Raw genomic sequence first — 53,907 nt, forward strand, 5'->3', positions numbered from 1 at the left:
GCCCCAAGCAGCAGGAACGCGCGCCGCTCGATCCCGAACAGGTCGAGCTTGCTCAGTCGATGGTAATTCACCGCGACGCGCAGGCGATCGTGCTCAACAAGCTCCCCGGCCTCGCCACCCAGGGCGGCACCAAGACGCACGACCATGTCGACGGCCTGCTCGACGCGCTCCAGTTCGAGGCGGAAGGCCGGCCCAAGCTGGTCCACCGGCTCGACAAGGATACGTCCGGCGCGCTGCTGCTCGCGCGCACCTCGCGCGCCGCGGCCTTTTTCTCCAAGCATTTCTCCGGCCGCTCCGCGCGCAAGACCTATTGGGCGCTGGTGATCGGCGTGCCCGACATCAACGACGGCATGATCGACCTGCCGCTTGCCAAGCAACCCGGCAGCGGCGGCGAAAAGATGCACGTCGACGAGGAGGAGGGCCAGCCCGCCCGCTCGCGCTATCGCGTGATCGAGCGCGTCGGCAATCGCGCCGCCTGGGTGGAGCTTCAGCCCTATACCGGTCGCACCCACCAGCTGCGCGTGCACATGAGCGCGATCGGCCACCCGATCGTGGGCGACGGCAAATATGGCGGCGCCGCTGCCTTCCTGACCGGCGGCGTCAGCCGCAAGATGCATCTCCACGCGCGCCGCATCCGCATCGACCATCCCGATAGCGGCAAGATCGACGTGACGGCGGAGCTTCCGCAGCACTTTGCGGAGAGCATGGAGCTGCTCGGCCTCGACCTGTCGCTCGGCAATGCACTCGCCGAAGACACGCCCCCGCCCCCCACCCGCGCCATCGAAAAGGCAAAGGCCAAGGCCCATGCCAAGACGGTCCGCAAGGAACGCCGGGGCGAGCGCCGGAGCCGCGGCAGCAGCTGATGCACCCCAACCCCGCCTTTCGATGGAAGGACAGGGCGGCCATGCGCGCCTATGTCGACCAGGTGGCGTTCGGCGCGCTCTTCGTGGCCACTCCGGAGGGCCCGCGCGTCGTGCACCTGCCGGTCACCTGGAGCGGTGAGGATGCCCTCGCCTTTCATCTGGCGCGGGCCAATGACGTCACGCCGCACCTGGCGGGCGCGACCGCGCTGTTCGTCGCGCAGGGTCCCGACGCCTATGTGAGTCCCGGCTGGTACGGCCAGGGCCCTCAAGAGGTGCCGACCTGGAACTATGTCGCGGTCGAGCTGGAAGGGACGGTCCAGCCGATCGACCGCGCCCTTTTGCGCGCCCAGATCGAGACGCTGGGGGAACGCCATGAGGGCCGCTTCCATCCAGAGGCCCCTTGGACCCTCGACAAAGTGGAACCGGAGGCAGCCGAAAAGATGCTGGACGCGATCCAGGGCTTCACGCTCACCATCCATGCGTGGCGGGGCACCGCCAAGCTGGGGCAGAACAAGCCCGCGCACGCACGCCTCGCGGCAGCCGATGCGTTGGAGCGCACCGGCAACGGCGCCATCGCCCAGCTGATGCGGAGTGCCTCGTGACTCGGCTCGCCGTATTCGACTGCGACGGGACCTTGGTCGACAGCCAGGCGAACATCTGCCGGGCGATGGAGCTCGCGTTCGTCTCGGCGCAGCTGATGCCCCCGGATCGCAGCGCAATCCGCCGGATCGTCGGGCTGAGCCTGGTGGAGGCGGTCGCGCGCCTTGCCCCGGCTGCGGAGCCGGCGCTGCACGCGGCAGTGGCCGAAGACTATAAGCAGCATTTCCGGGCAATGCGGACCAACGGCGGCCTCGCGGAGGAGCCCTTGTTCGACGGCATCGCGGAGGTCCTCGAACAGCTGGCCGACGACGGCTGGCTGCTGGGCGTCGCGACCGGCAAGTCCGACCGGGGCCTGTCGCTGCTCCTGGCGCACCACGGGCTCACCCACCGGTTCGTCACGCTCCAGACCGCAGACCGCCACCCGTCCAAGCCGCATCCCTCGATGCTGCAACTGGCGATGGCCGAAGCGGGTGCGGAGCCGCAGGACACGGTGATGATCGGCGACACCAGCTTCGACATCGCGATGGCCGCGGCGGCCGGTGTCCACCCGATCGGGGTCGCCTGGGGCTATCACAGCGTCGCCGAACTCACGGCTGCCGGCGCCAGCCACGTGCTGGAACATGCCTCCGCGCTTCCCGCCCTCGCCCAGGCACTGTGCCCGGCGCGCGAAGCGGTGCGCGGATGAGCGCCGATCCCGCCCGCAACCGCTGGCTGGTGCTGGTGCTCGTCCGCATCGCCGCCTCCTGCGGGGCCGTGGTCGGGCTGGTGCTGCTGGCCCGCGCCGTCACCTGGCCCCCGAAACTGCTCGGCGTCGCGATCGTGCTTTCGGCACTTTACGTGATGGCAGTGGTGCCCCGCGCGCTGGCCCATCGCTGGAGGAGCCCGCCCAACCCATGAAGCGCTTCTGGAAAACGGTTACGGTCGAGCCGACCGACGGCGGCCTGGGCATCGCGCTCGACGGGCGTCCGGTGCGCACCCCGGGGCGCGTGCCGCTCGCGCTCCCCACGCCTACCTTGGCTCAGGCGGTCGCGGATGAATGGTCGGCCGTCGAAGACACGCTCGATCCGCGCGCAATGCCGCTCACCGGGCTTGCGAACGCCGTGATCGACCGCGTGGCCCCCGATCCGGATAGCTTTGCCGCCGGCCTCGCCGCCTATGGCGAGAGCGACCTGCTCTGCTATCGCGCCGACGGTCCCGAGCCGCTGATCGAACGACAGGAGGCTGCCTGGGACCCCGTGCTCGACTGGGCGCGGCAACGCTACGACGTCGCCTTCGCGACGACGGCCGGCGTGATGCACGTGACTCAGCCCCCTGCCACCATCGCGCGGCTGGCCGAGGCGACCGCCGCGCGCGACCCCTTCGCGCTCGCCGGGCTGTCGCCGATCGTCACGATCACCGGCTCGCTGGTGCTGGCCCTCGCCCTTGCCGAGCATGTCTTCGACGCGGAAACGGTTTGGAACGCCGCCCATGTCGACGACGACTGGCAGGTCGAACGCTGGGGTGAGGATGCGCTCGCGACCCAAGCCCGTGCTCTCCGCCGGCGGGACTTCGACGGCGCCGTCAAATTCCTGAACGCGCTGGGCTAGCGGGGGCCGCCCGCCTCAATCCTCGTGGATGAGGCTCTGGTCCCGCGTGTCGCGCATGCGCAGGTAGACGACCAGCGAAATCCCGATCATCGCCGTCACATACCAATAGAAGCCGCGCTCCCAGCCGGCATCCTTGAAGCGCAGCGCGACATATTCCGCGGTCCCGCCGAACAGCGTGTTCGCCAACGCATAGGGCAGCGCCACGCCCAGCGCGCGGATGTGCGAGGGGAACAGCTCCGCCTTCACCACCGCGTTGATCGACGTATAGCCGGTCACGATCACCAGCGCCGCCATCACCAGCAGCCCGGCAGTAAGCGGGCTCTTGGTCTGCTCCAGCGTGCTGAAGATCGGGTAGGTGAACAGCACGCCCGCGACCCCGAACCCGACCATCAGCGGCTTGCGCCCGATCCGGTCCGACAGTGCGCCGGCAACCGGCTGCAGGCACATGAACACGAACAGGGTGATGCCGTTGATCTGGCTCGCGACTTCCTTTGAAAAGCCGGAGGTGTTGACCAGGAACTTCTGCATGTAGATCGAATAGGCGTAGAAGGCGAGCGTACCCCCGGCGGTCAGCAACATCACCAGCGCGGTCTCCCGCGGATGGTGGCGCAGCAGCTGGAGGAACCCGGATTGCGGCGCGCCGGTCGACTGGGCGTTCTTGAAGCTCTCGGTCTCCGCCAGCCCGCGGCGCAGGCGAAACACCACCACCGCCAGCACCGCGCCGATCACGAACGGGATGCGCCACCCCCATTGCTCCAGGTCGACGGCGTCCATCACCGCCTGCAGGAACAGCAGCACCAGGATCGCGAGCAGCTGACCGGAAATCAGCGTGACGTACTGAAAGCTTGAGAAGAACCCGCGCCGCTCGCGCCCGGCCATCTCGGACAGATAGGTGGCACTCGCCCCATATTCGCCGCCTACCGACAGGCCCTGCATCAGCCGCGCCACTACCAGCAGCGCCGGTGCCGCGATCCCGATCGTCCGATAATCGGGGGTACAGGCGATGATCAGCGAGCCCAGGCACATCAGCGTCACCGACAGGGTCAGCCCCGCCTTGCGCCCCCGCCGGTCGGCATAGATTCCCATCACCCAGGCCCCGATCGGCCGCATGATGAAGCCGACCGCGAACACTGCCGCCGCACTCAGCAGCTGCGCGGTCTGGTCGCCGCTGGGAAAGAAATGCGGCGCGAAATACAGGGCGAAGGCGGCATAGACGTACCAGTCGAACCACTCGACCATATTGCCCGTCGACCCGCCGATGATCGACTTCAGCCGCGACCGGGAAAGCTGCACCTGCGCGGGAGCCTGGGAAGACTGGGGCAAGGCGGCCATTGCAGCAGTTCCATGATTGTCGATGCCGGACGCGGCCGGACGGCCGCCCCCCCCCCGACCTAACCCGACCCGCCGGACGGCGCTACCCGCCCCCGGTCAGCTGTGGGCAGGCACCGGCTTGCGCACGACTTCCCTGGCGCCGCGTTCACGCCACAGCGCCGGCAAGGGCAGCAGGGCGAGGCTCACGAGCGCAATCATGGTCTTGGTCGCCTGGGAGAAGGGCGGGCTCGCCTGATCGATGTAATAGACCAGATAAACGATCGCGACGTGCCAGACATAGACGTAGAGCGAATGCCGCCCGAGCAGTCGCAGCGGCCCGAGCGAGAAGAAGCTGCGCAGTGCGGTCGCAAGGCTGCGTACCTGTGGCCGATGATGCTGTGCCCCCGCCACCAGCAGCCAGCTGAGCCCGAGTGCCGCAGCGATGAAGTTGACGAGATAGATCAGGCTGAAGTCGGCGCGGATCTCCAGCGTCGTGACCTTTGCCGCCAGGTCCGGCGGCAGCAGCCCGTGCGCGGTGGTGATCCGCAAGGGCAGCAGCAGCAGGCAGGTGATCAGGCAGATCCAGGGGACCAACGTACGGTCCGGGCGCAGCAGCGCGGACCAGTCGATCCGCTCGCTTGCCATCAGCGCACCGATCGCGGCCCCCGCGAAGAACACGATCTGCCAGCCCAGCAGGTTGAACCCGGTGCGGATCCCCTGCCCGTCCGTCGACGTGATCCAGGCGCTCACCGGATCGGTGATCAGCTGATGCACTCCCAGCTGCCCGACGAACCACAGCAGCGCCGATCCGGCCGCAACCTTGGCGACATGCCCGTTCAGGCACAGCCATACGACCGGCGGCGCGGCCAGCATGTAGATCACGTACTGCGGCAGGATATCCATGACCGTCGGCTGGAACAGGAAGGTCGCAACCGCGGCCAGCCGCAGCGGATCACCGGTGAGGCTCGTGTCGCCCAGCCAGTTGAACCACAGCGGATCAGCATAGGGCAGGATCATGCGGGCAACGAGCACCGCCAGCACGATCGCCATCGCATAGCGATACAGCTCCAGCGCGCGTGCCCGGATCATCCGGCTGCCGGCGTCATAGCCCTGCCGCATCATCTTGCGGCCATAGACGAGCCCGATCATCAGCCCGGAAAGGAACACGAACCCTTGCGCATCCTCGACGAAGGCGAGCTGGTTATGGTTGACCCGCAGCATCCAGTACCCACCCTCGAACACCAGGTGGTTGATGAGCATGAAGACGAGGAAGAACCCGCGTAACCCGTCGATCATTCCGTAGCGCGGCAAGTTCCACCCTTTTGCTGTTCCTGGGTACACCCTTGGGAAGGGCGCGGACGCATCCGGATCAATCTATGACGGTCATACGGAGTGCCGCCGACGACGAGACGGCGGGACGAATTGTTTCAAAGGTGCGACCAGCGGCGGATTACCGGCCGGATCAGGCCATCAGCTTGCGGATGAACCCGATCACGCCGGTCTGCCGGGAGCGCTTCAGGCGCTCGGCCGCCAGGATGGTCTGGACCTTGCGGAAGCAGCCTTCGACATCGTCATTGACCAGCACATAGTCATAGCCGTCCCAGTGGCTGACCTCGGCCGTCGCGCGTGCCATGCGGGCGTCGATGATCTCGATCGCATCGGTATTGCGGTTGAGCAGGCGCTGGCGCAGCTCGGCCATAGACGGCGGCAGGATGAACACGCGCACCACGTCGCCGCCGGCGATCTGGAACAGCTGCTGCGCACCCTGCCAGTCGATGTCGAACAGCACGTCCTTGCCGGCCGCCAGCATCGCCTCCACCGGCGCTCGCGGCGTGCCATATCGCTGCCCGAACACATGCGCCCATTCCAGGAACTCATGGTTGTTGACCATGCGGCGGAATTCTTCGAGGTCGACGAAGTGATAGTCCTTGCCCTCGACTTCGCCGGGCCGCGGTGCCCGGGTCGTCGCAGACACCGACATCGACAAATCGGGCTCGTCGGCCAGCAGCTTGCGCGCAATGGTGGACTTGCCTGCGCCGGAAGGCGAGGAAAGGACGAACAACACACCCCGGCGCTTGAAGCCGTGCGGATCAGACTCTGGCGGCACTTCCATGCGCGCTAGTGGCGCGAGCAGGAGCGATACGTCAAGGCATGGCGACGACCTTCCCCACCGTCAAACCGTCCCACGCCCGCCGCTGGTGGTGGGTGACGCTCGCCATCGTCGCGGTCATGGCACTGGTCCTGCTAGCGATGGGCCGCACGCCGATCTGCACCTGCGGCACCGTAAAGCTCTGGTACGGGACGGTGCAGTCCGCTGAAAACAGCCAGCATATCGCCGACTGGTACAGCCTCAGCCATGTCGTCCACGGCCTGATCTTCTATGGCTTGGGATGGCTCACCTTGCGCCGAAGGCCATGGCAGATGCGCATGGCGCTCGCGACACTGCTGGAGGCGGCGTGGGAAGTGCTGGAGAATTCGCCCGTGATCATCGACCGCTATCGCGCGGTCACGATCGCGCTCGGCTATGAAGGCGACAGCGTGGTCAATTCGGTCGCCGACATCGGCTGGATGCTGCTGGGATTCGCACTCGCCCGGCGCCTGCCGCTATGGGCGACCGTCGCCCTGGGCATCGCCCTCGAACTGCTCGCGCTCGCGGTGATCCGCGACAATCTGACGCTCAACCTGTGGATGCTGATCGCGCCCAGTGACGCGATCCGCAGCTGGCAGGCGGGGGCCTGAACCCCCGCCCCGCCGATCAGACCCGCTTGCGGGCCCTGCGCCGGTCGTACGCCTTCTTGGCCACATAGCCGCCGCCGAGCACCAGCCCCAGCGGCCCCATCCGGCGCATCGCGCCGCCGACGAGATACCCAAGGGCCGCGCCCTTCGCGCCGCCGCTGCCGTCGCGCCGGTCGATCTCGCGCCCGACGAGCGCGCCTACGATCCGCCCGATCATGCCGTCTTCTCCCGCTGAAACAGCTGTTCGCGCAGCTGCTCGGCGCCGCGCAGCACGGCCCAGCCCACTGCATAGGTGACCGCGATCGGCACCGCGACCTTGAGGACGTTGGCGGTAATGGCACCGATGATGGCGCCATCCGCCGCGCTGTCGTCGCCACTCATGCTGTCGATGCCGGCGCCGATCAGCGCCCCTATCGTCGTCGTACCCATGAACACCTCTCTTCCGTTATCGGAGGAGATAGCGCGGCAGGCGCGCGCGAGTTCCGGGCCTATCGGCCGATCATCGTCTCCGCCCGGACGTAGCGGTCGAACGTCGCCTCGTCGACCAGCCCGAGCGCCAGCCCCGACTCCTTGAGCGTCAGCCCCTTTTCATGGGCGTTCTTCGCGATCTTGGCCGCATTGTCATAGCCGATCGCGGGCGCGAGCGCGGTGACGAGCATCAGCGATCGATTGACGAGGTCGGTGATCTGCTGCTCGTTCGCCACGATCCCGTCGACGCAGCGCTCGGCGAAATTGTCCATGCCCACGCCGAGCAACTGGATCGAACGCAGCACGTTCGCGCCGATCAGCGGCATGAACACGTTCAACTCGAAGTGCCCCTGCATGCCGCCGACGGTCACCGCCTGGTGATTGCCGATCACCTGCGCCGCCACCATCGTCAGCGACTCGCACTGGGTGGGGTTCACCTTGCCCGGCATGATCGAGCTGCCCGGCTCATTGGCGGGCAGCGACAGCTCGCCGAGGCCCGAGCGCGGCCCCGAACCGAGGAAGCGGATGTCGTTGGCGATCTTGTTCAACGCGACCGCAAGGGTGTTCAGCGCGCCGGAGAAAAAGACGAGGCCGTCCTTGGCCGCCAGCTGCTCGAACTTGTTGGGTGCGCTCTCGAACTGGGTGCCGGTGATCGCGCTGATCGCCGCGGTCATGTCCTCGGCCCAGCCTTCCGGCGCGTTGAGGCCGGTGCCCACCGCCGTGCCGCCGATGGCCAGCTTGCGGATATTGCCGTTCAGCGCGCCTTCGATCCGCGCCTTGCAGCTCTTCAGCTGCGCCGCATAGCCCGAGAATTCCTGCCCCAGCGTCAGCGGCGTCGCATCCTGGGTGTGGGTGCGGCCGATCTTGACGATATGGTCCCATGCCTCCGCCTTGGCGGTGATCGAGGCGGTCAGCCGGTCGAGCGCGGGTAGCAACAGGTCCCGCGTCGCGAGCACGGTCGCGACATGCAGCGCGGTCGGAAAGCTGTCGTTGGACGACTGGCTCATGTTGACGTGGTCGTTGGGGTGAACCGGCGACTTGCCGCCCCGGGTCCCGGCCAGCACTTCGTTGGCGCGGCCGGCGATCACCTCGTTGACGTTCATGTTGGTCTGAGTGCCGGACCCGGTCTGCCAGATCACGAGCGGGAACTGGTCGTCGAGGGCGCCCGCGATGATCTCCTGCGCGGCCGCCTCGATCGCATCGGCGATCTCTGCGTCCATGCCATGCTTGCGGTTCACCCGCGCCGCGGCCTGCTTCACGATCGCCTGGGCGCGGACGATGCCGAGCGGCATCCGCTCCATCTCCCCGAACGGGAAGTTCTCGATCGAACGCTGGGTCTGTGCGCCCCAATAGGCGCGGCCGGGAACCTCGATCGCGCCGATCGAGTCGGTTTCGGTGCGGGTGCTGCTGATGTCGGTGCTCATGGCCCGACAACGCTACGAGCGGCCGGCTTGTTGCAACGGCCTGCCCGCCTCGTCCTACTTCTTGCGCTTGAAGTCCACGGCGACGACGTTCGATCCGTCCTCGACCGGCTTTGCCTGCGGGCCGTCGTTCTCGGCCGGATCGTGCGGCTCCGGGCCACCATCGGGGCCTTCGGCGGCCTGGAAGCGCAGCTCGAAGTTGACGGCCGGGTCGTGGAAGCCGGTGATCGCCGAAAACGGGATGATCAGCGTCGACGGGATCTGGTTGAAGCTCAGCCCCACCGAGAATCGCGTTGCGTCGACAGTCAGGTCCCAGAAGCGGTGCTGGATGACGATGGTCATCTCGTCGGGGAAGCGCTCGACCAGCCGCTTGGGGATGTCGACGCCCGGCGCCTGGGTCTTGAAGGTGATGTAGAAATGGTGTTCGCCCGGCAACACGCCGGTGGAAGCGACTTGTCCCAGCACGCGTCCTACTACGGCGCGCAGGGCGTCCTGCACGATCTCGTCATAGGGGATCAGGCTGTCGGGCACTTGAGCGTTCATGCGCCTTGGGTAGCGGTGTTTCGGGTGCGGTCAAGATTCGTTGCGTTGCTTGCGCGACCAGCGGCGCTATGGGAACGACATGCGCACCGCCACTATCACCCGCTCGACCAGCGAAACCTCGATCGAGGTCACCGTCAACCTGGACGGTACCGGCGTCTATGATGTCCAGACCGGGGTGGGCTTCTTCGACCACATGCTGGAGCAGCTGTCGCGGCACTCCCTGATCGACCTGACCGTCAGGACGAAGGGCGACCTGCACATCGACGCGCACCACACGGTCGAGGACACCGGCATTGCGATCGGCCAGGCATTCGCCCGGGCGCTCGGCGACAAGCGCGGCATCCGCCGCTATGGCGAGGCGCTGTCGCCGATGGACGAGACGCTGACCCGCGTCGCGCTCGACATCTCCGGCCGCCCCTGGCTGGTGTGGAAGTCGCGCTTCACCCAGGCGCAGCTCGGCACCATGGACACCGAGATGTTCGAGCATTTCTGCCACAGCTTCGCTCAGGCGGCGGGGATCACCCTCCACGTCGAGACGCTCTACGGCGCAAACAACCACCACATCGCCGAGAGCATCTTCAAGGGGTTGGCCCGCGCCCTTCGCACCGCGACCGAAATCGACCCACGCAAGGTCGATGCCGTGCCGTCGACCAAGGGCGTCCTGTGAGCATCGCGCGTCCGAACCAGCCGCTGGTCCTCACGCTGCTCACCTATGTGAAGCCGATCGAGGAAATCGACGCCCTGCGCCCGCGCCACCTGGAGTGGATCAGCGCCCGCATCGCCGCCGGCGAGGTACTGCTCGCCGGCCGCCGCGACTCCGCCAGCGGCGGTGTGCTGCTGTACCGCGGCAGCGCCGATGCGGTCGAGGCGATCGCCCGCACCGACCCGTACATCACGGAAGGGGCGGCCACGCTCGAAGTCGTAGGCTTCACCGCCGCCGTCGCCAGCGCAGAGGTCGGGGCGCTGCTGGCATGACGCTGGCGCTGATCGACTATGGCGCCGGCAATCTCCACTCGGTCGCCAATGCGCTGAAGGCTGCCGGCGTCGCCGACATGGCGATCACCGCCGATGCCGACGTCGTGCGCCGCGCCGACCGGATCGTGCTGCCGGGAGTGGGCGCCTTCCGCGCCTGCATCGACGGGCTCGCGGCCGTCCCCGGCATGATCGAGGCGATGGAGGAACGTGCGCTCCGGGGCGGCGTGCCGTTCCTGGGCGTCTGCGTCGGCATGCAGCTGATGGCGAGCGAGGGCGAGGAGTTCGGCACCCACGCCGGCCTCGGCTGGCTCCCCGGCACCGTCCGCAAGCTTGAGCCGACGCCCCAAGCGCGCGTGCCGCACATGGGCTGGAACGACGTGGTTCCCGTGGGCGAGCACCCGATCGTGCTTCCGGGCGAGGCCTATTTCCTGCACAGCTATGCATTCGAAGGCGGCGGCGTCGTCGCCACCACCACGCACGGGCAGCCGGTGACGGCGGCGATCGGCCGCGACAACCTGCTCGGCGTCCAGTTCCACCCTGAAAAGAGCCAGCGCTATGGCATCGCGCTGCTGGAGAGATTTCTCGCATGGCGACCGTAATCGTGACCGACCGGCTGATCGTCTTCCCCGCGATTGACCTCAAGGGCGGCCAGGTCGTCCGCCTCGCCGAAGGCGACATGGACCGCGCCACCATCTACGGCGACGATCCCGCCGCGCAGGCGCGTGCCTTTGCCGATGCCGGCGCCGACCATCTCCACGTCGTCGACCTCGACGGCGCCTTTGCCGGCGACTCCGTGAACGGCGATGCCGTGGCAAGCGTGGTGCGCGCCTTTCCCGGCCGGGTGCAGCTGGGCGGCGGCATCCGCACCCGCGCGGCGATCGACGGCTGGCTGGAGCTTGGCGTCGCCCGGGTCGTGATCGGCACTGCGGCGCTGGAGAACCCGGACCTCGTCCGCGACGCGGCGCGCGCACTGCCCGGCCGCATCGTCGTGGCAGTGGACGCCCGCGACGGCCTGGTCGCGACTCGCGGCTGGGCGGACGTCTCGACCGTCACGGTGGCCGACCTCGCCCGCCGGTTCGAGGACGCGGGCGTCGCCGCCCTCCTCTTCACCGACGTCGGCCGCGACGGGCTGCTCAAGGGCTGCAACGTCGCCGCCACCGCCGCACTTGCGGCCGAAGTCAGCATCCCGGTCATCGCCAGCGGCGGCGTCGCCGGCATCGAGGACATCCACCAGCTGCGCGGCAAGCCCGGCATCGAGGGTGTCATCACCGGCCGTGCGCTCTACGACGGCCGCCTCGACCTCGCCGAGGCGCTGCGAGTGGCCGCGTGACCGTCCGCGTCCGCATTATCCCCTGCCTCGACGTCCATGCCGGGCGCGTGGTGAAGGGCGTGAACTTCGTGGACCTGCGCGACGCCGGGGACCCTGTCGAACAGGCACGCGCCTATGACCTCGCCGGTGCCGACGAGCTCTGCTTCCTCGACATCGGCGCAAGCCATGAGGGCCGCGACACCATCGTCGACGTGGTCCGCCGCACGGCCGAGGTGTGCTTCATGCCCCTCACCGTCGGCGGCGGCGTCCGCTCCGCCCAGGACGCGCGCGCGCTGCTGCTCGCCGGAGCCGACAAGGTCGCGGTCAACTCTGCCGCCGTTGCCCGTCCCGAAGTGGTGGCCGAGATCGCCGACCGATTCGGCAGCCAATGCGTCACCGCCTCGATCGACGCGCGCCAGGTCGAACCCGGCCGTTGGGAAGTGTTCACCCACGGCGGCCGCCGCGCCACCGGCATCGACGCGCTGGACCATGCCGCCCGTCTCGCCGGCCTGGGTGCGGGCGAGTTGCTGGTGACGTCGATGGACCGCGATGGCACCCGCGACGGCTATGATCTCGCACTCACCCGCGCGATCGCGGATGCGACCGACGTCCCGGTCGTCGCCTCGGGCGGCGCCGGCAAGCTCGCCGACCTGGTCGCCGGGGTGGTCGAGGGACACGCCAGCGCGGTCCTTGCGGCGTCGATCTTCCACTTCGGAGAAGCGAGCATCGCCGACGCCCGCGCCGCCCTCGCCGCGGCCGGGGTTCCCGTCCGCGGGGCGCAATAGGCTTTTCGGCATCGGGTACGGGGCGGGAGGCACTTCTGCTCCGCCCCGTCCTCCTCTAGGACACGCCGATGCGCCTGACCCCGCTCCTCCTCCTGCTGCCGACCCCGGCCCTCGCCGCCCACTCCGGGGCGGTCGGGCCCAGCACCGGCTTTGCTCTGTCCGACGTGGCCCTGTTCGTGGTCGCGGCCGCCGGGCTGTGGTTCGCCCGCCGGGCCCTGCGCGCACGTCGCAAGCCACCGCGGGATTGACTTGCGCCTTCCCGGAGAGAAAGCGGGAGCGATGGCAGACACCGACCCGCTCGACCAACTCCAGGCAGTGATCCGCGCCCGTCTGGGTGGCGATCCCACCACTTCCTATGTGGCCAAGCTCCACAACCGTGGCCGCGCGAAGATCGCGCAGAAAGTGGGCGAGGAAGCGGTGGAGACGGTGATCGCTGCGATTGCCGACGATCGCGAAGGGCTGGTGTCCGAGTCCGCCGACCTCCTCTTCCACCTGCTGGTGCTGCTCGCCGACGCGGGCGTGTCGCTCGACGACGTCCGTGCCGAACTCCACCGGCGCGAGGGCCTGTCGGGAATCGCCGAAAAGGCCGCCCGCCCCCGCTGACGCCCAAAGGACCTGTCCCATGCCGATCGACGCCACGCTTCCCTACGACGACAGCAACATCTTCGCGCGGATCCTGCGCGGCGAGATCCCGGCCAAGCGCATCTACGAGGACGAATTCGCCCTCGCCTTTGAAGACATCGCTCCCCAGGCGCCCACGCACGTGCTGGTGATTCCGAAGGGGCGCTATGTTTCATGGGACGATTTCAGCGCCAACGCCCCCGATGCAGAGATCGCCGGCTTCGTCCGCGCCATCGGGGAGGTCGCGCGCGAGCACGGCCTCGTCGCCCCGGGCTACCGCCTGCTCGCCAACGTCGGCGCGCACGGGGGACAGGAAGTACCCCATCTGCACGTCCATCTGTTCGGCGGCCAGCCGCTGGGGCCGATGCTCGCGCGCTGACGCCAAGCGCGGCAAACAGGGATTTTCTTTGCGCCTATGAAATTAGGCTTTACGTTCACGCTTTCGCGACTGCGAAACGAACCGGTTCAGGGGAAAACCGCATGATCTTCGGGCGCGTCAAACCACTCGACGCTATCCTAGCGACTGCCGAGAAAAAGTCGCTTCACCGCTCGCTGGGCGCACTGCAGCTGACGCTGCTGGGCGTCGGCGCCATCATCGGCACGGGTATCTTCGTGCTCACCGCAGAGGCCGCGCAAAAGGCCGGACCGGGCATGATGGTCTCGTTCATCATCGCCGGTGCCGTCTGCGCGGTCGCCGCGCTCTGCTATTCCGAACTCGCCTCGATGCTTCCGGTCTCCGGTTCCGCTTACACCTACACCTATGCGGTGATGGGTGAGTTGCTGGCCTGGATGGTCGGCTGGGCGCTGATCCTCGAATATGCGGTGGCCGCTTCGGCGGTTTCGGTCGGCTGGTCCGGCTATTTCGTCGGCCAGCTGGGGGGCTGGTTCGGCGTCACCTTGCCGCAGTGGATGATCGCGGGCCCCTATGCCGGTGGCATCATCAACCTGCCGGCCGTGGTGATCGCACTGCTCATCACCGCCCTGCTGGTCGTCGGCACGAGCGAGAGCGCCAAGGTCAACGCGGTCCTGGTGGCGATCAAGGTCACCGCCCTCACCGCCTTCATCGCGCTGTCCGTTCCGGTCATGCAGATGGAGAATTTCGACAACTTCATGCCGCAGGGCTGGGGTGACGGCGCCGGTGCCGGCGTGATCGGCGCGGCGGCTTCGATCTTCTTCGCCTATGTGGGCTTCGACGCGGTGTCGACCGCGGCAGAGGAGACCAAGAACCCGCAGCGCAACGTTCCGATCGGCCTGATCGGCAGCCTCGCGATCTGCACCATCTTCTACATGCTGGTGGCAGCGGGTGCGATCGGTTCGCCGATCGGTGCGCAGCCGGTCACTGCGGCCGACGGCACCTGGCTGGCTCCGGGCTCGACCGAGCTTGCCCAGCGTTGCGCCGCGATCAGCGCCGCCGCGGCCGAGCCGCTGTCCTGCTCCAAGGAAGCACTGGCCCACGTCCTGCGCCAGATCGGCTATCTCAACGTCGGCAACCTGATCGGCCTCGCCGCCTTCCTGGCGCTGCCCTCGGTCATCCTGGTCATGATCTATGGCCAGACCCGCATGTTCTTCGTGATGGCGCGCGACGGCCTGCTGCCGGAGAAGCTGTCGAACATCCACCCCAAGTGGAAGACGCCGCACATCATCACGATGATCACCGGCGTGGGCGTGACCTTTGCGGCGGCGTTCCTGCCGGTCGGCAAGCTCGCCGACATCGCCAATGCCGGCACGCTGTTCGCCTTCTTCATGGTGGCGATCGCGGTCATGCGGCTGCGCAAGACCGAACCGACCCGCAAGCGTCCGTTCCGCACCCCGCTGGTGTTCGTGGTCGGGCCGCTGACGATGATCGGCTGCACCGTGCTCTACTGGTTCCTGCCGCCGGACGCCAAGCTGGTGCTCCCCGGCTGGGGTGCGCTCGGCCTGATCGTCTATTTCGCCTATGGCTATCGCAAGAGCCACCTCGGCCGCGGCCTGATCGATGTGCCGGAAGTCGAGGCATACGACGGCATCGAGCCAAAGGTACCGGGCGCTCACTGAGCCTTCGCACCCCGCAAACAAGAAGGGCCGGAGGATCGCTCCTCCGGCCCTTTCTTTTTGCCTGTGCGGGTCTGCCCGCCCGGACTTAGCCGAGCTTGTCGGCGATCAGCTGCTTGAGGTCGGCGTTGGGCCGCGCGCCATAGTGGGAGATGATCTCCGCCGCGCAGATCGCACCCATCCGCAGCGACTTGGCAAGGTCGTGCCCCTGCGCCTGGCCGTGGAGGAAGCCCGCCGCGAACAGGTCACCGGCGCCGGTGGTGTCGACCACGGCATCAATCGGCTCGGCCGCAACGGCCACGCGCTCACCGTCGACGACCGCGATCGCGCCGCGCTCGCTGCGCGTCACGACCAGTGTCGGCACCTGCGGCGCGATCCTGGCGACCGCGTCCTCGAAGTCTTCGACCTCGGCAAGCGCCAGCAGCTCGTTCTCGTTGGCGAACAGGATGTCTATCATCCCATCGGCCAGCAGCGCGCGGAAATCGCCGCCGTGGCGTGAGATGCAGAACACGTCGGACAGGGTGAAGGCCACCTTGCGACCGGCACCGCGCGCAACCTCGATCGCGGCGCGCATCGCCTGGCGCGGCTCTTCCGGATCCCACAGGTACCCCTCGAGGTAGAGGATCGCGGCATCCGCGATCATGTCGCGGTCCAGCGCCGACTCCGGCAGAAACTGCGAGGCGCCGAGGAAGGTGTTCATCGTGCGCTGGCCGTCCGGCGTCACGAAGATCAGGCAACGCGCCGTCGTCGGCTCGCCGGTGCGCGGCGCGGTGTCGAAACGGATGCCGACGGCGCGCACGTCATGGGCGAACACGCTGCCGAGCTGGTCGTCCGCAACCTGGCCGATGAAGCCGCAGGTGCCGCCGAGTGCCGCGATGCCGGCCGCGGTGTTGGCGGCCGATCCGCCCGAAACCTCGCGGCCCGGGCCCATCTTTGCGTACAGCGCGTCTGCCTCTGCGGGCGAGAAAACGAGCTGCATCGAGCCCTTGTTCATGCCTTCGGCTGCCAGGAAGGCATCATCTGCCTGCGCGAGAATGTCGACGATGGCGTTGCCGATTGCGACGACATCATAGGTGGGCTTCGTCAATTGAGTCTCCAATGCGGGGTTCCGCAAACCGCCTTGGGCGGTAAAGAGCGCCGCTCCCGCGCGCAACCGCGTTGACGCCGCCGCCGCCGCCCCGCATGCCCCAGCCATGATCCGCGCCCTGCTCCTTTCGGTCGGCCAGCTCGGCGACCGCCGCATCCTGGTGGTGCTGGCGAAGTCGCTGGCGGCAACGCTGCTGCTGTTCTTTCTGCTGGCGGTGGGACTTGCGTACGGTTCCCATGTGCTGGTGCGCGACGGGCTCCACTGGGGCAGCGGGCTCGGCAGCCTGGCCGCCGCAGCCGCGGTGATCGCCGTCGTCGGGCTTGGCTGGCTGTTGTTCCGGGCAGTCGCCATCGCGGTCACCGGCATCTTCGCGGACGAGGTGGTCGCCGCCGTAGAGGCCCGCCATTATCCGCAGGCGCTTTCGAGCGCGCGGCCGGTGCCGTTCACGCGCGGCGCGGCGATGGGCCTGGGCTCGGCGGCGCGGGTGATCAGCGTCAACGTCATGCTGGCGCCCCTGTATCTGGTGCTGCTGGCGACCGGGGTCGGCACCGCGATCGCGTTCTTCCTGGTCAACGGCTGGCTGCTTGGCCGGGATCTGGGGGACATGGTCGCGGCCCGGCACCTGCCGGCCGAGGCGATGCGCGACTGGCGGAGCGGCACCGGCGGCGGACGGTTCGTGCTGGGGCTTGCGGGCACCGGGCTCCTCATGGTTCCGCTGGTCAACTTCATCGCGCCCGTTCTCGGCGCGGCGATGGCGACCCACTGGTTTCACGAAAGGCGAGGCACATGAAGCGTTGGGCAGGATTGGCGATGCTGGCCATGGGGCTTGGCGGGTGCGCGACCGCACCCGACCCCGCGACCGGAGTCGTCCCCCCGCCCCCGCCGAGCGCCAGCTACAGCGCGGTCGGGCTTGAGCGGATCCTGGGCCAGCCCGCCAACGCGGTCACCCAGCTGTTCGGAAAGCCCGATGCCGACCTGACGGAGGGCGCCGGCCGCAAGATGCAGTTCGGCTCCGACATCTGCGTGCTGGACGCCTATCTCTACGCGCCAAAGGGCGGCGGCACGCCCGTCGTCACCTATGTCGACGCGCGCCAGCGCAACGGTGCGCCGATCGACCGCGCAAGCTGCGTCGCCGCGCTCGTCCGCCGCGAGGGCGGTCGCTGAACAAAGAGCCCGCCACGAGGGCGGTCGCTGATTTAAGCGGCGGACCACTCCGCCACCACGTCCGGATCGGTTTCGGCAGCAAGCCGCGCGTCCCGCTCGCTCGTCAGGCGCGCAGGATCGAGCCGCCCCAGCGCCCACACCGCGGCCCCGCGCACCAATGGCGCCGGATCGTCCAACAACCGAGCGACCGGCGCCCCCAGTGCCGGATCGCCGCTGTTGCCGGCCGCGATCAGCGCATTGCGCACCATCCGGTCGCGCCCGATCCGCTTGATCGGCGACCCCGCGAACACCTGTCGGAAGCTCGGATCGTCGAGCGCCATCAACTCTGCCAGCCGCGGCGCCACCAGTTCCGCGCGCGGCAGAAACGCCTTGTGCGCAGCAGCCGTCGCAGCAAATTTGTTCCACGGGCACACCGCCAGGCAATCGTCGCAGCCATAGATGCGGTTGCCGATGCCGGGGCGCAGCGCCGTCGGGATCGGCCCGGCATGCTCGATCGTCAGATAGCTCACGCACCGTCGCGCATCGAGCTGATAGGGCGCCGGGAAGGCATCGGTCGGGCACGCGCGCTGGCAGGCGTCGCACGATCCGCAGCTTCCGCCCGATGGCGCATCCGGTGCCAGATCAAGCGTGGTGTAGATCGCGCCCAGGAACAGCCAGCTGCCATGCGCCCGGCTGAGCAGGTTAGTGTGCTTGCCCTGCCACCCCAGCCCCGCCGCCTCGGCCAACGGCTTTTCCATCACCGGCGCCGTGTCGACGAACACCTTGAGGTCGCAGCCCGCCTCCTGCGCCAGCCAGCGGCCCAGCGCCTTCAGCGCCTTCTTCACCACGTCGTGATAGTCGGCGCCCTGCGCATAGACGGAGACGCGCCCGCGATCCCCCACCCCGGCGAGCGCCAGCGGATCGCCCGTCGGCGCATAGCTCATGCCGAGCGCGATGACGGAGCGCACGTCGGGCCACAGACCAGCCGGTGAGCCGCGATGATGCGCGCGCTCCTCCATCCAGATCATGCTGCCGTGCCGGCGCGCATCCAGCCATTCGCGCAGCCGCGCCGCCGCCTGCGGCGTGGCATCGGCGCGTGCGACGCCACAAGCCGCGAAGCCGAGCTCCGCCGCCTTCTCCTTGATGCGGGTTTCCAAGGACTTGTGCTGGTCCACGCCGCCCCGCTACCACGATGACGCGGCGCGCAGCACCCCTTGCGTGGCTCATGCGTTAGGGCGGAAAGCAACAAGGGCGGCGCGTGGGGGGAACGACCTCGCGATCCCGGACGGAGGTTGGATGGACTCGATCGCTGGTGGCACGAACCTGGCGCTGACGGCGACCGGACTGGTCAAGCGCTTCGGCGGACGCCGCGTCGTGGACGGCATCGACCTGCAGGTACCGGCCGGCGCCGTCTACGGCGTGCTGGGCCCGAATGGCGCGGGCAAGACGACGACGCTGCGCATGCTGTTGGGGATCATCGAACCCGACGCCGGTCAGCGCTGCCTGCTCGGCTGCAATGCTCCGCGCGATGCTTCCGATCGGGTCGGCTATCTGCCGGAGGAGCGCGGGCTCTATCCCGGCATGAAGGCGCGCGAGGCGATCGCCTTCATGGGCGCCCTGCGCGGCCTCGACTGGGCGACGGGGCGCAAGCGCGCCGCAGTGATGATGGAACGCGCCGGGCTCGGCGATTCCGTCGATGCCAAGATCCGCAAGCTGTCGAAGGGGATGGCGCAGTTCGTCCAGCTGCTGGGGTCCGTCGTGCACGAGCCCGAGTTCCTGGTGCTGGACGAGCCCTTCTCCGGCCTAGACCCCGTCAACCAGGAGCGCCTCGAGGGGCTGGTCATGGCAGAGCGCGACCGTGGCGCCACCATCCTGTTTTCGACTCACGTCATGGCCCATGCCGAGCGGCTGTGCGACCGCCTCGCGATCATCGCCGGCGGCAAGCGCCGGTTCGAGGGCACCGTGGCGGAGGCGCGCGGCATGTTGCCGATGCGGGTGCATTATGTCCCCCACCGCCCCGGCGATGACATCGCAGTGCTGCTCCCCCCGGATGCGCAGCGCGATCGGCAAGGCGACGGCTGGACCTTTTCGGTCCCCGAAGAGGGTGTGGAACAGACGTTGAGCCGCCTGATCGCGGGGGGCCACGGCATCGCCGGCCTCTCGATCGAACGTCCCGGACTGCACGACGCGTTCGTGCGCATCGTCGGCCAGGCCGCGGCCGAAGGAACCCCCGCATGAGCAACTTTCACCGCATCCTGCGCCAGACCATGACGATCGCGCGCCGCGACTTCGTCGCCACGGTGCTTACCCCCACCTTCCTCATCTTCCTGCTCGCGCCGATGCTGTTCGCCAGCTTCGGCGCGCTCGGCAGCCTGGGCGCACGCGCGGTCGGCGAAAGCGGCGAGGGTCGCGAGCGGATCTACGTCATCGCAGCCCCTGCGATCGGCGACCGCTTCATGGCCGCCGACCGCGCGACCCGCACGTTCCTGAACCCCGAAGCGCTCCCGCCCGTGCTCGAGGTGGTGACACCCGACGCGGACCCCGCCGCCCAGGCCGTCCGGCTGCTCGGCCAGGAAGACCGCGACGTTCCGGCAGTCCTCTACGGACCGCTCGACCAGCCGCACATCCTTCACGGCAACGCGGTGTCGCGCAGCGCGCAGTATCTCGCCACGCTCGCGGAACAGGCCGCGCGGGACGGCCGCGCCGGCATCACCGCACCGATCAGCCACCCCCGCTTCGAACAGGTCGCGCGCGCAACCGGCACCATCGGCGGCAAGAACACCGCGGCGGGCTTCGCCGTGATCGCCCTGTTCGCACTCACGCTGATCCTCGCTAGCCAAGCGGTCGGCACGATGGCGGAGGAACGCTCCAACAAGGTGATCGAGGTGCTCGCCGCCGCCGTCCCGCTGGAGGCGGTGTTCCTCGGCAAGCTCGTTGGCATGTTCGGCGTCGCCATTCTGTTCGTGGCCTTCTGGGGCACGCTGATCGCCAATGTCGGCGCGTTGCTGCCGAGCGAGGATGCCGCGACGCTGGCAGGGCTTGCCCCGGCGGTGGGGTTGCCGACCTTTGCGCTGCTGTTCGCCGTCTATTTCGCCGCGGCCTATCTGCTGCTGGGCGCGGTATTCCTGGGCATTGGTGCGCAGGCGTCGACGCCGCGCGAAATCCAGATGCTGTCCATGCCGCTTACCCTGTTCCAGATGGGCATGTTCGCCCTGTCGCTGACGGCCGCGGGGAAGCCGAACAGCTGGATCGCCATCTTTGCAGAGGTCTTCCCCTTCAGTTCCCCCTTCGCGATGGCGGCGCGCGCCGCCAACCGCCCCGAACTCTGGCCGCACTTCCTCGCGATCGGCTGGCAGATGCTGTGGGTGGCGCTGACGATCACGGTCGGCGCGCGCCTGTTCCGTCGTGGGGTCCTCCAGTCCTCGGGGCCGAAATTCCGCTGGAGCGCGCTGCTCGGGCGCTGAGCGGCGGCGTCTGGAAACCGCACCGGCGTCACCCCATCTGGCGCGGTGATGACACAGCCTCTCCTCGATCGCCGCCGCCTGCTCGCGCTGGTCGGCCTCGGCGGAACCGCCGTTGCGATCGGCGCCACCGGCACCTCCGGGGAGGCTGCGGCCGCCGCGCCGTTCAAGCTGACCGACGCGCAGTGGCGCGCGCGCCTCACCCCCGCGCAATATCGGGTGCTGCGGGAGGACGCGACCGAGCGCCCCTACAGCAGCCCGCTCAACAAGGAAAAGCGCGCCGGCGTCTTCGCCTGCGCCGGCTGTGGCCAGCCGCTCTTCACCTCCGCCACCAAGTTCGAGAGCGGCACCGGCTGGCCCAGCTTCTGGGCTCCGGTTCGCGGTGCGGTGATGACGCGGGAGGACCGGTCGCTGTTGATGGCTCGTACCGAGGTTCGCTGCGCGCGCTGCGCCGGGCATCTCGGCCATGTTTTCGACGATGGCCCCCCGCCCACCGGCAAACGCTACTGCATGAACGGCGTGGCCATGACCTTCCGCCCAAAGGCCTGATCACCGGCCCCGAATCGCAACCGGCCCGCTCCCCCGGGCAGGGAGCGGGCCGGTCGCGTTTCAAAGCGGTGCGGCTTGCGCGCCTGCTCCGTCTTAGTCGACGATCGTGGTGAAGCTGTTGTTGAAGCTGTTGCCGCCGCTGGCGACCTGCACGGTGCCGAGGCTCTCGGTCTGCGGTGCAGAGCCCGAATAGATGAAGCCGTTGGTCGAGTAGGACGAGGTGCCGAGGCCGCCGACCGGGCCGAACCACACGCGCACTTCGCTCCAGTCACCCGCCGGCGACACGTCGACCGCGCGCACATCGCGCTCGATGCCGCCGCGGCGCGACCAGTTGGCGTGGGTCAGCAGGACTTCGCGCTCGTTGAGGACCTTCGACACCATGGCGACGTGGCCCATCCGCATCCGGCGGCTGGCTTCGAACGAAAGCACGGCGCCTTCCTTCGGGGTATTGCCGCGCTCGTACTTGCCGGCAGCCTGGTTCCACCAGGTGTTGGCATTGCCGTGGATCGCGATGCCGGAAATCTCGCGGGCATAGGGCGCGCACTGCCAGAAACGTGCCTGCGCCGGTGCCGTCGTCAGCAGGCAAAGCGATGCCGCCAGCGCAAAACGCGCTGCAAAAGCCTTGAAATTCATGGACCCCCCGTAGGTCGTGAAACTCGTGGGAGTGTGTGAAGCAGGGTTTTTGCGCGGGCGAAAGATCATGCGCCTCGTCGTTGGAACCTTTTCCGACGAAGCGTGTTGAGGCGACGATGGTCCCCCCGCGGAAGGTCTGCGGCGGTGCTGTTTTCGCTGCCCGCGCTCCCGCTTCGAGCCGTTTTTGGCGGTCGTCCTTTCTCGCCAGCATCGCAACCCGTCGCTTGCCGAAGCGATTCTGCGGCGTTCCGATACGACGCAAATCAGTTTAGAAGAGAGCGATGCGATCCTGTCTCCTTGCCGTGCTGCTGTTGGCCGGCTGCAACAATGGCTCCCCGCCCGACCAGGACATCGAAACTGCGCCGGTCGCCGTAGAGACGTCCGCCGCGCTTTCTCCGGGGACCGTTCCGGTGCGGATCGGCGAACAGGGTGCAAGCTTTGCTGCATGCGGTATCGGCGGTGTGGTGGTCGCAGCATCCGCGCCCGTGCGCGCCGCGCCGTTTGAGGATGCGACGGTTACCGAGACGCTGGAACAGGGCCGGCCGCTATTCGTCTGCACGCGCTCGATCGACCAGCGCTGGCTCGGCATTGTCGCGCCCGCAGCAGAAACGCCGCAGGACGGATGCGGCGTAACGACACCCGTGCCCAGCCGACGCGGCTATGATGGCCCATGCCTTTCCGGCTGGGTTCCGGCGGCCGCGGTACGCGCCGGAGCCCGCTGAACCGCAGCCCCGTGGACTCCGTTCGTCGCAACCTTTGTTGCGCCGCAACAGAATTCATGGTCCCTTCGTTCACAAGTCGCCGGATCGGTTCAGCATGCTGTTAACCGTCTGCAGGCAGACTGGCCTGGCGATGGAGCACGTGCGGGAGCAAGAGCGATGGGCGCAGGGATGAGACCGGCGGAAGGGGCGATGACCCTTGCCGAGATGAAGGAGTTCGCAGGGTTCAGCGCTGCGACCCAGCGCTACATCCGCCGTTCGCTCGACATCGGCCTCGATCGTGAGGATGCGATGGAGCGCTGGTCGCGCGACGTGGTCGAGGCCGCGAGCATCCGCGCACAGGCGCGCCTCTACGACCGCCTTCCCGAAATCCGCGCGCTGGTACCCGACGACAGCGGGCTTGAGGCGATCGAGCCGTTCATGGCGCCGCTGCTGGTGGTCACCGCCTTCGATCTCGGCCAGGGCCGGCTCACATCCTTCTCGGCTTACCGCTTTCTCTACGAGCGGTTGATCGGCGCGGAATCCCGGCCATGGCTCCCGTCCGCCTTTTGCGCCTCTGCAGCATTGCCGCACCTCCACCCGGAACTCCGCCGCAAGCTGCTCCAGTCGATCAGCGAGGCAGCCGCGACCGCGTCGGGCTGGTCGCTCCGCCAGCCCGCCTTTTTCCCGGCGTGGGTGGAAAAGGTCGACCAGCGCGCGCTGCCGAACTGAGGCCGCAGATCAGGCCGGGCTGAGTAAGACCCTCCCGGCCCCCCGCGTGTCCAGCTTCGTGAGTCCCAGCCAGGCCGCCATCCGCTCCAGCTCTTCCAGCAGCCGTTCGCCGGTAGAAGCGGGCGCACCCGGCTCCAGGCTCGCCTGCTGCACGATCAGCATACCGCTGTTGCGATCCGCCTTCAGGTCCACCCGCCCCACCAGCGCGCCGTCGAGCAGGAACGGCAGCACATAATAGCCGTGCTCGCGCTTGTGCGCGGGCGTGTAGATCTCCAGCCGATAGCGAAACCCGAACAGGCGCTCGGCGCGGTCGCGGTTCCAGACCAGCGGATCGAACGGCGACAGCAGCGCCGCCCCGTGGGTCCTGCGCCCGGCACGGGCATCCCGATGCAGATAGGCGGGCTGTCGCCAGCCACGCACCCTGACCGGCGCGATCGTCCCCTCCTCGACCAGCTCCGCGATCGCCGCCGGCACATCGCCCGTCGGCAGCCGGTAATAGTCACGCAGGTCCCCGGCGGTCGCGATGCCGAGAGCCTTTGCCGATCGTGCCAGCAGTTCGCGGCGCGCGTCGTGCGCGCCGGGCGTCGGCAGCTCGAGGACGGCGCGCGGCAGCACCCGCTCTGGAAGGTCATAGACCCGTTCGAAATTGCCGCGGCGGTGGGTCGCGGCCACCAGCCCCGCCCAGAACAACCATTCGAGCGCGTGCTTGGCCTCGCTCCACACCCACATGCCCTTGGCCGCCTTTGCGCCGGAAAGGGCGGAGGCGGCGATCGGCCCTTCCTCGGCAATCCGCGCGAGCAGCGCCTCGGCTTCCCCCCGCCGCTCCGTCGCAAAGGGTTGGAGCTGTCGCCAGATCCCCTGCCCCGCACGCGCGCGCGCCATGCGCCACCGCAGCAGCGGGTGGCAGTCCAGCGGCAGCAGCGACGCCTCATGCCCCCAATATTCGAAGAAGCGCTTGGGGCGCTCCATCATGATCCCGTCGAGCAGCGCGCGGTCATACGCGCCCAGGCGGGAGAACAGGGGCAGATAGTGCGCGCGCACCAGCACGCTGACGCTGTCGATCTGGAGCACGCCCAGCTTCGCGATCGCACGCCGCAGTTGCGCCGCATTGACCGCGCCTCCCGCTCGCGCGCATTGAACCCCTGCGCGGTGAGCGCGACCCGGCGCGCCTCAGAAAGACCGAGCTCCGTCGTCAGGGGAGGCACCCCGGCCGTCGCCCCATCGGGCTCACCGGCACGCCCGCCATCCCATCGCGCCCCGCCGGGCCTGGTCCAGATGCAGGTGGTCGCGGTGCGCAGTATTATAGTCCGGCGACAACACGGTCGAAAACAGGCCGCAGGCGCCGTCGCGCACGTCCCGCAGGAAGGCTGCCCGGTCCCCCGTCCCCTTCCAGTCGCCGACCACCGTCACCCGGCGCCCGTCCGCCAGCACGAACCCGGCGACGTCCAGCGCATTCGCCGCCGCATGTTCGCTCCAGTCGCCCGTCGACCTGCCATAGAGGCGGCGGCAGTTATAGCTGCCGAAATGCTCGATCCGCGCGACCGGGCTGTCGAAATGCCGGCGCGCGGCCGGCTGCACCACCTGCCACTCCCACACCGCGAGCGCAGCTGCGACCGGGCACGACGTCCCCACCTCGCGCGGCGAGAAGCCGATCGTGCGCGCACCCCCGGCCGTCAGCCGCACGCCATCCGCATAACCGCACTGGCCCGACACCACCGGCGCAAGCGGAAGGTAACGTACGCCTGCCTGGTCGAGCAGTTGCCGGCACTTGGGGAAATCATCGGTGAGCCCGGCCAGCTTCCGCCCGGTGAACATCCCCACCGGCTCAGACAGGTCGAGCGGCCGCCATGGCAGGTCCTGCGGACGGTTGCGCACCAGGGCATAGAGGGCAAAGCCGATCGCCAGTATCACCAGCATCCACACGATCGCGCGCGTCGCACGCCGCACCTGCTTCATCGGCGCCGCACTTCGTCGAGCGGCTGGGCGGTGACCGGATAGCCGAGGTCGTCGGGGATGCAGAGCTGATCGACGCCGCCGCGCCGCTCGATCCAGGGAGTGATGGCGCGGATCGGATAGGCCGCCGCATGCTCCGCCGCCGCCGCAAAGCTCGGCAGCATCGCGAGCCGCTCCAGCACGCGCCGGGTCGGATAGATGATGCGCGCCCGTCCCGCGTCGGCATCGGCCAGCACCTGATCCGCGCTGGCCCAGAACGCGCGGGCCGTTTCGGTGCCGTCCACCACCGGCGCAGGCGTATCGGCAGGGGCCGACGCCAGGAAGAAATGCGTGTCGAACAGGCGCGCCACCAATCGCTCCGGCCGCCAGCGCGCAAACGGCACAAGCCGCTCGACCGCAAGACGATGATGCCCGAGCACCGCCCCCAGCGCGTCCCCCGCATGCAGCCGCGCGCGCATGTGCGCGAGGGCCGCAGCATCCGGCGCCGGCTCCAGCCCGATTGCGAGGCCGACTTCCTCGATTGTCTCGCGGATCGCAGCGGCCTTGGCGGCCAGCAGGGGGTCGTCGCCTGCCACCACCCCGTCGCCCGGATCGATCCGCCCGCCCGGAAACACCAGCGCACCCGGTGCGAACGCCATCTGCGCGGCACGCTCGACCATCAGCAGTTCGGGCGCACCGGGGCGGTCGCGCATCAGGACCAGGGTCGCGGCAGGGATCAACTCAGGCGATTTGGGCATCTTGAGCAGTGTTTTCCTAGGCTCGCCGGCGGCGGGTCCGCCTATCCATCGCGACGCCCGTGGAAACAAGCGCCTCCGAGATGGAAGCAAATCCGGCACTCGCGGAGGGCGAGCCTTGCCGACCCGCACCATAACGGCGGGGTCGTCTTGCCTGTTCCGGCCGGCCTGCAACGCTGCGGCCATGGATGCAATGTTTGAACGCGTGGAAGATCTGGCAGAGCTGGTCCGGCGCACCGTCACCCCGCTCGCCGACCTGTCGAACGGCTATGCGCTGCTCGATTTTCCGGATTATTCCAATGTCGGGGACAGCCTGATCTGGCTTGGGGAGCTGGCGTTCTTCGATCGCGTGGCGCCGCGTCCGCCCGGCTATGTCAGCACGATCCACGGCTTCGACCTCGACGCCCTGAAGCGCGCGGTTCCGGCCGGCCCGATCTTCCTCAGCGGCGGCGGCAACTTTGGCGATCTGTGGCCACGCTTCCAGCAATTCCGCCGGATGTTGCTCGCCGCCCTTCCCGGCCGCCGCATCGTCCAGCTGCCCCAGACGATCCACTTCGCCGATCCCGTCGAAGCACGCGCGACCCGCGATGCGATCGCGCAGCACGGCAATTTCACGATGCTCGTGCGCGACCGCGCCAGCCTCGCCTTCGCCCAGACCCAGCTCGGTTGCGAAGTCGCGCTATGCCCCGACATGGCCTTTTGCCTCGGCGCCCTCTCGCGCCCTGCGCTGCCGGTCCACGACATCGTGTACCTTCTGCGCACCGACCAGGAGCAAAACGGCGAACGCGGCCTGCCCGCTCTCGGCCCGGACGATCTGGTGACCGACTGGATTCACGGCGCGCACACGCCCAGCCGCTGGGATCGCGCTGTCGCCAGGCTGGGCCGCACCGCCCTGCTGCTCGCGGGCGGAGAGCCAGACTATGGCCGCTTTCGCACCCGCGCCCGCGCCGAACTGGAACGCGGCCGCGCGCTGCTCGGCGCCGGTGAGGCGGTGGTCACCGACCGGCTGCACGGCCACATCCTGAGCGTGCTGATGGGCATCCCGCACGCGGTGCTCGACAACAGCTACGGCAAGGTCCGCGGGTTCGCGGAGCTATGGTGCGCCGACCTCCCAGGCGTCGCAATCTGTGAAGCGCTCGAACAAGCCACCGCCCACGCGCTCGCGGCAAGCCGCCAGATCGCGTAAGCCCTCCAGCGCCCCTGGCCTTACCGGTTGCTCAGGCGTCACCCCGACCGGGAATGGAGCCGCCTTGCAACGGTTCGCGTTGCGCCCCCCGATTACGCCCAACAGGCTGGCGTGCTGGACAAGGGGCCGATCGCACGAAAGCCACCCTCCGGTTGCAGGTCGTCTCCAGCCCATTCTTCCGATCGGTCGCCGCCGACCGGATACAAGAAGTCCTCGCACCACCCATGCGGCGTGGACAATATCAGTAGGTTGACAGATTGGCGCATTATGCCCTGGTTAACTTCGCATATCCTGCCTTAGCCTTGCTGCTGATCCCGACGGGCGCATCTGGAGCAAATCACGCGCATATCTCAACTCGCGAGATGGTGGCTGCAATCAAGCGAGCGGATCAAGCGCAGTTGAATGGTGTCGACGCTGCTACGGTTTCAGTTTCGTCGGTTCGAGTGATCCGGTGTGTAGAGCCTGACGAGGAGCCGACAGAGTTCGAATGTGCTTGGCAGACGCGGGGCAAAACTGGCTGGATCAACCACAAGAGTCGGCTAGCGGTGGACAGCAAGGGTTGGCACTTCATTGATTGACGCCGTGCGGAAGGGTTGATTCAAGACTGTCTTTCGTAGGCAGACCTTAGCCGGGGCGATCTCACCGAGGCGGACTGGCGCATCCTGAAGGACTTGCTGCCGATCGAGTGCAAGAACCGGGGCAAGGCAAGCCTCCTGAACGGAACCGTTCGATCTCAACGGCATACTCTGGCGGCTTAGGTGCGGTGCGCCGTGGCGCGACGTGCCGCCCAAATACGGGAGCCGGAACACCCTCTATCGTCGGTTCCGGCGATGGAGCGAGGCCGGAGTCTGGGAGATCGTCGCGGTGACGCTGGCCGAGATCATGGCGAACGCCGGCCACTACAGCACCGACAGTACCACCGTCCGCGCCCACGTCTCGGCAGAGGGCGGAAAAGGGGCTCATCGACGCGCTCTTGGCGGCTCGCGGGGGCGGGTTCACCAGCAAGCTTCACTGCCTGGCCGATGCCCTTGGGCGACCGCTCGCCTTCCACCCTGACGGGCAGCGAAGCGGCAATCTGCAAGGCGTATGATGCCCTGATCGTCCCTGCCGGAGCGCACACCGAACGCCTTGCTCGCTGACAAAGGCTACGATGCCGACGATCCGTGCCGACTCGCGAAACGGAACATAATCCCCGTCATCCCGGGCCGCTCAAACCGCCGGGTGAAGATCGGGCATGACCGCATGCTTTACAGACAGCGCAACCGCGTCGAACGCATGTTTGGCCATCTCAAAATCAACCGCGCCATCGCCACCCGCTACGACCAGTTGGCCAGCAGCTTCCTCGCTATGGTCCACCTCGCCACCGCCAGATACTGGCCCAAGTTTTTCCACCCCCCCTAGGCAAGCGAGCGCCGACCGTACAACCGCCCCGGGGCAGCGCGCTCTCTTTGTGAGCCCAGAGTTGAGCTGGGCGCTGATCGCTGTGTCGGGCTATATCGGGGAAGACGGCGTGCCCTGGGTGGCCGTCCCCCTGATGGTCTCCGTTGCGCACGTTATCCAGCAGCATGACGATGACGCCTGCCACACCCTCGGGATCGGCCGCAGCCTCCCGAATGCACCTTGGCGCGGCTCTCGAGTCAGGAGCAAGCCGTCATCGTGGCACAAGACTCGCCATGTGCGGCCGGTGACGACGGGATCATCGACCGGATGATCCCGGGCGGCTGGCACATGAACCTCTTCCGCCGGATGACCTCGGTGAGCCGAGGGTGTCGATTTGGGGGCGAACCCATCCCCATCCATCTCTCGCCCGACGGTCCGAAGTGGGGTCTTTGAGCCCATGTGCTCCGTGGAGCCCGCGCATGCGACGCCCCATGAAGTCAATCCACAACGCGACGGTGACATCCCCGAAGCCTGCCGCACCGGCAGGGTTGCTACCGCGCCGTGGCGAGGCTCAGCGGGCTCAGCGGGCTCAGCGGGCTCAGCGGGCTCAGCGGGCTCAGCGGGCTCAGCGGGCTCAGCGGGCTCAGCGGCGCCGTCGCTCCACCGACCCCGGCGCGCAAGAACTTAGATACGCGCACCCTGATACCATTGGATCAACAGGCGCATGAGGAAGCGGAGGTTGCCGAGCAGATAGCGTCGCCACAGCCGCCGCGGCTCCTGCACCAGCCGGTACAGCCACTCGCAGCGCAAATCCCGCATCCAGCGGGGCGCACGCCGCACCTCCCCGGCCAGAAAGTCGAGATAGGCGCCCACGGCGATCGTGATGGCGCCGATTTCGCGATACTGCTCGGCACACCAGATCTCCTGGCGGGGATGGCCCATGCCGACCAGGACGAGGTCGGCCCCGCTCGCCCTGATCCGCGCCACCAGGTCCGGAACCTCTGCCTCCGAAAAGAACCCATGCGCCGTCCCGACGACCCGATGCTTCGGCGCCCGGACTTGCAGCTGCCGCGCCGCATGCTCGGCGACCCCGGGCGCACTCCCGACCAGGAACACGCGCAGGCTGCGCTCGGTGCGCTCGAACAGGTCGTCGATCAGGTCCGTTCCGGCTAGGTTTTCCTGGAATGGCCGCCCGAACAGCAGCGTGCTGGCGATATCCACGCCGGCGCCATCGTTCACCACCACCGCCTGCTCGATCGCAGCTGCAAAACGCGGATCCCGATCGGCCGTGTTGGCGGTGTGCGCGTTGCAGAAGGCAATGAACAAGGGGGCGGGAACAGGATTGGCAAGCGTGCGGTCGACCAGCCGCAGGAACTCGCGCCGACACGACACGGTAACCGAGACGCGGCCGATCCGCCTTCGGCTCCGCCCCATCGCCCGCAGATAGATCTGGTTGATCGCTTCCGCCGCCCCGTCCCAGCCAAAGGATGCCAGCCGCTGCCACCGCTCCCCGCGCGGCATGGGTGCAGCAAGCCGCGCCTCAACGACCGCAAGCGTCTGCGCCACGGCCTCGGAATTGGCCGAGAAGCTGGTGATCGTGCCATGGTCCACCCGCGACACCGTGCGCCGAAAGGCGGGTATGTCGCTCAACAGCGGATAGAGGCCCGCCGCCATCGCCTCGACCGCCGCAAGCCCGAAGCCCTCATAATCAGACGCGCAGACATAGAGGCTGCTGCGCTCGATCAGGGCTTTTAGCTCGCTGTCGGAGGGCCAGCCGTGGACCTCGACGGCATCGGCAATGCCGTGGGCCTCCGCCAACTGGCTGAGGGCGGCCGGTTCCACCCCCATCGCGCGTCCGGCGACGATCAGCCGCCAGCGCGGGTCCTGCCGATGCGCAACTGCGAACCACGCGATCAGGCGCTCCAGCCCCTTGTTTGGCGCGAGCCGCCCGAAATAGATCATGGTGCGGGCGCCGGGGTCCGCGCAGTCCGCGAACTTCGCGAGATCCACGCCGTTCTCGACCGTTTCCAGCCCCTCGGTGCGGATGGCGCGGAACTGCGCTTCATCGGCCACGCTCGACGGGATCACCGCCGCATAGTGCCGCAGGCTCCAGCGCGTCACCAAGGTGAAGAAAAGTCGCTTCGCCCGCCCCGCAAATTGCGTGTGGAAAAAGCCCCCGTGCGTCGACAATACCATCCGCCGCCGGTGCAGAGGCTGCGTCACGGCGAGGAAGTCGCAGAAAAAGTCGACCGCGTGGACATGCACCAGATCGGCATCGCGGATGGCGCTCAGGACGCCCGGGGCAATCGGGTAGCGTTTCGATCCCCACCATCCCAGCCGCACCACCGCCAGTCGCTCGATCCATTCGCGCGCTGGCAGCCGATCCTGCGGGTACTGGTCATAGATGCGGTCGAGCGTCACGATCCGTACCACCATGCCGGCGGCGCGCTGGCGCAACGCCAGTTCGCGGACATAGCCTTCGAGGCCGCCGACGCCCGGGGCGAACTGGCGCACGACATGGACGATCCGCAAGCCATGCAGCGATGCGCTAAGCCCGGCCGGGCGCGAGCCATTGGCGGGAGCGAGCGAGCCCGCGTTTCGTGCCGCGCCTGCTCCCGGCTCTACGTGCGCGCGATACTGCGACAGGCTCGCCGGCGCTCCCTCCACAGCCGAGGTGCCGCGCTGGAGCGCCGCTTCCGCAACCGGCGCCCCCGCCGCGGCCAGGCGGACTGCACCTTGCGAAGGCGAGATGCCCGCACGATCGGCAAGCGGCGCCTTAGCGGCCATGCCGTGGACCTCCCCTTGTGGCATCGACCCGGTAGCGCTGGGAGGCGATGTCGATGTGCGGCGAAGCGGGGGTCACGCTCCGCCGCACATCTATCCGCGTGCCGGACGGGCGCGTGCGGACTTCCGCAGCACGGGGCCGCGCCCGGGCCGGCGCGGCCAACGCCCGCGCCGCCACCATCCGCCACGACGGAATCCCATCAGTCTCGTTGCAGGGGCTCAAATCACCAGCGGCTCGGGTGCCCGCCAGTCTGGAAGCATCGATCGACCAGCCCCCCGCCCACCGACCGGTGAGGCTGCCAAACGGCAGTGAATAGATCGGGATGAAATCGCCCATGAAGCACCTGCCCTGCCCTCTCTCGAGATCAAGGTCAGCTTAGGTGCACATAGTATTGGAGCCACCGGACTTGGGTTCAATCCGGAGACTTAATAGTTCATTCCGGACGAACTCTGGATATACTTTCCGTAGTCCACCTGAACGGCAGCTCTAGGGATATTCGACACCAAAAATACTCACGGTGTTCGTCAAACGCCGTACCGACGGTCACACATGTTGATGATGGCCCCGGCGGGCTCCGGTCTTACCGGGCGCCCCGAGGTGATCCTGCTCGCATCCGCGATGCCGCAGGCGCGAGCGAGCCAGCCAGGCAGCCCTACAACAGGAGAAAAGCGCCAACCACTCAAGCCACTCGGCCGACCGGCGCTCTATTGCAGCGCACAAGAATAGCGATCGCGCCGTTACTTGCTATTGGCAGCAATGCGTTAAAGGATCGCGATCAGTACCACGGACCATATCAGTGCGCCGATCACGCCTGAAATAAGGAAGCTCATCGCCAGCGAAGCCGGCATTGTATCCTCATGCTGGTCGACAGGGAATTTCATCGGCTCATCCTCTCGGCGGCGGGCGTCCCGCTCTCATCATTCACGAGTTGTTCATCTCGCAGACGATTGGTCAAGCGAAAGGTTCAATTTTGCGATAGACGGGGCGAAGAAGCGCGACCCCCTAATGCTCGCGAAAGCTTTGCCAGAGGCTCTGGTTCAGCGGCTCCAGCAAATACTGCAGCAAGGTCCGGCGACGCAGCGGCACCAGGATCTCCACGGGTAAACCGGGTTTGATCTCCCGCCCCGTGGCATGCCGCCGCATGGTCGCCAGCCCGGCCTCCGGTACCAGCACCTCCCCGGTATAGAAGCGTACACCCGTGCGCTCGTCTTCGAAACTATCCGCGGACAGGCGGCGGATCGTACCCAGAATCGCCGGCAATCCGCGCGCATGGAGCGCCGGGATGCGCACCTCTGCCTGCTGGCCAACGAACAGGTCGTCGGCATCGTCCGGGGAAATGCGCGCCTGGATCACAAGCGCGGCACGATCCGGCACGATCTCCATCAAGCGTTCGCCCGCGCCGATCACACCGCCCACAGTATGCACCGCCAGCCCGACGACCTGCCCCGCAGCCGGCGCCCGGATCTGGGTGTTCGCCAGAGCCGCGCGTGCCGCGCTCAGCTTGGGCAGGAGGTCGTTCAGCGTGTACTCCGTTGTACGCAACAGGTCGGTCAGCTGCTGCCGGTCGTCGGAGGTGAGCGCGCGACCCTGCAGCTGCTTTTCGCCGATCTGCTCGCGCGCCTCGGCATCGCTCGCGCGCAACCGGCCCGCTTCCCCCTCCAGTGCCGCCGCATTCCGCTCCAGCGCGCGGATCCGGTTCTCACTCGCAAAGCCCTTCGCCGCCAGCGCCTTCATGCCGCGCAACTCGTCGTCGAGCAGCCGCTGCTGCTGATCGATGGCGCGAAGCTGCTCGCGGATTCCGATGCTGCGCGACACCAGCTGCGCCGCCTGTTGCGCGACCACCACGCGCTGGTCGGTCAGTGCGGTCTCCCCGGCCGCCAGTTCGCGCCGTTGCAACGCCGTCGCGCGCTCGGCCTCGACCCGGTCGTCTCCCTGCAAGGCAGCAAACCCCGCCGGCGGCACGAACGGCAGCCCCGTCAACTGCGCCGTCAGCCGGGCGCGCTGGGCCTGCAGCGCAATCGCCTGCGCGTTAAGCGAGCGTTCCAGCGCGCGGGTCTCGCTGCCGGCAAGCTCGATCAGGACCTGCCCCTGTGCCACCCGCTGCCCCTCGCGCACGTGCAGCCCCGCGACGATGCCGCCCTGCTGGTGCTGCACCGCCTGGCGATTGCCCGCGACCGCAACCGTGCCGCCGGCATAGGCGGCAGCATCGAGCCGCACGAACGCTGCCCAGCCCAGGAACAGTCCGAAGAACAGCAGCACCAGCATCCAGCCGATCCGCCCCTCACGCCCGACACCGTCCGGCATGGCGGCACCGCCCGTCACGACGACGGAGGTGCGCTCCGCCTGGCGATGTCTCCCCAGCGCGCCCGCCATCCGGGTGAGGCCCCCGCTCACGCTTCAGCCCCCGCCGTCGCCGCCTCATTGGCGATCGCAGGCTTGCCGGCAAGCTGCGCCACCACCGCCGCGCGGGTATCGAACATCTGCAACCGCCCGTCGCGCAGCACCGCCAGCTTGTCGCTCGCCGCAAGGATGCCGGTGCGATGGGCGACCACGACGATCGTGACGCCGGCACGCTTCTGCTCGGCCAGCGCCGCGCTCAGCTGCGCCTCGCCCTCCGCATCCAGGCTGGCGTTGGGCTCATCCAGCACCAGGATGCGCGGCCGCCCGAACAAGGCCCGCGCCAGCGCGATCCGCTGCGCCTGCCCCACCGAAAGTCCCGCGCCATTCCACCCCAGCCGCGTGTCATAGGCCTGCGGCAGTCGCAGGATAAAGCCGTGCGCCCCACATTGCTGCGCGGCGCGTACCACCTCCGCATCCAGCGCCGCCGCATCCTCCTCGGATCGGAAACGCGCGATGTTCTGCTTGATGGTGCCGTGAAAGAGTGTGGGCTCTTGCGGCACATAACCGATCGCCTGCGCCAGTTGCCCTTCCGGCCAATCCCCCAGCGTAGCCCCGTCGATCCGCACCGATCCGCCGGCTGCGACTTGCGCGCCGACCAAGGCCCGGACCAGCGTCGACTTGCCGGCACCGCTTGGGCCGATCACGCCCACCATCTCCCCCGCCGCAATGCGAAGGTCGATGCCGTGGAGCACCAGCCGGTGGCCCTGCGGATCGGCGACGGACAACTGCTCGACCTCGATGTCCCCCCGTACCTCCGGCAGGCGGGTCTGCCCGCGCGGCGGCCCGCCCGCGTCGAACAGGGTGAGGAGGCTGTGATAGGCCGTGCGCGCCTGGATCATGTTGCGCCACGCCCCGGTAATCCCCTCGATCGGCGCCAGCGCCCGCGCGATCAGCAGCGACGCCGCAAAGATCGCGCCTCCGGAAATCTGCTGCTCGATCGCCAGCAGCGCGCCGAGCCCCAGCGCCAGCGATTGCATCGCGATCCGCACGGTGCGCGCTAGCGTGAGATAGCCAGCCCCGAGGAAAGCGGCGCGCATCTGCAGCGTCTGCGCCACCTGCCGATCGCGCAGGTGCAGCCGCAGCAGCCCCCCCTGCATCCCCAGCGCACGCACCACGCCGGCCGCGGCAAGGCTCGCCTCAACCATCTGATAGCCGTGCTGCTGCGCCGCCGACGCATCCTGCACCAGCAGCTTTGTGCCCCGCTCGTTGAGGACGGTGAGGAGCAACAGCACCGCAGAACAGGCGACGGCCAGCAGCCCCAGCGCCGGATGCAGCAGGAAGCAGACCAGCATGTAGATTGGCGACCAGGGCGCATCGAACAGCGCGATCATGCCCAGGCCGGTGATGGTCTGGCGCAGCGTGTCGAACTCGCGCAGCAGCACCCCGCCCTGCCCCTCCGCCGCATTGGGGGCAGCAAGCAACGCCACGATCAGCGGCCCGCCCAGCAGCCGATCGAGCCGCGCACTCGCGCGGATCAACAGCCGCGTGCGTACCAGGTCGAGCAGGCCCAGCGTCGCCACCGCCGCCAGGAAGATCAGCGTCAGCATCGCCAGCGTCACCACCCCGCGGGTCGGCACCACCCGGTCATAGACCTGCAGCATGTACAGCGACGGCGCGAGATAGAGCAGGTTGAGCAGCGCGCTGAAGATCGCGGCATGCACCAGATGCGCGCGACACGCGGACAGCGCATCCGCCATAGCGGGGTTGCGGCGGTGGCGCGGCACCGCGCCTTTCCGGGAACCCGGCATCAACCGAACGCCAGCCGCTGGGAAGCCATGCGGGGCCGGATCGGCAACCCCAGCAGCCCCGCCGGCACCACAGACCGCCGTGCAACCGCGATCAGGCAGCCGTACAGCGCAAAGATCGGCGCGACCGTCTTGATGGAGACGAACGAGTAGCTGATCGGCATGCACAGCGCGACATAGATCGCGGTCGCGTTGACGAACGCGCGCAGTTCCGCGGTGCGCTCGCGCGCCATCAACACCAGCATCAACCAAAAGGCGAGGAACCCGAACAGCGATTGCGACTGGATGAGATAGGCCCAGCCCGCGTCCGCATTGGCATAGATGCCGCTGCTCGAGCGGCCGCCGAACACATCCGGCACCTCAAGCCGCCCGAGATAGTCTACGCCCTTGCGCAATCGCCCCGCGAAGGTGTCGCCCCCGCGCGGCAGCAGCTCTGCCGCGCGCAACGCGAACAGGGTGACGACCAGCACCGGCAGGTAGACCAGCGGCCACAGCCGCGGTGCCCAGCGCCCGAACGGAATGCCGATCAGGATGCCGAACGCGCACACCAGCGCAAACCGCCCGTCGCATGCCACCACCAGGAACAGGTCGCTCAGGATCAGCGCCGCGCGCATCCCCCAGCCCATCTGGCTCCACAGCGCCACCAGCACGATCAGCACGACGATCGTCCAGTTGCCCAGCGACACCGGCTCCAGAAAGACGGAGGTCGCGCGATTGAGCCCGGAACTGGCCAGCAGGTTGCGCCCGTTCGGCCGTTCGACGTTCAGATACAGCCCCTCGCCCTCGCCGGACCAGAAGGTCTCCGCCTCGATGCCGCGCGTGTTCACATAATAAGCGGTGACGTTGAACGCGCCGGCGAAGCTCTGCGGCTGCGCCAGTTCCCACGCCGCAATCCCGCTGATGACCAGCTGCGCCGTCAGCAGCCAGCGGATCAGGTCGCGCCGGCCAAGGCACGTACCCAGCAGGGCAAAGGCGGGGATCAGCACCGCGTCCCCCAGGAACTTCAGCTCGATCGATTGCCGCACCACCGACAGCAGCAGCCACAACAGCCCCGCCCCGACCAACAGCACCGTCCAGCGCCGCCAGCCGCCCCGCCGGCGCCGCAGCCCGATTGCCAATGCCAGGCCCATCACCAGCCCCTGCACCCCCATCACCACCCCCGCGTTGATGGCGACCAGGTTCGCGTTGACCCACGCCAGCGCGATGTTGAACAGCATCGCCAGCCACAGCGTCGCCAACGCCGCCCTCCGCAGGCGCGGCGCGGGCAGGTCTGCCGCAGCGTCGCCCTGCGGCGCGCCCTGCGGTGCGCCCGGTGCGGCCACGGCGTTAGAACAGCCGCTCACGGACAAACATCACGTCGCCGTCCTGGATCGGCGCATCGAGGTCCGCGATCTGACTCTGCTGGCCTTGGCGGGTCAGTCGAATGCGGTTCTGCGTGCCGGCATCATTGGGGCCGCCGCCCTGCGACAGCGCCTGGCGAAAGGTCATGCCGGCGCGGATCGGGAAGCTGCCGGGCGCGCGGACCTGCCCATAAATGTAGAAATGCTCGGCCGCGGGCACGAACAACAGATCGCCGGGCTGCAAGGCGGGGTCGCCGGCCCCGCCGCCCGCCACCGCCGCGATCGCGAACCGCTGCGGCGGCAAGTCGCCACGGCGCAGCACCACGGTCTCGCTTCCGTCCCGCTGACCGCCCGCGGTGGCGAGTACCCGCGACAGCGGCTGCACGCCCTGCAACGGGTAAATGCCCGGACGCACCACTGCCCCCAGCAGCGTCACGCTCCGGCTGACATAGCTCGTCACCTCCACGTTGACGCGCGGCTCGCGCAGGTACCCGCCCTGCAGCAACGTCGTGCGGATCTTCTCCGCCAGCGCGACCGGCGTCTCTCCCGCCGCGGCAACGCTGCCCATCAGGGGCAGCGTGACCGTGCCGTCCTGCTTGATCCGCAGCCGCAGCGGCATGTCGGGCTGGCCATAGATGGTGACCTCGATCTGGTCCTCGGGCCCCAGCGCATAGTCGGCCGGGGTGCCCGCCAATCCGGCGGAAGCGGCAACCGCCGCTGGCGCGGCTTCCTGCACCTGCGCGCCCGCCGCGCCGCCTAGCGCCGCGAGCAGCAGCCCTCCTCCCGCACGTGCCATCCAAAGCAATCCGCCCATGCCTTCCCCTTTCGTTCAGAGCGCCAGCCCCAGGACCAACAGGCCCCGGCTGCTGCGATAGGTGCCGTAGGTCGCGTCGGTGGTGCGCCGGGCGTGTGTCGCCTCCAGGCCGATCCGGACCCGCTCGACGGGCGACCAGCCGAGCGCCGCGCGCGCCTCCACGGTGCGGTCGAAGCTGCGCGCCCCCGGGCTCGTGAGGTCGACCGCGCGAAACCGCCGCCGTTGCAGCAGCCCCCCGACTTCCACATCCACCGCGCGCCCGATGCGATAGCGCGCCAGAAGCTCGCCGCGATCGGCGAGGAAATAGCCGGCAGCGATGTCCCCGCTCCCGTTCACCTCGCGCCGGGCCGACGCGCTCAGACGCAGCCGCCCCCCCGGCGCCCAGGAGAGCGACGCTCCGCCGGCAGGCCCGGAAAAGTCGCGCGCGCCGGGATTGCGGCTATCGGCCTCGACAAAGGCGAGCGAGCCGCTGGCGATCAGATTGGCGCCGCGAGCCGTGATCCGCGCCGTCACACTGCGCACGCGCGTACTATCGGCCTGCCCATCGGCCAGCCGCCGATTGGGAAAGTCCAGCGTCTCGGTCGCGGCGGCCAGCCCGAAGCTCAGCGGGCCACCACGGTTATAGGCAATTCCGGCCGCAAACCGCTCCGCTTCCAGGTCGCTGCGCAGGCGGCTCGCCGCGCTGTTGTCGATCGTGCGGCCGCGAAACCCGAATTCGGGACGCAGGCCCGTGCCCAGCGCGCATCCACCCTCCAGGATGATGGTACGACTGTCGCGCGTGTTGCGCACCGGTCCGCCCAGGTCCGCCAGATCGCTTTGCCCGCGCCCGTACCCGACCGATGCCTCGCCCTGACAGGGTCTCCCGATCCGCCAGTCGACGCCAGCGGTCGCCTCGATCCGCTCGCGCTTCAGGAAGCGGTTGTTGCGGTAGAAGTCGTAACCCGCCGCGCCGCGCAGGAACACGCGCTGGCGGCTGACCCGCTGCGCGACGTCGACCACGGCGGACACGGTGGTGCGCACATCGTCCTTGCTCCTGTCCGGGGGAACGGGCCGCCCCTTGTCCAGCCGCAGGATATTGTCGTCGTAGAGCACCCGTGCCTCCATGCCGAGGCGCGCGCGGTTCGCGACATCCTCTGCCAGATCGTCGAACGAGACCGGCGCAGCCAGGGTGGTGATCGTTCCTGCGGCGAGCACCGCCAGTCCCATCACCCCCATGCCTGCTGCCCCCTCAGTCCGACCCGGTGCTCCGCCTACTCCTCCCGGATTGCGCCCGCGCGCGCTGAAGGGACCGGAACGGAGGGGAACCCCGGCAGCGGCTCAGGTCCGCACCAAAACGGGCCAATCACGTTCCCGATATGTCTCCCATCCCGATAGAGCAGCGCCGTCATCGAACGGAGGGACGGCGTGGACATCTCGCTCATCATCTGCACGCGCAACCGGGCAGCCCAGCTGGACGGCTGCCTTCGCGCGGTGGCGGGGCTGCACTATGCGGGCAGCTGGGAAGTGGTGATGGTGGACAACGGCTCCACCGACGCCACTCGGGAGAAGATCGCCGCCTTTGCCGATCGCGCCGCCTTCCCGGTCCACTATGTCCACCAGCCGGTCGCCGGGCTCAGCAACGCGCGCAATGCGGGGCTGGCGGTGGCCAGCGGCGGGTTGATCGCCTTCACCGACGACGATTGCTACGTCGATGCCGATCTGCTCACCCGCACGGTCGCCGCCTTCGCGCGGCAACCCGAACTCGGCTATGTCAGCGGGCGGATCCTGCTGCACGATCCCGACGACTTCCCCGCAACGGTCAACGAATCCACCGATCCGCTCCACTTCCCCCCGGGGCGGTACCTGCCACCGGGGGCGATCCGCGGCGCGAACCTGGCCTTCCGCCGCGCGGCGCTGGACGCGATCGGCGGGTTCGATCCGCTGTTCGGCAGCGGCGCGCGCTTCCCGGCCGAGGACATCGACGCCGCCTGCCGGTGCAGCCTGCGCGGCTGGGCCGGGGCCTATGATCCCGGCATCACCGTGTCCCATCATCACGGTCGCAAGGCCGCCGATGTCGAGGGGCTGTTCCGCGCCTATGACTATGGTCGCGGCGCCTATCATACCAAGCTGCTGCTCCATGATCGCGCGCCACGGGCGGCGCTGCGCGGATGGGCGGGACTGCCGCGTCGCATGCGTGCCCGCCCCTCGACCTTGTGGTGGGAGCTCGCCGGTGCGGCGCGGTTCGCGCACAGCTATCTCGCTGGCGGGGGCAGCCGGTGAAGGCGGGTGGCGGATGGGTCTGCGCCCCCGTCCCGCGCGTCCTCGTGCGCGTGATCAGCCTCACCGAGTCGGTCGATCGGCGCGCGCGCATGGCCGAACAACTTGAGGCGAGCGGGCTCACCTGGGGCTTCTTCGACGCGTGGCGCAACCCGCCCGCCGGCCTCCCCTACCACCCCGGCCGCGCCCGGATCGCGCGCGGCCGGGTGCTGACGCCCGGAGAGCTCGGATGCTTCGCCAGCCACTGGGCGCTGTGGGGCGACTTCCTGGCGAACCATGACGAGGACCTGCTCCTCGCGCTCGAGGACGACCTGCTCCTCGACCCGGTGTTCTTCCGCCAGCTTGAGGGAGCCGCGCTCGCAATGGCCGGCATCGATTATCTGCGCCTCTATGCCAAGGTCCCCGCCGGCATCCGCAAGGAGGGCCCATTCCTCCAGCGCCACGTCGCCCGTTTCGCCGGCAAGGCCTATGGCACCCAGGCCTATCTGCTGACCCGCCGCGGCGCTGCGCGCTTTCGCGGATCGATCCGGCGCGTCGAGCGGCCGATCGATGACGAGATGGACCGGTTCTGGGCGCACGGCCTGCCGATCCGGGCCGTATTCCCCTTCCCCGTGATGGAGGTCCAGTACGGCTCGACCATCGAGGATGCCCGGCGCGCGTTGGAGCCGCTTTCGCCTGTGGAGCATGCCCGCTCGTTCCTGTCCCGCGGGCTGGAGAAAGCGCGGCGGCTGAGCGCGGCGACGTTCGCGCGTGGCTGATCCCGTCACCCTCGCCCAGCGGGCCCGGTCGGTGCAGCGGGTGGGACGCCGTCTCCTCGCCCGCCGCGCACGCCGCCATGAGGTCGAGAAGTTCATCTTCGTCGTCGGCTATGGCCGCTCCGGCTCGACGCTGGTGCAGGCGATCCTCGGCACGATGGACGGATGCCACATCGCCGGCGAGAACCTTGGCGCCGTCTTCGCGCTGGCCCAGGCCCACGCGCGCCTGGCCGATGTCGCAGCACGCTATGGTCTTGGCCCTGCCCCGCCCGAACATCCCTGGTTCGGCGCCTTTGAGATCGACCCGGACAGCATCGGCCGCCGCCTGGCAGCGTTGATCGTGGACGAGGTGATGCGCCCGCCGCGCGGAACCCGCATCGCCGGCTTCAAGGAAATCCGCTGGCTCGACGAGCGCCAGGATCTCGCGACATCGCTCGACTTCCTGAAGCGCTACCTCGCCCCCGCCCGCTTCGTCCTCAACGTCCGCGACCCAGAGGCGGTGGTGCGGTCCGCATGGTGGCGCGACCACCCGCGCGACGCGGCGCTGGCAAAGATCGCCGGCTGGAACGCCGCGCTGGAAGCCGTCGCCGCGGCCGACCCGCAGCACTGCTACCTCCTGCGGTACGAGGATTTCACGCAAGGGCCCGATCGTCTCGCGCCCCTGTTCGCGTTCCTGGACGAGTCGTTCGACCGCACCGCGATCGATCGCGTGCTCGGCTGCCGCCTCACCCATGCCGGAGTACCCTCCTGACCACCGTACGCCTTGCGGGCGGCAGCGGATCGCGCGACGGCCTGCTCGCGCGGCTGCGCCGTGCCGCGCCCTGGGCCGCGGCCGAGAGCCTGTTCTCTGCCGTCGCCACCCTGATGTCGACGCTCGTCGTCGCCCGGCTGCTCACGCCGTCCGACTTCGGCCTCGCCTCCGTCGCCTTTGCGGTCGTGGCGATCGTCCAGATGTTCGTGTTCGCCGGCGTGCCCCAGGCGATGCTGCGGACGCCGCATCTGGTCCCGCGGCTGAGCGACCAGTGTTTCTGGGTGCTGCTGGGGCTCGGGGTCGCCGGCACCCTCGCCTGCGGGTTGCTCGCCGCACCGGTTGCGCGCTTCTATGGTGCGCCGTTGCTGTGGTGGCTGGTGGCCGTGCAAGGGCTCGACTGCCTGCTTCAGGCGCTCGTCCAATTCCCCACCGCCCTCCTCACCCGCAAGATGCGAACCCGCAGCCTTGCCGTGCGCATGCTCTGGTTCAAGGCCGTGAGCATCGCCGCAACGCTGCTCGCCGCCATCGGCGGCCTCGGCCCCTGGAGCCTGGTCGCCGGCAGCCTCGCCGGAAGCATCGCGAGCGTGTTCCTGCTGTGGCGCACCCAGCCGCGCCGGCCACGCTGGCGCAGGCTCGATCCCGCGATCCTCCCGTTGCTCCGCATGGGCTGGCTGATCATGGCCGAAACGGCGCTGACGACGCTCGCCATTCGCGGGTTCGTGCTGCTGTTCGGCAAATTCCACGGCTTGCACGACCTCGGCCTGCTCAACTTCGCGATGCGGCTGGTCGACGAGCTCGGCGCCATGATCACCGCCTCGGTGGGACGCGTGTCGCTGAGCTTCTTTGCGACCGCGCACCGCGCCGGTCGGGATCTTGCCCGGATCTTCGAGGTCGGCAGCCACGCGATCACCCTTGCCGTGCTGCCCTTGTTCTTCGGCCTGGCCGCGGTTGCGGGCGACGCGATCCCGTTCGTTTTTGGCGCACGCTGGGCGGCGGCAGTGCCGGCGGTGCAGTTGCTCGCCGTTTTCTGGGGGCTGCGGCTCACTCGTGTGCTGAGCCCGGGCGTCATGCGCACCCTCGACGTGCAGGGACCATTGGTCTTCAACGCTGCCATCAATTTCGGCTTTGCGATGGCCGCGGTCCTGCTCACGCGCGATCTCGGCTTCGTGGCGGCCGTGGCGGCATTCAGCGCGCGCATGCTGGTGACCATCCCGGCGGGGGCGGGTGTCCTCGCGCGCATCGCCGACCTGCCCGTCGGGCGCCAGTTCCAGGCGGTAGCGCGGCCCCTCCTGCTTGCGGGCGCGATGGCGCTGGCGGTGCTCGCGGCCCGCATGCTCGCGCTCGCAAGCGGGATGCCACTTGTTCCCCGCCTAGCGATGCTGGCGGCGGGCGGCGCCTCGCTCTACGCGGCGCTTCTCTGGATGTTCGATCGCCCCGGCCTCACGCGGGTTGCCGCGCTACGCCGCTAGGCGTCAGTCGGCGGCAACCGCCTCGTTCATCGCCGGGGCGCCCGGGACGGCGGCCGGGGCACTCCTCGGCGCGGTAGTCCGGTCCGCCAGTTCGTAGAAGGCCTTGCCCGGCATCTCCAGCAGCCGCACCCGCCCCTCGTTGAGCGGCTCCAGCGAATGGACGAACGAGCGCGGCTTCTTCATCAGCTTGCGATCCTCGACCACCGTCAAGCCCGCGCGCCGCGCCGCTTCCGCTACGAAATGCACGCAGTTGCGGCGGTTGAGATTGTACCGGGAGTTGCCCGCCTCGCCCCATTGCTGAACCAGCTCGGTCACGGCGGCATATTGCGCGTCCGTCAGCATCACCGCGAAATGGGCGTCGCTGCTGTGGATATAGCCCGGGGTCGATTCCTCGATCTTGCCGGCAACGCTGCCCAGCAGGATCGCGGGGGTGATAGCCTTGGCGGTGAAGCCATAGCTCACCTGCACGCGCGCGCCCCCGGCATCCGGGGTTCCTTCCAAGACAAAGAAGGCGTGGGGGAAATTCTGGCCGGACTCGTGCGACCAGAAACTAATCGTCACCCCGGCGCTGGCCGGCGCGACAAGTCCAATCGACAGCAGTGCTGCCACCAAAAGGCCGAACATCGCTTGAAGCGATCGGGCACGCAGCGCGAATATCATGCCGAATGCTAACGCGCCCGACGCGCGGAGGGAAGCTCCACACGCCGGGCGCCGATTTCGTCAGAAGTTCGTTCAGTTCTTGCCTTCAGCCAGCTTTCGCTCAGCCTCGGCGTCAAAGCCGGAAGAGGGCGCCGGCCCGTTGTTGTGCACCGGCTGGGTCGACGCCGGCGGATCGGAAGCATCCATGGATTCGTCCAGGGCGCGATCCAGGCGCGCATCCTTGCTCTCGGGGTTGCGCTCGAGCCGCTCGCTGATCGACTCATCCTGACCGGCATCGCGGCGGGTTTCGCCCGGATCGTTCGGAGCGACAGAAATGCTGTCCATTGCAGCCGGGTCGATCGAGTCCTTGTCTTCGCTCATCACTCTCTCCTCACTCGCCCCGGAAAACGAGCGGCAGGAAAGCTCGTTCCGCCCTCGGCACGACATTCACGACGCGCCAACAAAAAAGGGGCCCGGCGATCCCTCGCCGAGCCCCTCCGACTTGCCGTGCTGTGCGTCGCTTAGTCGCGGCTGCCCAGGAACGAGAGCAGGAACTGGAACATGTTCACGAAGTCGAGGTAGAGCGACAGGGCGCCCATGATCACGACCTTGCCCATCATGTCCGTGCCCGCGACATGCGCGTACATGCTCTTGATGCGCTGCGTGTCATAGGCGGTGAGGCCCGCGAACAGCAGCACGCCGATCGCGCTGATGCCCAGGTTAAGCGCCGGCGACTGGAACCACAGGTTCAGCAGCGACGCCACGATCAGGCCGACCACACCCATGATCAGGAAGGTGCCGAAGCCCGACAGGTCCTTCTTGGTGGTGTAGCCCCACAGGCTCAGCGACAGGAACGCCACCGCGGTCGCGAAGAAGGTGATCGCGATCGACGGCCCGGTGTACACCAGGAAGATCGTCGACATCGACAGACCCATCACGGTCGCAAAGGCCCAGAACAGCGCCTGGGTTGCGCCATAGGACAGGCGCTGGATGCCGAAGCTCAGCACCATCACGAACGCCAGCGGCGAGAACATGATGAGGTACTTGAGCGGGCCCGGTGCCATGAACACCGCAGCGGCCGGCGAGCTGGCACCGCCCCACGAGAACATCAGCGCGACGATACCCGTCAGCAGGACGCCCGACGCCATGTAGTTGTACACCGAGAGCATGTAGGACCGCAGCCCCGCATCATACGCTTCCGCGCGCGATGCGGCCGTCGCGAACGGCGCGGCGGTCGTTCGGGGATCCGACCAGTTAGCCATCTCGAAAAAACTCCTTTTCACTGGCATGGTGCCAGTCAGCCTTCCATATGCCCTTGCGGGGTGCGAATTCAAGGCTACCGGACTGGCACTTTGGCGTGTCCCGGCCTAGCAACATTTTGTAATGCACCGCCTGTTCGTCGCCCTGCGTCCGCCCCCGGACATACGCCAGCAGCTGCTTGGGGTGATGGACGGCGTCGACCATGCGCGGTGGCAGGATGACGAGCAGCTCCACCTCACCATCCGCTTCATCGGCAATGTCGAGCGACCCGTTGCGGAGGATATCGCCACCGCATTGGGGAACGTTCACGCCGCGCCGATCACGCTGCGCCTGAACGGCGTCGGCTGCTTCGATCGCCGCGGTCGCACCACCACGCTCTGGGCCGGCGTTCACCCGCACGATGCGCTCGCCACCCTCCACCGCAAGGTCGATCAGGCGCTTGCCCGGGCAGGTCTGCCGCACGAGGGGCGCGCCTTTCACCCCCATATCACCTTGGCCCGTACGAATGCCGGCACCGGCCCCGCCGATGGCTTCCTCGCCCGCCACGCCGGCCTCACCAGCGCGTCGTTCACCCTCACCCACATGCTGCTCTACGAGAGCACGCTGGGCCGCGAAGGCGCACGCTATGAGGCGGTGGCGCGCTACCCGCTGGGTTCCCCGGCCTAGGTCAGGGTCGGTGCCCAGCCCGGCGCGGCGAGTTCGAACCCTTCGAACTGGAACGCCGGCGCCACTACGCAGCTCACCAACGTCCAACCGGTGTCCGCCTCGGCCGCCTGCCACCAGCCTGCCGGAATCCGCACCTGCGGGTGCTCGCCATCCAGCACCTGCCCGCCCAGCACGAGGCGCTCGACATCCGCCCGGTCATGCTCGGCGCGCATCAGCGCGAGCGGCGCCCCCGCGTGCCACAGCCACAGCTCGTCCGCGTCGACGCGATGCCAGTGCGACCGCTCCCCCCTGTCCAGCAGGAACAGGATCGTCGTTGCCGCACCCCGCACCCCCTCGGCAGACGCAGCGCGCCAGGTTTCGCGATACCAACCCCCTTCCGGGTGTCGCTCGAGCCGAAGTTTTTCAATCAGTTCCGAAGCTTGCACGTCAATCTTGGGTGTCATGCCGCCAATCCTTCGCGCGAACCTGAACATCAGGCATCGTTTCGTTCATGAAACTGCCACGTCGAAGCTGCGTTTATGGGACTGCGATTCGACAAAAGGGAAGATCTGATGCGTAATATGGTTCTCGCGCTTGCTGCGCTGTCGCTGGCCGTTCCGGTCGCCGTCGTTGTTCCGACCGACCAGGCCTCGGCTCAGTCGCACAAGCGCCACAAGTATCGCGAGTGGAAGGGCCGTGACGGTCGCCGTTATTGCCGCAAGCCCAACGGCACCACCGGCCTGGTGGTCGGCGGCGTCGCCGGTGCCCTGGTCGGCCGCACGATCGACACGCGCGGCGACCGCACGGTCGGCACGCTGCTGGGTGGTGCTGCAGGCGCAGTCGCCGGTCGCGAGATCGAGCGCAGCGGCAGCAAGTGCCGCTAAGCCTCGGCTGACATTGCACTACGGACGGGCGGCGGAACGACAGGTTCCGCCGCCCGTTCTCGTTTGAACATCCCAACATCGACAGGAGCACGACATGGTCCGCAGCGGTTCGGCACGGTACGAAGGCTTTGGTAAGGACGGCAAGGGCGTCGTCTCGACTCAGTCCGGGGTTCTTTCCGATCAGCCCTATGGCTTCGGGACGCGGTTCGGGGACGAACCCGGCACCAACCCGGAAGAACTGATCGCCGCCGCCCATGCCAGTTGCTTTACGATGGCGCTCAGCTTCGCCCTGGCCAAGGCCGGGTTCAGCGACGGCACGCTGGACACCAGCGCAAAGATCACGCTCGACAAGGACGGCGACGGGTTCTCGATCACCCGCTCGGACCTGACGCTTAAGGCGCGCGTCCCCGGCATCGCGCAGGACCAGTTCGAACAGATCGCGCAGGAGGCCAAAGCCGGCTGCCCGGTGTCCAAGCTGCTCAAGGCCGAAATCACGCTGGAGCACAGCCTCGAAGTCTAGACGCGCTACTGTCGTGACGCGACCGGGATCGCCGCCCGTAACGGCGGTGAACCCGGCACGCGGCCACGATTGACAAGCAAGAGGAGCAGGCAGAACCTCTTGAAATGCTTAGTCCAGTACTGCTCCTGCTGGCACAAGTTGCCGCACCGCCGCCCGCTCCTGCGGGACAAGACGTCCTTGTTATTGGCCGCCGCGCCGAACAGGCCTTGGCGAGCTGCCTGGCCCGCAACTGTCCTCCCGCCGAGGAGGTCGACGCGTCGCTTCAGGCTTCGGTGGAGCAGTTCGCGGACGGCCGTTACGCCGATGCACGCCGCACCCTGCGAAAGGCCATTGACCGCAATCGAGACCATGCCGCGGAAATGCCGGGGCCGATCTCCAGCCTTTATGCCACGCTGGCGACGGTCGCAGAGCATGAGGGCAACACCATGTTGTGGAAGCTCGCGGCACGCGAGAATGTGGCCGTGTTGCGCCGCCATCTGGGCAAGACCAACATCGCCACCTTGCGTGAGGAACTCAGCCTCGCCGACGCGCTGATCGGGGTTGGTGCCCCGGGCGCCGCGGACTCCGCCTACCGGTCCATCCAGCAGCGCGCGACCGAAAGCGGCCATTCCAGTATCGCCGCCGGCGCCGCATTCCGCCGCGCCTGGCTGGCCCTGCTTCGCGAGCGGTATGACGAGGCCGATCGGATCGCCGACGAAGCCGTCGCGATGGCCGGCCCGGACAACCGGGTGATGGTCGAGCTGCGCGAGATCCTGCGAACCCGGATCGCCATTCGCAAGGGGGACGATGGGGCGGTGGACGCGCTTGCTGCTCGGCTGCGCCAGTCTCCGGACCAGCAACCGCAGCTGCTTTTTGCGCCACCGGTTCAGGATATCAACACGCATGCGGGGGAATTCGGAATACGGCTCGACCCGTGGAACGATTCGCAGATCCGCTTCGCGGATGTGGGCTATTGGGTGCGGGCCGACGGGCGTACATCAGAGGTCGAGGTGCTGCGCACCTCCGGGCTGGGTCAATGGGGCCCCCTCATCCTCAAGCATGTGGGGGAACGGCGGTACGTCCCGCTTGCCGTCGAGCCGGGCCATCCGGGCGTGTACCGCATCGATCGCTTCACCGTGCGCGGGACGCTCGGCGTACCGACGGGAAGTCGCATCGTCCGGCGCATGGGAGACCTGACGATACACGTGGCCGACCTGACCGAAACCGATGCGATGCGCGAAGCGCGTAGCCGGCAAACCGAAGCGAGCCCGACGCAAACCGATAGCTGAAGCGCCGTCCGGCCGCCGGACCCTCCCCGGTTCCAGACCGCGCCCTAGTGACGGAGCGGGCACCGCACGCTAGCCACAGGCGATGCTGCGCGTGCTGACCCTCTCCACCCTGTTCCCGGACGCGAGCCGCCCCAACTTCGGCGTCTTCGTCGAACGCCAAACGCTCGGCCTCGCCAGCCATCCCGATGTCGACCTTCGGGTCGTCGCCCCCGTCGGCCTCCCGCCCTTCCCGCTTTCCCAGGCGCAGCGCTACCGCCCCCTCGCCGGCTTGCCGGATCAGGAGCGGTGGAAAGGGCTCGACGTCCGGCGCCCGCGCTTCGCCAACCTGCCGCTGACCGGCGGGCGCTGGCATGCCCCGCTGCTCGCACGCGCGCTGGCGCCGCTGCTCACCGCCCTGCGCCGCGACTTCCCCTTCGACGTCATCGACGCGGAGTTCTTCTTTCCGGACGGCCCGGCAGCGGTCGCGCTTGGCCGCCACTTCGGCGTGCCGGTGTCGATCAAGGCGCGCGGCGCCGATATCCACCATTGGGGCACCGCCCCTGCGACCGCGCCGCAAGTCCGCGCCGCCGGCACCGGCGCCAACGGATTGCTGGCCGTGTCCCAGGCGATGGCCGATGACATGGTGGCGCTGGGCATCCCTCGCCCCACGGTCCACGCCACCGGCATCGACCGCGCCCGCTTCGGCACGATCGCGCGCCCGGCCGCAAAGGCACAGCTCGGCATATCCGGCCCCTTGGTGATCTCCCTCGGCGCCCTGATCCCGCGCAAGGGGCACGCGATCGTCGCCGACGCCGTCGCTCGCCTCCCCGGCGTCTCGCTATGGATCGTCGGCGAGGGCCCCGACCGCCCGCGGCTGGAGGCGCAGATCGCCGGCAGCGGCGCGAGCGATCGCATCCGCCTGCTCGGCGCGGTGCCGCATCACCAGATGGCGACCCTGCTCGCCGCGGCAGACGTGATGGCGCTGGCGTCGAGTTCGGAAGGGCTCGCCAATGCCTGGGTGGAGGCACTCGCCAGCGGCACTCCGATCGTCATCCCCGATGCCGGTGGCGCGCGAGAGGTGATTACCACTCCCGCCGCCGGGCGGATCGTACCCCGCACAGCCACCGCCTTTGGAGAGGCGATCGCCGTCCTGCTGACGGACCCGCCCGCCGCAGACGACGTCCGCCAGGCCGCCGCCCGCTTCAGCTGGGAGGCGAACCGCAACGCGCTGGTCGCGCATCTTCAGGGTCTGGTGGACGCGGCGCGGGCCGCGCCGGCTCAGTCGAGCGGGTAAAGCGCGCCCGCGACCCAGCGCAATTCGGCGCGCAGCACGCCCCAGGCACGTGCCGCCGCGCGGCTGTCCATCGCCTCGACGCCGATACCGCGGGCTTCCAGCGCCGCTACCAGCGTCTGCGAGGGGCGCATCATCCGGGTGCCGGTGCCCAGGATGATGAACTCCGGCGGAGGATCCAGCGCCAGCACCGGTGCCAGCGCCTCGAGGCTCAGTTCCGCCAGCGGGGGCGGCGACCAGCCGTCGGCACGCTCAGGGGTAATCGCCAGGCCTTCGTAGACACCGTCGTCCACGCGAAAGCCACGGCCGACGATCCCGGAGATCAGCGGCCCTTCGCTCCCGTTGGCCTTGTCGATCCGCATCAGGGCGTCATGCGCTCGGCGGCAGTGGCCTCGGACGGGCCCATCTTGGTGCCGGGCTTCAGCTTCAGCGTGATCAACAGCGACGACGACACGTACACCGACGAGTAGGTGCCCACGATCACGCCCAGGATCATCGCCGAGGTGAAGCCACGCAGCACATGGCCACCGAAGATCAGCAGCGAGCCGAGCGCCAGCAGGATGGTCAGCGAGGTCATCACCGTACGCGGCAGCGTCTCGTTGACCGAAAGGTCGATCAGCTGCGGCATGTCCATCTTGCGGAACTTGCGCATGTTCTCGCGGATACGGTCGTCGATCACCATCTTGTCGTTGATCGAATAGCCGATGATCGTCAGCACCGCGGCGACGATGTTGAGGTCGAACGCCATTCGGGTGAGCGCAAAGAAGCCCAGCGTCATCAGCACGTCGTGCAGGATCGCGACGGCGGTCGAGACACCGAACTGCCATTCGTAGCGAAACCAGCTGAACACAGCGATGCCGAACACCGCCAGCAGCACGGCGAGCACGCCGTTGCGGATCAGCTCATCCGAAACCTTGCCCGAAACCGTGGTGTAGTTTGAAAAGGTCGCGCCGGGGAATTTCGCCGCCAGCGCCGACTTCACCTTTTCCACCACCGCGTCGGCAGCGCCCTCGGGCGCGTCGTCGGGCAGCGGCAGCCGGATCGAGACCGTCTGCGAGTCACTGCCGAGCTGCTGGAGCGCTGCTTCGCCGACCCCCAGCTCATCCACCGTGCTGCGGATCTGGTCGAGCGGCGGCACGGTGACGAACTTTTCCTCGATCGCCACGCCGCCGACGAAGTCGACGCCGAAGTTGAGGCCGCGGGCAAACACCAGGCCGATGGCCGCGATCGTCAGCAGCGCGGTGATCGCAAAGGCGACGTGGCGCGCGCGGACGAACTGGATGTTCGTGTTGTCGGGGACGATTTTCAAAAGGCGCATGGGTCGGCGTCCTAGATATGAATCTCGGTCGGCCGGTTCCTGCGAACCCAGCCCGACACGAGCATGCGCGTGAAGGTGACGGCGGTGAACACCGAAGTTGCGATGCCGAGCAGCAGCACCACCGCGAAGCCGCGGATGGGGCCGGAGCCGAGCAGCAGCATGATCACGCCCGCGATCGCGTGCGTCACGTTCGCTTCAAAGATGGTGCGGCTGGCTTCCTTGTAGCCGAGCTCCAGCGACTGGATCACGCTGCGGCCACGCCGCCGCTCCTCGCGGATGCGCTCGTTGATCAGAACGTTGGCGTCGACGGCGGTACCGATCGTCAGCACGAAGCCGGCGATACCCGGCAGAGTCAGCGTCGCGTTCAGGATGCCCATGACGGCCAGGATGACCAGCACGTTGATGATCACCGCGGTGGTCGCATAGATGCCGAACCGGCCATAGGTCAGGATCATGAATGCGATCACGGCGACGGCCGCGATGACGGACGCGAGGATACCGGCGCGGATCGAGTCCTTGCCAAGTTCCGGGCTGACCGTGCTTTCCTGCACGACCGCGAGGTCGACCGGCAGCTTGCCCGAACGCAGTGCGATCGCGAGCTGGTTAGCGCCATCGACGGTGAACCCGCCGGAGATCGACGCGCGACCGCCCAGGATCGGTTCGTTGATGTTCGGGGCCGAGATCACCTCGTTGTCGACGATGATCGCGAACGGCTTGTTCACGTTCTCGCGCGTGACGGTCGCAAAGCGGCGGCCGCCGACGCTGTCGAAGGTGATGTCGACGTTGGGCGCGCCGTTCTGGTCGAACGCCTGGCGGGCGTCGGCAAGCTGGTCGCCCGAGATAATTGTGTTGCGCTTGACCGCAATCGGCTGGCCCGTCCCCTGATAGCGCAGGATCTGGCTGCCCACCGGCGCGTCGCCGCGCGCGACGGCTGCCGGGTCGGCGGTGGTGTCGACCAGCTTGAACTCAAGCCGGGCGGTCTTGCCCAGCAGGTCCTTCAGCGCCTTGGGATCGCTCAGGCCCGGAACCTGCACCACGATGCGGTTCGAACCCTGGCGGATGATCGTCGGCTCACGCGTGCCGAGCTCGTCGATACGGCGGCGGACCACGTCGGTCGCGTCGTCCATCGCGCGGTCGATCGCCTGGTTCAGGCCCGCCTGGGTCTGGGTCAGCACGAAGCGCGTCTGATCGACGACCTGGATGTCCCACTCACGCTGCCCGGTCAGGCCCGCGCCACCGCCGGTGATCGACAGCAGCTTCTCACGTGCCGCGTCCACCTGGCTGACGTCGCGGACCATGAAGGTCAGGCGTCCGCCACGCGTGGAGATGTCGCCGATCTGGACGCGCGGGGCGCGCCGCATCTCGGTCGAAACGAGTTCCCGCATCTGCTCCAGCCGCATCGTCGCGACGTCGGAGGTCTTGGCTTCCAGCAGGATGTAGCTGCCGCCTGCCAGGTCGAGACCCAGGTTGATCGTCGGCAGCGGCAACCAGGCCGGAAGCTGGGCGCGAACGCGCTCCGGCAACAGGCTCGGCACCGCGAGCAGCACCATGACGATGATCCCGAGCCAGATGGCCCGGACCTTCCAGCGCGGGAAATCGAGCATCAGTCGTTCGCGGGCTTGGCGCCGGTCGGCGCCGTCACCTCAGCGATCGTCGCCTTGACGACGCGCACGCGCGTGTTGGGCGCGATTTCGACTTCGACCACCGTATCCTCGACGCGGGTCACGCGGCCGAGCAAACCGCCGGCAGTGACGATCTGGTCGCCCTTCTTCACATTCGCAATCGCCGTCTGCAGCGTCTTCATGCGCTTCTGCTGCGGGCGAATCATGAGGAAGTAAAAGACGACGAAGATCAGGATCAGCGGCGCGATCGAGACGAAAGACGCGAAGGCACCACCCTGGGCGGCCGCACCGGCGGACTGGGCAAAGGCTTTTGGAACGAGCATGGGTGCTTAGAAACCTGATGAAAAAGGGCCACGAAAGCCGGGCCGTTCAAGCGGCGGGCGCTAACATGAGCGCGGGGCGCTGGCAACCGGGCGTCCTTAGCGCTTGCAAGCGGCGCACGACCCGCCTAGAGGGCGGCGCTCGGTCGGGGCGTAGCGCAGCCTGGTAGCGCATCACACTGGGGGTGTGGGGGTCGCAGGTTCGAATCCTGTCGCCCCGACCAATCAAATCAACAGCTTAGGCATGAAGCAGGCGCGGCGGAACGTCCCCGCGCGTCGGCGGCTATTGAGTCGCAGCGGGCATGCCGCCCCTTCCCCATCCGGCAGCGTCGGGCACAGGCAGGCGTTCGACAGCGTTTGCGTACCAGCCGATTCGTTCGGCAGCGACCGCACTCCACGACCGCCCCGCAGCCAGCGCCCTCCCCGCCATGCCAAGCGCCCGCGCGCGATCCGGCGCATCGATCAGCATGCGGACGGCGCTAGCCAGTGCCGTCGCATCCCCGCGCGGCACGACCAGTCCGTTCACCCCGTCAGCAACATCGGCGCGAGACCCGGCATCGTCGCTGGTCACCACCGCGAGCCCGCAGGCCATTGCCTCGATCTTGGCGATGCCATAGCCTTCGAACAGCGACGGCATGAGGCAGACCGAACGGGACGCGAGCAGGCCGGGCAGCGCGGCATTGGCATAGCGCGGCACGACTTCGATCCGGGAGTGGAGCGCGCCGGGATAGTCCGCCAGCACCCGCTCACGCGGCACGCCGGTGCCGATGAAGGCGAGCGTGGCGTCCGGCCTGTCGCTGAGGACTGCCGCCATCGCCTCAGCCGTGACGTGCACGCCCTTGCGCCTTGTGTAGGCGCCGATCTGGACGACGGCACCCGCCGGGCGGGCCGTCATCGGCAGCTCCACGCCCGCGTGTTCGGTGCCCAGGTGCATGCGGCGAACCCGGTCCGCCGGCAGCCCGATCCGGCCTTCGAGATACCGCGCCTCCGCATCGTTCAGGACCAGCGCCAGGTCTGCCGAGGCGAACGATCGGGCCACCA

At 68.4% G+C, this 53,907-nt stretch carries 63 protein-coding genes and 1 tRNA gene (1 of these 64 only partly in view); 36 read left to right on the plus strand and 28 right to left on the minus strand.

The features are described 5' to 3' along the window. The 5 genes from QP045_RS15155 to QP045_RS15175 all read left to right on the plus strand — a co-directional run. The coding region (locus tag QP045_RS15155) for an RluA family pseudouridine synthase (RefSeq protein ID WP_422515832.1) at positions 1–863 on the plus strand (863 nt) is incomplete at its 5' end. Then, positions 863–1,465: an FMN-binding negative transcriptional regulator gene (locus QP045_RS15160; RefSeq protein ID WP_422515833.1), complete on the plus strand. Its 603-nt coding sequence runs from the start codon at positions 863–865 to the stop codon at positions 1,463–1,465. The genes QP045_RS15155 and QP045_RS15160, both read left to right, overlap by 1 nt. After that, a complete protein-coding gene (locus QP045_RS15165; RefSeq protein WP_422515834.1) occupies positions 1,462–2,148 on the plus strand; it encodes an HAD-IA family hydrolase in 687 nt (228 codons plus the stop codon). Before QP045_RS15160 ends, QP045_RS15165 begins: the two co-directional genes overlap by 4 nt. Then, entirely contained in the window at positions 2,145–2,360 is a 216-nt protein-coding gene (locus QP045_RS15170) for a hypothetical protein (protein ID WP_422515835.1), read from the plus strand. Before QP045_RS15165 ends, QP045_RS15170 begins: the two co-directional genes overlap by 4 nt. Beyond that, complete coding sequence (locus QP045_RS15175) at positions 2,357–3,049, plus strand: ATP12 family chaperone protein (protein ID WP_422515836.1); 693 nt, start codon at positions 2,357–2,359, stop codon at positions 3,047–3,049. The genes QP045_RS15170 and QP045_RS15175 overlap by 4 nt, the downstream gene beginning before the upstream one ends. A 15-nt stretch (positions 3,050–3,064) precedes the next feature. On the opposite strand, the gene QP045_RS15180 is transcribed toward QP045_RS15175, so the two are convergent. The 3 genes from QP045_RS15180 to gmk form a co-directional block, all read right to left on the minus strand. Continuing rightward, on the minus strand, positions 3,065–4,381 hold the full coding sequence (locus QP045_RS15180; RefSeq protein ID WP_422515837.1) for an MFS transporter: 1,317 nt from the start codon (positions 4,379–4,381) through the stop codon (positions 3,065–3,067). Between the two features lie 96 nt (positions 4,382–4,477). After that, a complete protein-coding gene (locus QP045_RS15185) occupies positions 4,478–5,656 on the minus strand; it encodes an OpgC family protein (protein ID WP_422515838.1) in 1,179 nt (392 codons plus the stop codon). 166 nt (positions 5,657–5,822) lie between these two features. After that, on the minus strand, positions 5,823–6,473 hold the full coding sequence (gmk, locus tag QP045_RS15190; protein WP_422515839.1) for a guanylate kinase: 651 nt from the start codon (positions 6,471–6,473) through the stop codon (positions 5,823–5,825). 38 nt (positions 6,474–6,511) lie between these two features. Here gmk and QP045_RS15195 point away from each other — a divergent pair, with 38 nt between their 5' ends. After that, on the plus strand, positions 6,512–7,099 hold the full coding sequence (locus QP045_RS15195) for a DUF2585 domain-containing protein (protein WP_422515840.1): 588 nt from the start codon (positions 6,512–6,514) through the stop codon (positions 7,097–7,099). A gap of 16 nt (positions 7,100–7,115) precedes the next feature. Here the strand turns inward: QP045_RS15195 and QP045_RS15200 are convergent, their stop codons facing one another. From QP045_RS15200 to QP045_RS15215, 4 genes are all read right to left on the minus strand, one after another. Continuing rightward, positions 7,116–7,313, minus strand: a complete 198-nt coding sequence (locus QP045_RS15200; RefSeq protein ID WP_422515841.1) for a hypothetical protein — start codon at positions 7,311–7,313, stop codon at positions 7,116–7,118. Next, on the minus strand, positions 7,310–7,525 hold the full coding sequence (locus tag QP045_RS15205) for a hypothetical protein (protein WP_422515842.1): 216 nt from the start codon (positions 7,523–7,525) through the stop codon (positions 7,310–7,312). Before QP045_RS15205 ends, QP045_RS15200 begins: the two co-directional genes overlap by 4 nt. 59 nt (positions 7,526–7,584) lie before the next feature. Continuing rightward, the gene (gene fumC, locus QP045_RS15210; RefSeq protein WP_422515914.1) at positions 7,585–8,976 is read right to left on the minus strand and encodes a class II fumarate hydratase; all 1,392 of its coding nucleotides are present in this window, start codon (positions 8,974–8,976) and stop codon (positions 7,585–7,587) included. A 66-nt stretch (positions 8,977–9,042) separates the two neighbouring features. After that, positions 9,043–9,528 (minus strand): SspB family protein, encoded by a 486-nt coding sequence (locus QP045_RS15215; RefSeq protein WP_422515843.1) that lies wholly within the window; start codon positions 9,526–9,528, stop codon positions 9,043–9,045. Positions 9,529–9,607: 79 nt separating this feature from the next. Between QP045_RS15215 and hisB the strand changes: the two genes are divergently transcribed. The 9 genes from hisB (at position 9,608) to QP045_RS15260 (ending at position 15,252) form a co-directional block, all read left to right on the plus strand. Continuing rightward, entirely contained in the window at positions 9,608–10,195 is a 588-nt protein-coding gene (hisB, locus tag QP045_RS15220) for an imidazoleglycerol-phosphate dehydratase HisB (RefSeq protein WP_422515844.1), read from the plus strand. Next, positions 10,192–10,503, plus strand: a complete 312-nt coding sequence (locus tag QP045_RS15225; protein WP_422515845.1) for a YciI family protein — start codon at positions 10,192–10,194, stop codon at positions 10,501–10,503. Before hisB ends, QP045_RS15225 begins: the two co-directional genes overlap by 4 nt. Continuing rightward, on the plus strand, positions 10,500–11,102 hold the full coding sequence (gene hisH / locus QP045_RS15230) for an imidazole glycerol phosphate synthase subunit HisH (RefSeq protein WP_422515846.1): 603 nt from the start codon (positions 10,500–10,502) through the stop codon (positions 11,100–11,102). The genes QP045_RS15225 and hisH overlap by 4 nt, the downstream gene beginning before the upstream one ends. After that, complete coding sequence (hisA, locus tag QP045_RS15235; protein ID WP_422515847.1) at positions 11,090–11,833, plus strand: 1-(5-phosphoribosyl)-5-[(5-phosphoribosylamino)methylideneamino]imidazole-4-carboxamide isomerase; 744 nt, start codon at positions 11,090–11,092, stop codon at positions 11,831–11,833. The genes hisH and hisA overlap by 13 nt, the downstream gene beginning before the upstream one ends. Beyond that, entirely contained in the window at positions 11,830–12,597 is a 768-nt protein-coding gene (hisF, locus tag QP045_RS15240; protein WP_422515848.1) for an imidazole glycerol phosphate synthase subunit HisF, read from the plus strand. The genes hisA and hisF overlap by 4 nt, the downstream gene beginning before the upstream one ends. A gap of 68 nt (positions 12,598–12,665) precedes the next feature. Beyond that, positions 12,666–12,845 (plus strand): hypothetical protein, encoded by a 180-nt coding sequence (locus QP045_RS15245; RefSeq protein WP_422515849.1) that lies wholly within the window; start codon positions 12,666–12,668, stop codon positions 12,843–12,845. A 31-nt stretch (positions 12,846–12,876) separates the two neighbouring features. Continuing rightward, positions 12,877–13,200, plus strand: coding sequence for a phosphoribosyl-ATP diphosphatase (locus QP045_RS15250; protein WP_422515850.1), 324 nt, complete (start codon positions 12,877–12,879; stop codon positions 13,198–13,200). 19 nt (positions 13,201–13,219) lie between these two features. Continuing rightward, positions 13,220–13,597, plus strand: a complete 378-nt coding sequence (locus tag QP045_RS15255) for a histidine triad nucleotide-binding protein (protein WP_422515851.1) — start codon at positions 13,220–13,222, stop codon at positions 13,595–13,597. A 101-nt stretch (positions 13,598–13,698) separates the two neighbouring features. Then, positions 13,699–15,252, plus strand: a complete 1,554-nt coding sequence (locus QP045_RS15260; protein WP_422515852.1) for an amino acid permease — start codon at positions 13,699–13,701, stop codon at positions 15,250–15,252. An 85-nt stretch (positions 15,253–15,337) separates the two neighbouring features. Here the strand turns inward: QP045_RS15260 and QP045_RS15265 are convergent, their stop codons facing one another. Next, positions 15,338–16,336 (minus strand): adenosine kinase, encoded by a 999-nt coding sequence (locus tag QP045_RS15265; RefSeq protein WP_422515853.1) that lies wholly within the window; start codon positions 16,334–16,336, stop codon positions 15,338–15,340. Between the two features lie 106 nt (positions 16,337–16,442). On the opposite strand from QP045_RS15265, the gene QP045_RS15270 reads away from it, so the two are divergent. Continuing rightward, a complete protein-coding gene (locus QP045_RS15270) occupies positions 16,443–17,126 on the plus strand; it encodes an EI24 domain-containing protein (RefSeq protein ID WP_422515854.1) in 684 nt (227 codons plus the stop codon). Further along, positions 17,123–17,500: a hypothetical protein gene (locus QP045_RS15275; RefSeq protein ID WP_422515855.1), complete on the plus strand. Its 378-nt coding sequence runs from the start codon at positions 17,123–17,125 to the stop codon at positions 17,498–17,500. The genes QP045_RS15270 and QP045_RS15275 overlap by 4 nt, the downstream gene beginning before the upstream one ends. 32 nt (positions 17,501–17,532) lie before the next feature. Here QP045_RS15275 and queG read toward each other — a convergent pair whose 3' ends face one another. Further along, complete coding sequence (gene queG, locus QP045_RS15280) at positions 17,533–18,654, minus strand: tRNA epoxyqueuosine(34) reductase QueG (RefSeq protein WP_422515856.1); 1,122 nt, start codon at positions 18,652–18,654, stop codon at positions 17,533–17,535. A 121-nt stretch (positions 18,655–18,775) separates the two neighbouring features. On the opposite strand from queG, the gene QP045_RS15285 reads away from it, so the two are divergent. From QP045_RS15285 to msrB, 3 genes are read left to right on the plus strand one after another with little or no spacing between them, the layout of a single operon-like run. After that, positions 18,776–19,717 carry an ABC transporter ATP-binding protein gene (locus QP045_RS15285; protein WP_422515857.1) on the plus strand — a complete coding sequence of 314 codons (942 nt, stop codon included), beginning with the start codon at positions 18,776–18,778 and terminating at the stop codon, positions 19,715–19,717. Beyond that, positions 19,714–20,943 carry an ABC transporter permease gene (locus QP045_RS15290; RefSeq protein WP_422515858.1) on the plus strand — a complete coding sequence of 410 codons (1,230 nt, stop codon included), beginning with the start codon at positions 19,714–19,716 and terminating at the stop codon, positions 20,941–20,943. Before QP045_RS15285 ends, QP045_RS15290 begins: the two co-directional genes overlap by 4 nt. A 48-nt stretch (positions 20,944–20,991) precedes the next feature. Continuing rightward, positions 20,992–21,489, plus strand: a complete 498-nt coding sequence (gene msrB / locus QP045_RS15295; RefSeq protein ID WP_422515859.1) for a peptide-methionine (R)-S-oxide reductase MsrB — start codon at positions 20,992–20,994, stop codon at positions 21,487–21,489. Between the two features lie 93 nt (positions 21,490–21,582). Here the strand turns inward: msrB and QP045_RS15300 are convergent, their stop codons facing one another. Beyond that, positions 21,583–22,122 (minus strand): CHAP domain-containing protein, encoded by a 540-nt coding sequence (locus tag QP045_RS15300; protein ID WP_422515860.1) that lies wholly within the window; start codon positions 22,120–22,122, stop codon positions 21,583–21,585. A 281-nt stretch (positions 22,123–22,403) separates the two neighbouring features. On the opposite strand from QP045_RS15300, the gene QP045_RS15305 reads away from it, so the two are divergent. Next, a complete protein-coding gene (locus tag QP045_RS15305) occupies positions 22,404–22,844 on the plus strand; it encodes a hypothetical protein (protein ID WP_422515861.1) in 441 nt (146 codons plus the stop codon). A gap of 156 nt (positions 22,845–23,000) precedes the next feature. Further along, positions 23,001–23,552, plus strand: coding sequence for a hypothetical protein (locus QP045_RS15310; protein WP_422515862.1), 552 nt, complete (start codon positions 23,001–23,003; stop codon positions 23,550–23,552). A 9-nt stretch (positions 23,553–23,561) separates the two neighbouring features. Here the strand turns inward: QP045_RS15310 and QP045_RS15315 are convergent, their stop codons facing one another. The 3 genes from QP045_RS15315 to QP045_RS15325 form a co-directional block, all read right to left on the minus strand. Further along, complete coding sequence (locus QP045_RS15315; RefSeq protein ID WP_422515863.1) at positions 23,562–24,623, minus strand: winged helix-turn-helix domain-containing protein; 1,062 nt, start codon at positions 24,621–24,623, stop codon at positions 23,562–23,564. Between the two features lie 156 nt (positions 24,624–24,779). Then, a complete protein-coding gene (locus QP045_RS15320; RefSeq protein WP_422515864.1) occupies positions 24,780–25,508 on the minus strand; it encodes an extensin family protein in 729 nt (242 codons plus the stop codon). Next, entirely contained in the window at positions 25,505–26,242 is a 738-nt protein-coding gene (locus tag QP045_RS15325; RefSeq protein ID WP_422515865.1) for an NUDIX hydrolase, read from the minus strand. Before QP045_RS15325 ends, QP045_RS15320 begins: the two co-directional genes overlap by 4 nt. 190 nt (positions 26,243–26,432) lie before the next feature. On the opposite strand from QP045_RS15325, the gene QP045_RS15330 reads away from it, so the two are divergent. The 4 genes from QP045_RS15330 to QP045_RS15345 all read left to right on the plus strand — a co-directional run bounded on the left by QP045_RS15330 (position 26,433) and on the right by QP045_RS15345 (position 28,826). Next, the gene (locus QP045_RS15330; RefSeq protein ID WP_422515866.1) at positions 26,433–27,425 is read left to right on the plus strand and encodes a polysaccharide pyruvyl transferase family protein; all 993 of its coding nucleotides are present in this window, start codon (positions 26,433–26,435) and stop codon (positions 27,423–27,425) included. Positions 27,426–27,727: 302 nt separating this feature from the next. Next, on the plus strand, positions 27,728–28,003 hold the full coding sequence (locus tag QP045_RS15335) for a hypothetical protein (protein ID WP_422515867.1): 276 nt from the start codon (positions 27,728–27,730) through the stop codon (positions 28,001–28,003). Between the two features lie 163 nt (positions 28,004–28,166). Continuing rightward, the gene (locus QP045_RS15340; RefSeq protein WP_422515915.1) at positions 28,167–28,481 is read left to right on the plus strand and encodes a transposase; all 315 of its coding nucleotides are present in this window, start codon (positions 28,167–28,169) and stop codon (positions 28,479–28,481) included. Positions 28,482–28,553: 72 nt separating this feature from the next. Further along, entirely contained in the window at positions 28,554–28,826 is a 273-nt protein-coding gene (locus tag QP045_RS15345) for a transposase (RefSeq protein ID WP_422515868.1), read from the plus strand. A 663-nt stretch (positions 28,827–29,489) separates the two neighbouring features. On the opposite strand, the gene QP045_RS15350 is transcribed toward QP045_RS15345, so the two are convergent. The 6 genes from QP045_RS15350 to QP045_RS15375 all read right to left on the minus strand — a co-directional run bounded on the left by QP045_RS15350 (position 29,490) and on the right by QP045_RS15375 (position 39,104). Continuing rightward, complete coding sequence (locus QP045_RS15350; protein WP_422515869.1) at positions 29,490–31,592, minus strand: WecB/TagA/CpsF family glycosyltransferase; 2,103 nt, start codon at positions 31,590–31,592, stop codon at positions 29,490–29,492. Positions 31,593–32,592: 1,000 nt separating this feature from the next. Further along, positions 32,593–33,984: an HlyD family type I secretion periplasmic adaptor subunit gene (locus QP045_RS15355; protein WP_422515870.1), complete on the minus strand. Its 1,392-nt coding sequence runs from the start codon at positions 33,982–33,984 to the stop codon at positions 32,593–32,595. After that, positions 33,981–35,738, minus strand: coding sequence for a type I secretion system permease/ATPase (locus tag QP045_RS15360; RefSeq protein ID WP_422515871.1), 1,758 nt, complete (start codon positions 35,736–35,738; stop codon positions 33,981–33,983). The genes QP045_RS15355 and QP045_RS15360 overlap by 4 nt, the downstream gene beginning before the upstream one ends. Continuing rightward, positions 35,738–37,078, minus strand: a complete 1,341-nt coding sequence (locus tag QP045_RS15365; protein ID WP_422515872.1) for a polysaccharide biosynthesis protein GumE — start codon at positions 37,076–37,078, stop codon at positions 35,738–35,740. The genes QP045_RS15360 and QP045_RS15365 overlap by 1 nt, the downstream gene beginning before the upstream one ends. Further along, a complete protein-coding gene (locus tag QP045_RS15370) occupies positions 37,062–37,889 on the minus strand; it encodes a polysaccharide biosynthesis/export family protein (RefSeq protein WP_422515873.1) in 828 nt (275 codons plus the stop codon). Before QP045_RS15370 ends, QP045_RS15365 begins: the two co-directional genes overlap by 17 nt. Positions 37,890–37,904: 15 nt before the next feature. Further along, positions 37,905–39,104, minus strand: coding sequence for an outer membrane beta-barrel protein (locus QP045_RS15375; protein WP_422515874.1), 1,200 nt, complete (start codon positions 39,102–39,104; stop codon positions 37,905–37,907). Between the two features lie 189 nt (positions 39,105–39,293). On the opposite strand from QP045_RS15375, the gene QP045_RS15380 reads away from it, so the two are divergent. The 4 genes from QP045_RS15380 (at position 39,294) to QP045_RS15395 (ending at position 43,120) form a co-directional block, all read left to right on the plus strand. Then, positions 39,294–40,148 (plus strand): glycosyltransferase family 2 protein, encoded by an 855-nt coding sequence (locus QP045_RS15380; protein ID WP_422515875.1) that lies wholly within the window; start codon positions 39,294–39,296, stop codon positions 40,146–40,148. Between the two features lie 44 nt (positions 40,149–40,192). Next, the gene (locus tag QP045_RS15385; RefSeq protein ID WP_422515876.1) at positions 40,193–40,903 is read left to right on the plus strand and encodes a glycosyltransferase family 25 protein; all 711 of its coding nucleotides are present in this window, start codon (positions 40,193–40,195) and stop codon (positions 40,901–40,903) included. After that, positions 40,896–41,651, plus strand: coding sequence for a sulfotransferase (locus QP045_RS15390; protein ID WP_422515877.1), 756 nt, complete (start codon positions 40,896–40,898; stop codon positions 41,649–41,651). Before QP045_RS15385 ends, QP045_RS15390 begins: the two co-directional genes overlap by 8 nt. Positions 41,652–41,764: 113 nt before the next feature. Then, positions 41,765–43,120 (plus strand): oligosaccharide flippase family protein, encoded by a 1,356-nt coding sequence (locus tag QP045_RS15395; protein WP_422515878.1) that lies wholly within the window; start codon positions 41,765–41,767, stop codon positions 43,118–43,120. 3 nt (positions 43,121–43,123) lie between these two features. Here QP045_RS15395 and QP045_RS15400 read toward each other — a convergent pair whose 3' ends face one another. From QP045_RS15400 to QP045_RS15410, 3 genes are all read right to left on the minus strand, one after another. Beyond that, positions 43,124–43,744, minus strand: a complete 621-nt coding sequence (locus tag QP045_RS15400) for a hypothetical protein (RefSeq protein ID WP_422515879.1) — start codon at positions 43,742–43,744, stop codon at positions 43,124–43,126. Positions 43,745–43,852: 108 nt separating this feature from the next. Beyond that, positions 43,853–44,140: a hypothetical protein gene (locus QP045_RS15405; protein WP_422515880.1), complete on the minus strand. Its 288-nt coding sequence runs from the start codon at positions 44,138–44,140 to the stop codon at positions 43,853–43,855. Positions 44,141–44,280: 140 nt separating this feature from the next. Further along, the gene (locus tag QP045_RS15410) at positions 44,281–45,021 is read right to left on the minus strand and encodes a Bax inhibitor-1/YccA family protein (protein WP_422515881.1); all 741 of its coding nucleotides are present in this window, start codon (positions 45,019–45,021) and stop codon (positions 44,281–44,283) included. Between the two features lie 121 nt (positions 45,022–45,142). Here QP045_RS15410 and thpR point away from each other — a divergent pair, with 121 nt between their 5' ends. Continuing rightward, a complete protein-coding gene (gene thpR / locus QP045_RS15415; protein WP_422515882.1) occupies positions 45,143–45,685 on the plus strand; it encodes an RNA 2',3'-cyclic phosphodiesterase in 543 nt (180 codons plus the stop codon). Here the strand turns inward: thpR and QP045_RS15420 are convergent. Beyond that, positions 45,682–46,128, minus strand: a complete 447-nt coding sequence (locus QP045_RS15420; protein ID WP_422515883.1) for a cupin domain-containing protein — start codon at positions 46,126–46,128, stop codon at positions 45,682–45,684. The two genes, thpR and QP045_RS15420, sit on opposite strands and share 4 nt — an antisense overlap. Positions 46,129–46,236: 108 nt before the next feature. Here QP045_RS15420 and QP045_RS15425 point away from each other — a divergent pair, with 108 nt between their 5' ends. The 4 genes from QP045_RS15425 to QP045_RS15440 all read left to right on the plus strand — a co-directional run bounded on the left by QP045_RS15425 (position 46,237) and on the right by QP045_RS15440 (position 49,609). Then, positions 46,237–46,548 (plus strand): glycine zipper 2TM domain-containing protein, encoded by a 312-nt coding sequence (locus QP045_RS15425; RefSeq protein WP_422515884.1) that lies wholly within the window; start codon positions 46,237–46,239, stop codon positions 46,546–46,548. Between the two features lie 94 nt (positions 46,549–46,642). Then, positions 46,643–47,068 carry an OsmC family protein gene (locus tag QP045_RS15430; RefSeq protein WP_422515885.1) on the plus strand — a complete coding sequence of 142 codons (426 nt, stop codon included), beginning with the start codon at positions 46,643–46,645 and terminating at the stop codon, positions 47,066–47,068. A gap of 104 nt (positions 47,069–47,172) precedes the next feature. Beyond that, on the plus strand, positions 47,173–48,336 hold the full coding sequence (locus tag QP045_RS15435; protein ID WP_422515886.1) for a hypothetical protein: 1,164 nt from the start codon (positions 47,173–47,175) through the stop codon (positions 48,334–48,336). A gap of 82 nt (positions 48,337–48,418) precedes the next feature. Then, positions 48,419–49,609, plus strand: coding sequence for a glycosyltransferase (locus QP045_RS15440; protein WP_422515887.1), 1,191 nt, complete (start codon positions 48,419–48,421; stop codon positions 49,607–49,609). On the opposite strand, the gene QP045_RS15445 is transcribed toward QP045_RS15440, so the two are convergent. From QP045_RS15445 to yajC, 4 genes are read right to left on the minus strand one after another with little or no spacing between them, the layout of a single operon-like run. Further along, a complete protein-coding gene (locus tag QP045_RS15445; protein WP_422515888.1) occupies positions 49,594–49,968 on the minus strand; it encodes an Mth938-like domain-containing protein in 375 nt (124 codons plus the stop codon). The genes QP045_RS15440 and QP045_RS15445 overlap by 16 nt on opposite strands. Next, entirely contained in the window at positions 49,968–50,924 is a 957-nt protein-coding gene (gene secF, locus QP045_RS15450) for a protein translocase subunit SecF (protein WP_422515889.1), read from the minus strand. The genes QP045_RS15445 and secF overlap by 1 nt, the downstream gene beginning before the upstream one ends. Before the next feature lie 11 nt (positions 50,925–50,935). After that, the gene (gene secD / locus QP045_RS15455; protein ID WP_422515890.1) at positions 50,936–52,528 is read right to left on the minus strand and encodes a protein translocase subunit SecD; all 1,593 of its coding nucleotides are present in this window, start codon (positions 52,526–52,528) and stop codon (positions 50,936–50,938) included. Beyond that, positions 52,528–52,869 carry a preprotein translocase subunit YajC gene (gene yajC, locus QP045_RS15460; protein WP_422515891.1) on the minus strand — a complete coding sequence of 114 codons (342 nt, stop codon included), beginning with the start codon at positions 52,867–52,869 and terminating at the stop codon, positions 52,528–52,530. Before yajC ends, secD begins: the two co-directional genes overlap by 1 nt. Before the next feature lie 144 nt (positions 52,870–53,013). Here yajC and QP045_RS15465 point away from each other — a divergent pair. Then, positions 53,014–53,090: transfer RNA gene (locus QP045_RS15465), tRNA-Pro, on the plus strand. A gap of 59 nt (positions 53,091–53,149) precedes the next feature. On the opposite strand, the gene QP045_RS15470 is transcribed toward QP045_RS15465, so the two are convergent. Continuing rightward, positions 53,150–53,907, minus strand: partial view of a glycosyltransferase family 4 protein gene (locus tag QP045_RS15470; RefSeq protein ID WP_422515892.1) — the 3' portion only. 418 nt of this gene lie beyond the right edge of the window; only the last 758 of its 1,176 coding nucleotides appear in the window; its start codon lies off the right edge, out of view; its stop codon occupies positions 53,150–53,152.

This window comes from Sphingomonas sp. 3-13AW (assembly GCF_049311085.1).
Classification (GTDB): Bacteria; Pseudomonadota; Alphaproteobacteria; order Sphingomonadales; family Sphingomonadaceae; genus Sphingomonas.

Excerpts from the sequence above, each read along its gene's own strand:
- QP045_RS15160 (WP_422515833.1), top strand. The coding sequence starts at position 863 with ATGCACCCCAACCCCGCCTTTCGATGGAAGGACAGGGCGGCCATGCGC.
- QP045_RS15170 (WP_422515835.1), top strand. The coding sequence starts at position 2,145 with ATGAGCGCCGATCCCGCCCGCAACCGCTGGCTGGTGCTGGTGCTCGTC.
- QP045_RS15175 (WP_422515836.1), top strand. The coding sequence starts at position 2,357 with ATGAAGCGCTTCTGGAAAACGGTTACGGTCGAGCCGACCGACGGCGGC.
- QP045_RS15180 (WP_422515837.1), bottom strand. The coding sequence starts at position 4,381 with ATGGCCGCCTTGCCCCAGTCTTCCCAGGCTCCCGCGCAGGTGCAGCTT.
- QP045_RS15185 (WP_422515838.1), bottom strand. The coding sequence starts at position 5,656 with ATGATCGACGGGTTACGCGGGTTCTTCCTCGTCTTCATGCTCATCAAC.
- gmk (WP_422515839.1), bottom strand. The coding sequence starts at position 6,473 with ATGGAAGTGCCGCCAGAGTCTGATCCGCACGGCTTCAAGCGCCGGGGT.
- QP045_RS15195 (WP_422515840.1), top strand. The coding sequence starts at position 6,512 with ATGGCGACGACCTTCCCCACCGTCAAACCGTCCCACGCCCGCCGCTGG.
- QP045_RS15200 (WP_422515841.1), bottom strand. The coding sequence starts at position 7,313 with ATGATCGGGCGGATCGTAGGCGCGCTCGTCGGGCGCGAGATCGACCGG.
- QP045_RS15205 (WP_422515842.1), bottom strand. The coding sequence starts at position 7,525 with ATGGGTACGACGACGATAGGGGCGCTGATCGGCGCCGGCATCGACAGC.
- QP045_RS15215 (WP_422515843.1), bottom strand. The coding sequence starts at position 9,528 with ATGAACGCTCAAGTGCCCGACAGCCTGATCCCCTATGACGAGATCGTG.
- hisB (WP_422515844.1), top strand. The coding sequence starts at position 9,608 with ATGCGCACCGCCACTATCACCCGCTCGACCAGCGAAACCTCGATCGAG.
- hisH (WP_422515846.1), top strand. The coding sequence starts at position 10,500 with ATGACGCTGGCGCTGATCGACTATGGCGCCGGCAATCTCCACTCGGTC.
- hisA (WP_422515847.1), top strand. The coding sequence starts at position 11,090 with ATGGCGACCGTAATCGTGACCGACCGGCTGATCGTCTTCCCCGCGATT.
- QP045_RS15245 (WP_422515849.1), top strand. The coding sequence starts at position 12,666 with ATGCGCCTGACCCCGCTCCTCCTCCTGCTGCCGACCCCGGCCCTCGCC.
- QP045_RS15250 (WP_422515850.1), top strand. The coding sequence starts at position 12,877 with ATGGCAGACACCGACCCGCTCGACCAACTCCAGGCAGTGATCCGCGCC.
- QP045_RS15255 (WP_422515851.1), top strand. The coding sequence starts at position 13,220 with ATGCCGATCGACGCCACGCTTCCCTACGACGACAGCAACATCTTCGCG.
- QP045_RS15260 (WP_422515852.1), top strand. The coding sequence starts at position 13,699 with ATGATCTTCGGGCGCGTCAAACCACTCGACGCTATCCTAGCGACTGCC.
- QP045_RS15270 (WP_422515854.1), top strand. The coding sequence starts at position 16,443 with ATGATCCGCGCCCTGCTCCTTTCGGTCGGCCAGCTCGGCGACCGCCGC.
- QP045_RS15275 (WP_422515855.1), top strand. The coding sequence starts at position 17,123 with ATGAAGCGTTGGGCAGGATTGGCGATGCTGGCCATGGGGCTTGGCGGG.
- QP045_RS15285 (WP_422515857.1), top strand. The coding sequence starts at position 18,776 with ATGGACTCGATCGCTGGTGGCACGAACCTGGCGCTGACGGCGACCGGA.
- QP045_RS15290 (WP_422515858.1), top strand. The coding sequence starts at position 19,714 with ATGAGCAACTTTCACCGCATCCTGCGCCAGACCATGACGATCGCGCGC.
- msrB (WP_422515859.1), top strand. The coding sequence starts at position 20,992 with ATGACACAGCCTCTCCTCGATCGCCGCCGCCTGCTCGCGCTGGTCGGC.
- QP045_RS15300 (WP_422515860.1), bottom strand. The coding sequence starts at position 22,122 with ATGAATTTCAAGGCTTTTGCAGCGCGTTTTGCGCTGGCGGCATCGCTT.
- QP045_RS15305 (WP_422515861.1), top strand. The coding sequence starts at position 22,404 with ATGCGATCCTGTCTCCTTGCCGTGCTGCTGTTGGCCGGCTGCAACAAT.
- QP045_RS15310 (WP_422515862.1), top strand. The coding sequence starts at position 23,001 with ATGGGCGCAGGGATGAGACCGGCGGAAGGGGCGATGACCCTTGCCGAG.
- QP045_RS15320 (WP_422515864.1), bottom strand. The coding sequence starts at position 25,508 with ATGAAGCAGGTGCGGCGTGCGACGCGCGCGATCGTGTGGATGCTGGTG.
- QP045_RS15325 (WP_422515865.1), bottom strand. The coding sequence starts at position 26,242 with ATGCCCAAATCGCCTGAGTTGATCCCTGCCGCGACCCTGGTCCTGATG.
- QP045_RS15330 (WP_422515866.1), top strand. The coding sequence starts at position 26,433 with ATGTTTGAACGCGTGGAAGATCTGGCAGAGCTGGTCCGGCGCACCGTC.
- QP045_RS15350 (WP_422515869.1), bottom strand. The coding sequence starts at position 31,592 with ATGGCCGCTAAGGCGCCGCTTGCCGATCGTGCGGGCATCTCGCCTTCG.
- QP045_RS15360 (WP_422515871.1), bottom strand. The coding sequence starts at position 35,738 with ATGCCGGGTTCCCGGAAAGGCGCGGTGCCGCGCCACCGCCGCAACCCC.
- QP045_RS15370 (WP_422515873.1), bottom strand. The coding sequence starts at position 37,889 with ATGGGCGGATTGCTTTGGATGGCACGTGCGGGAGGAGGGCTGCTGCTC.
- QP045_RS15375 (WP_422515874.1), bottom strand. The coding sequence starts at position 39,104 with ATGGGGGTGATGGGACTGGCGGTGCTCGCCGCAGGAACGATCACCACC.
- QP045_RS15395 (WP_422515878.1), top strand. The coding sequence starts at position 41,765 with ATGTCGACGCTCGTCGTCGCCCGGCTGCTCACGCCGTCCGACTTCGGC.
- QP045_RS15400 (WP_422515879.1), bottom strand. The coding sequence starts at position 43,744 with ATGTTCGGCCTTTTGGTGGCAGCACTGCTGTCGATTGGACTTGTCGCG.
- QP045_RS15405 (WP_422515880.1), bottom strand. The coding sequence starts at position 44,140 with ATGAGCGAAGACAAGGACTCGATCGACCCGGCTGCAATGGACAGCATT.
- QP045_RS15410 (WP_422515881.1), bottom strand. The coding sequence starts at position 45,021 with ATGGCTAACTGGTCGGATCCCCGAACGACCGCCGCGCCGTTCGCGACG.
- thpR (WP_422515882.1), top strand. The coding sequence starts at position 45,143 with ATGCACCGCCTGTTCGTCGCCCTGCGTCCGCCCCCGGACATACGCCAG.
- QP045_RS15420 (WP_422515883.1), bottom strand. The coding sequence starts at position 46,128 with ATGACACCCAAGATTGACGTGCAAGCTTCGGAACTGATTGAAAAACTT.
- QP045_RS15425 (WP_422515884.1), top strand. The coding sequence starts at position 46,237 with ATGCGTAATATGGTTCTCGCGCTTGCTGCGCTGTCGCTGGCCGTTCCG.
- QP045_RS15430 (WP_422515885.1), top strand. The coding sequence starts at position 46,643 with ATGGTCCGCAGCGGTTCGGCACGGTACGAAGGCTTTGGTAAGGACGGC.
- QP045_RS15435 (WP_422515886.1), top strand. The coding sequence starts at position 47,173 with ATGCTTAGTCCAGTACTGCTCCTGCTGGCACAAGTTGCCGCACCGCCG.
- QP045_RS15440 (WP_422515887.1), top strand. The coding sequence starts at position 48,419 with ATGCTGCGCGTGCTGACCCTCTCCACCCTGTTCCCGGACGCGAGCCGC.
- QP045_RS15445 (WP_422515888.1), bottom strand. The coding sequence starts at position 49,968 with ATGCGGATCGACAAGGCCAACGGGAGCGAAGGGCCGCTGATCTCCGGG.
- secF (WP_422515889.1), bottom strand. The coding sequence starts at position 50,924 with ATGCGCCTTTTGAAAATCGTCCCCGACAACACGAACATCCAGTTCGTC.
- secD (WP_422515890.1), bottom strand. The coding sequence starts at position 52,528 with ATGCTCGATTTCCCGCGCTGGAAGGTCCGGGCCATCTGGCTCGGGATC.
- yajC (WP_422515891.1), bottom strand. The coding sequence starts at position 52,869 with ATGCTCGTTCCAAAAGCCTTTGCCCAGTCCGCCGGTGCGGCCGCCCAG.